The organism is Caproiciproducens galactitolivorans (assembly GCF_029266045.1).
GTDB classification, from domain to species: domain Bacteria; phylum Bacillota; class Clostridia; order Oscillospirales; family Acutalibacteraceae; genus Caproiciproducens; species Caproiciproducens galactitolivorans.
This window is the reverse complement of record NZ_JAJUFJ010000002.1, coordinates 1-57,671: the sequence shown is the minus strand read 5'-3', so window position 1 is coordinate 57,671 and position 57,671 is coordinate 1. Positions and strand designations below refer to the sequence as shown.

Below are 57,671 nucleotides of genomic sequence, written 5' to 3'. Positions count from 1 at the left end.
GGGGTTGGGGTATAAAGATGTTAAAAATACTTTTTGCATGCGCAGCGGGGGTTGTCGGGTTTCTGTTCGGTTTGTATTTTCCCGATATAGTAAATTCCCTGATAGTGAGAAAGTGCGGACAGAAAGGCAGAGAGCTACCGGGCAAACTGGAATTTGGCAATACTGTCAAACTTGCGGTTTCTGTTGGCTTTTTCTTCGTTTTTAGCGGGATATCTTACCAGATATTCTCTGCAAGGTCTCTCTTTCTTTGTGCCTTTGTTGCCATTACGGCCGTTGCCACCGTAATTGACCATAAAATCCGCATTATCCCGAATGAGATTTGTTTGGCGCTGGTTGTTTTCGGGCTTGCCTACCGCTTTCTGGTGAATGGAATATATGGACTTTTAGAGTCTGTGGAAGCGTGTGCACTAGTTATAGGTATTTTCTTGATTTATTATGTAATCTTCTGCAGAAGAAAGGGATTTTATAATGGCATTGGGGCAGGAGATATCAAACTGGCGTTATCGACAGCTGTTGTCGTGGGATTTCCGGCAGTCATGACCTCGTTACTATATATGTCTGCCGCGCTGATTATTTATTGCGTCGGCGGATTGCTGCTGAAAAAGCTAACGCTCACCAGCCTTTTCCCGATGTGTGGATTTATCATGATCGGTTTTCTATTCGGCGTATTTGCCGCTTGAAATAATTTCTGAAAGAAAGTGGGTGGTTCATTTGTTGGGAGCCTTTTTGGAACAGGAAGATGGACAGAGTATGGTGGAATACGGCCTTATACTTAGTCTGGTAATTCTTGCGGCAATGGCAGGTTTTTCAGCCTATTCGAGTGAAGCGAGAAAAATGCTGGAGAGAACTTGTAACACGGTGGGGCAAGCTTTACCCCATTAAGACAATAATTTCTTTCGTCAAAAATCACCGGAGGGTGAATTTTTGAAATAAATTTATTTTAGGGAAGGGGGGGAATAGACATGAAAAACATGCTCAACTGGCTTGCAAACGAGGAAAGCGGCCAGGGAATGGTGGAGTATGGCCTGATCCTTGCCTTGATTGCTGTTGTAGTTATGGGCGCAATGTCAGGCATTGGTACTAAGCTTCAAGGTATGTTCAATGATATGGCAGGTAAAATTGCCGGAAATACTTCTACCAAGTAATTTTCAAACAAAAGATGCGGAGCAAGAGGGGGAACCCCTTTCATACAAAAGGGATTCTCTCTCTTTCTCAATTGATTAAGGTATGAAGCATTTGTTGAAAAATGACGGGGAGTTAAAGAATAGTAAGTCATATTCATGAGTATTGAACAAGCAAGACATAGGAATTGTATTATGAGCAGAAATGGATTTTTAAAAATGTATGGAGAACGCGGGCAGGGTTTGGTGGAATTTGCTCTGGTACTGCCGGTTCTTCTGATCATATTGGGAGCGGCTGTTGATCTTGGTAGAATGATTAATTACAAAATCATCCTGCAGAATGCTGCTTCCGACAGCGTAAGAAGTATGAAACAGGAGTCCGACCTGAATCCGGATGTCATAAAAAGCAAGCTGTATGAAAAGTACGGGGACCAGCTCGATTTCAGTCAGTTTCAAGTCCGTTCTTCCGGCGGGGATGTTCAGCGAAAATATTATACATACCATGCGAACAGCTGGTATGGGTTTGTTGACAGAACGAGCTATTACGATTATTTTGACGCAACCATATCCGTAAATTATCGCATGAAGATGGCAACGCCCGTTATGGCAATGATTGCGGGGGAAGCGGTTACGCTTTCTTCGACGTTTACCGGTCAGGTTTATATAAACGGGTATAACGGATAAATGGGAAGTGAACACATGGGCGGTTTTCTTGGAAGAAAAGATGAAAAAGGGCAGAGCTTGGTGGAATTTGCACTTGTTCTACCATTTTTTCTGCTTATATGTTTTGGAATTATCGATTTTTCATGGATTATGCACCAATCTATCACGTTTAATCATGCGGCTCGGCAGGCGGAATGGGGCGTTACTATCACCGACCGCTCCGAAGATTACCCTGTGTCTGTGTACGGGAGGGAGGCAGCATCGCTGATTGTCGGGAAAATGTTGGAGGATTCCACTTTAAAGAAAAGCAACCTGACAATTTCCAATCCTTCTGTTGATATACGAACCCAGTACCAGCAGTATTATCTTCCGGCTGCGAATGGAGGGACAAGGCGAAGCCTACGAAAATGGCGGCTCATTACAGTAAAGGCTGATGTGAATTATGAAGTTCCGTTACTTACCCCGGTCGCCAAAACATTGTTTAACGGAAATCTGACTTTGCATAAAAGCATCAACAAAGAAAGAGTATTAACGTTCAAAGACCGCAATACATAAAAGTGATTCCGTCAATTCTTGAAATTGTTTTGAGGTTTGATTCATGTTGGAAAAGAAGACAAATGAAAAGGGAAGCATCAGCGTTCTTTTTGCATTTTTATTTGTGGCTCTCATGCTTTTTACAAGTTTTGCTACCGACGCCGGAATGCTGTACTATCAACAGCTGCGCTTGAAGGAAGTCGGAAATGTGATTCGCGAAGCAAGGCTTAACAATGAAACGGTTCTCCAAAATTCGACGCATCCAGCCGAAACTTTGGAGAGGCTTGCAAAGGATTATGCGGTGAAAAACGGGCTGCGCGCGGATCAGGTCACGGTTGACTTTGCCGATTTGGAAAATGAATCGACATATACACACCGATATTATGAGATGAACATCTATCTGACGGATACGTATCAATATAAGGCATTAAGTATTCTTGGTTTTCGTGAACAGAAGATCCGGGTTACAATCCATGGTTACGGAGATGTCGAAAACTCGGCAGGAGTATGGAAACCATAGAAGTCAAAACAAGATGGGAAATGCATAATCAAGAACAGGAAAACCGGCAGGAGGAAGGTATATGAAAAAAGTCCGTATCATTGCGGGTATAGCAGCTTTGCTGACTTGTTTTTTGGTTTATTCCTTTTTCAGCGGGAACAATGAGGCGGCAAAGCAGGAAGCTATGATGACGGTGCTGGTGGCGGCGAAAAATATTCCCGCCCAGACGCAGATTACAGACGACATGGTTGCCGAAAAGCAGATTCCGAGCAGTCTCGTGCTGCCGGATACTGTTCTGACAAAAAGCGATGTGGTGGGGAAGTACTCCAATGCCAGTATAGTTGCACAGGAGCCGCTATTGAAAGGAAGATTTACAAAACCTTCGGAAAGCGGACTTGCCTATACTCTCAAGAATGGAATGCGGGCAATTACGCTTACGGTGGATTCCGAAACGGGAATTGCCGATATGGTAAAAGTAGGGAACCGGGTCGATATTATCGTAGTGTCTTCCGATGAGAAGAATAAAAAGAACAGCAAGGCGGTTACTTTTTTGCAGAATATAGAAGTGATTGCGCTCGGCGGTGGAACGGATTCGAAAGGTTCATCCGGCTACGAGGATGTGACGCTGTCCGTTACACCCCTGGATGCGGAGAAGCTGTCGCTGGCGGTGTCAACGTATGGCCGAGTGAAAGGCAACAACAGCCTCAGGCTTGTTTTGCGCCCTCAGGAGGACAAGAATACGGCGGCTGTTAAGAGTGTAACCATTCAGGATATTATGGGATAAAGGAAGAAGAGCCATGAAGATCAAGGTATTGCTGGTTGGCCGGGTGGAAAATTTGGCGAATATGCAGCGGATGATTCAACATGATAGTGATATTTCCATAGTCGGAACCGTGCAGGCAGAAGCGCGCGTATTGGATGAGATCAGTTCTTCCAACCCGGACGTTGTCGTTTTGCACGTGGATCAGGGAAATGTGGTTTTCCGAATCTGCGAACAGATTTATTTGCTGCGCCCCCGCTGTATTCCCGTTCTGCTGGCGGAAAATCCCGATATGAAAGTCCTGCAGCGGGCAATGCACGTGGGAGTTCATTATGTGTTTCCTGCTTCTATGGAAGGGTCCGAATTGGCAAACCATTTAAAGAACATTTTCGCCAATGAAACCGCACGGTTATCGGTTTTGCAAAAAGGGGCGGAAGCCAATGTCCGATCACGGATCATCATGGTTTTCGGGGCGAAAGGCGGTATTGGGAAAACAACTTTGGCGGTCAACCTTGCCGTTAGTCTCGCCAGCCGGGGAATGCGCGTTGCATTGCTGGATCTGGATATGCAGTTCGGGGATATTGGGATTTTCCTGAACTTGCATTCCTATGAGACATTATCCGATCTTCTGGAAGAACAGAATAACCCCACGGCCGACACAATCCGCAGGCACCTTGCCATCCATTCGTCCGGCGTAAATGTTTTGTGCGCCCCCAAAAGTCCGGAATACGCAGAGAATATATCTGCATGGCAGATTGAGAAAATCATCACGGCGCTTCGCGCTTATTTCGACTACATTGTAATCGATACAGCAACCCTGTTCAGCGACATCAACCTGTCCTGTATTGATTCCTCGACATTGATTATGTTTGTTACTGGGTTGGATATCGCTGTTCTGCGGAATTCTCAAAAAGGGATTGATCTTATCGGTTCCCTCAAGCAGAAAGAGAAAATCAGGCTGATTCTTAACCGTGATTCACAGACGGATATCACAAAGACAGATGTTGAGAGGATTTTAGGCTGTCCAATCTGGCACAGCGTGGAAAATGACGAGAAAGCTGCTGTGTCTGCTATAAATGAAGGAATACCTCTTATTACCGGATTTCCAAAAAATAAAATCAGCCGCGATATTGAAGAAATTGCAGCGCACATTGACGAAGAATTAAATGCGGACGGCAGCAAAACCGTAAAGCAGAAGAAAAAGCAAAGGCGTGTGTTTTGGAGGTAAGAATGCATGGGTTTATTGGAAAGGTTGGAGAAAACGCAACAGATTGAGCCGGATAATGCTTATCGGGGAAATCAAAGTAAAGTTGATTTTGACAAGTATGCGGAGCTGAGGGAAAAAGTTCATCAGGAGGTCATTGAGCTGGTTAATTCCGGCGAATTCGGAAATGACGGGGATGAAACGATTTCTTCGGCTGATCTTTTAGAATCCATACAAAATATTGTTTCAAGGCAAAATGTACCGTTGACGAGGTCGGAACAGAATCAGGTCGTTCAGGAGATTTTCGACGACGTAGCGGGGCTGGGACCGCTTGAGTCCCTTTTACGGGATGATACCGTGTCGGAAATCATGGTTAACGGGGCCCGCAATGTGTATGTTGAGCGGGGCGGCAGAATCGAGCCGCTTGGAAGCGTTTTCCGCGATAACGCCCAGGTCATAAACGTGATCAATCGAATTGTTTCATCCGTTGGCAGACGATGCGATGAATCCAGCCCGATGGTTGACGCCAGGCTTCGCGACGGTTCGCGTGTCAACGCGATTATTCCTCCGCTTGCCTTGAGCGGCCCGACCATCACAATTCGAAAATTCCCGAAAAGATCGCTCAAGATCAGCGACCTTATCAATGTAAATTCCCTTTCTTACCCGATGGCCTCTTTTTTGGAGGCATGTGTAAAAGGTCGGGCAAATATCATTGTCTCCGGCGGAACAGGCAGCGGAAAAACGACCCTGCTGAATGTCCTGTCTGATTTTATCCCGGAAAATGAGCGCATTATTACCATTGAAGATTCCGCCGAACTTCAGCTGATGCAGCGCCATGTTGTTACGCTGGAAAGCAGGCCCGCGAACGTTGAAGGGAAAGGACGCATTACCATTCGCGACCTTGTACGAAATTCCCTGCGTATGCGGCCGGATCGGATTATCGTGGGTGAGGTCCGCTCCGGAGAAACGCTGGATATGCTTCAGGCGATGAATACGGGGCATGATGGGTCGCTTACTACTGCACACGCGAATTCTCCCCGGGATTTGATTGGAAGGCTTGAAACAATGGTGCTGATGTCGGGAATGGAATTACCTGTCCGTGCGATCCGGGAACAGATTTCATCTGCGCTTGATCTTATTGTCCATCAGGCAAGATTCCGGGATGGCAGTAGGAAAATCGTCAATATTTCTGAAATTGTGGGCATGGAAGGCGATGTGATTACCCTTCAGGATGTATTTACTTTCCGCGAAGAGGGCTACGACGGAAACGGAAAGATTAAAGGCAGGTTTTCCCCCACAGGCATACGGCCCCATCTTGCCGCACGGCTTTTGGAGCAGGGAATTCCCGTCCGGGATGAATGGTTCCGTGAAGTGTCGTAATTTTGACAGAAATGGGGGAATTCCATGAAATATATTCTTTCCATAAGTTCTGCGGTTGCGGTGTATTGTTTCGTCAGCCTGCTCCTTATGCACGCTTCAAAGAAGAATTTTCGCGTAAAACGCCGTATTGCTTTCTTTGCCGCAAAAGAAGGTGCTGCAGGGGATTCTTCCCGAAAAAGCATTCATAGGAAAATAAATCTCAGGTTTTTAAATATCCCGCAAAAAATCGCCTCCGGATTGGCGTCGGCCGGCATTCCCCTCACGCCAGATGAATTTATCCTGTTATGGGCCTGTGTTTCTATCGTTCCACCGGTTATCGCTTCTTTCTTCTTGGGATTATGGGTATCGCTGCTTCTTGTCGTCCTTGGGGTGGCAGCACCTCCGCTTTATGTGAGCAGAATGCAGAAAAGACGGTTGTCTTTATTCAACCGCCAACTGGAAGATGCGCTTCTGGTTATCTCGAACAGTCTCCGTGCCGGTTTTACTTTTGAGCAGTCACTGGAAAGTGTTGCAAACGATATGCCGCCGCCGATCGGGGAAGAATTTTTAAAAGCAATCCGGGAAGTGCGCCTGGGAGTTCCCGTCGATATGGCGCTCAATTCTTTGGCGGAAAGAATGCAGAGCCGGGATTTGCGGCTTATGAATTCGGCGGTCCTGATTCAGCGTCAGGTTGGAGGAAATCTCTCGGAAATCTTAAGTAAAATTTCCGAGACAATCCATGATCGTATTCAGATTCAAAAAGAAATTAAAGCGCTGACCGCGCAGGGGCGAATGTCGGGAGCAATTATCAGTATCCTGCCCGTGTTCCTTTTCCTGGTGATGAATATTATTTCACCTGGCTATTCAGCGCAACTTTATCAGAACCCGATGGGAATCATGATGCTTGTAGTGGGAGTATTTATGGAAATCATAGGTTTTCTCGTTATTCGCAAGATCGTAAATATCCGTTTTTGAGGTAGAGAATATGCAGGCAATATGCAGCGGAGTTTTGGCCTATCTTCTGGTTCTGCTGTTTTTTGGCAGAAAAGAAATGAAAGCGGAACGTCTTCAGAAAAGAATGGCCGCAATTAATTCAGGCGGATCGGACTCCCTAAATGAAGAAAGTACAGATGTTTCTTTTTTTGACCGCATTTTAAAACCGTTTGTAAATCGCATTATTGTTGGAATTTCCAAACTGATTCCGAAAACGCCCAAAAACCTTCAAAAAATAAATGCCCGGCTCAGGCTCGCCGGTATCCATATGAAGGACAGCGAGTATCAGGCTATGGTCATCCTTGTCACCCTTTCCTGTGGGGCGTTGGGCGGTTTCTACGGGCTTTGGATGGGTCAGCCGCCGAAGCAGATCATTCTATTTGTTCTATATGGAATTTTAGCAGGTTATATTCTGAATCGATTTAAGCTCGAAAGCGCCATTACGCGCCGGAAAGAAGCCATGGCAAGCCAGCTTCCCGAGCTTTTAGACCTTTTAAGCGTCAGTATGGAGGCCGGCTTGGGGTTTGATCAGGCGGTTCAGTACGTCACAAAGAACAACGAAGGGCCGCTTGCAGAGGAGTTGGCGGTTGCCCTGCGCGAAATGACGCTTGGAAAATCTCGCAAAGACGCCCTGCGGTCCTTAGCCCAACGGTGCGAGGTTGAAGAAGTTAAAACTTTTGTCGGGGTAGTGGTTCAGGCGGACGAATACGGCTTTTCCCTAAAAGACATCTTGCGCGCGCAGGCGGATACAGTCCGCATGGCGCATAAGCAGGAGGTTAAGGAAAAAAGCATGAAAATTCCAATCAAGATTTTATTCCCGTTGGTTCTTTTCATTTTCCCGGCTTTGTTTATTGTCCTTCTCGGACCATCTGTTCTATCAATTATGAAAATGTTTACGGAGATTTGAAAGATGAAAGTAATGCAAAATGGGGCTGTTATTGCAGATCGCGTTTCTATTGCGGACGGTTTTCTAAAAAGGCTGAAGGGCCTTATGGGGAAGAAAACCTTACGAAAGGGAGAAGGTCTCTTACTGGAAAATTGTTCTTGTATCCATACCTGTTTTATGAGATTTGCAATAGATGTTGTTTATTTCAGCAAGGAATACAAAGTATTATATGTCGAAACGCTTCCTCCATGGCGGGTAGGCAGAATTGTGAAAGGGACTAAAAACATTCTGGAGCTTCCCGCGCATAGCGCCGCAGGCCTTGCTGTCGGCGAGGCCTGCACCATAGAAGGCGCATAGACAAGCGTTATTACTCCATAAGCGGTGAAAGGATATGGTTCGGTAATGGAAAAAAAGGTTTATCAGATGACAACAGAACCGGAAGATTTCTATGATGATTCAGATCTCTATGCAATAAGGAATCGTAGCGAACAGGAAGATTTAAAAGACAAACTGAAGCCTTCGCTGTTGGGCGGGTATGCAAAAAAGGACGTGGATCACTTCATTGAGGAAATGAAAGAACGGGAAAGGCGCATGAAGGCCAATCTGGAGCAGCAGGTCAAAGACCTTTTGATCGAACGGTCAAACCTGAACCATGAGTGCCGCTTGTTGAAATCGCAGTTGAGCGAAACAGAGAAAATCGGGGCGGATTTTGAAAAAGTTCAGGAGCGCCTGCAGCAGTATATGAAAGAAAAAACGGATTTGCAGGCGATTCTTGATAAAACGCAGCAGGATTATCAGGTACTGCAAAGATCCATGGAAGAGATCACGGAAAAATACAACCGCAGCTGCGAACAGATGCAAAATGTTGAGTCGGACGAAATCCGCACCCTTAAGAAGCGTCTGGAGGAATTAAAAACCTATTGCGCCGGCTTGGAACAACATGTTGCCGGCACAAAGAAAGAGAAAAAGAGCCTTCAGGATGAAGTGCAGCGGCTAAATGAGGAACTGGCGCAGAGGGGCGGGGATAATTCGGAATTAAGCAGTTTGCAAAGCAGCTTCCAGTCCCTGCAGTCTAAGTATGCTAGCCTTGAAAAAAGTTTTCAGGAAAAATCCTTGGCGTTGGAAAGCGCACAGAAGGAATTCTCCCGGCTGGAGAATGAGGTTACCCAGAAAGAGGAGCAATTGCGCCAGATGGAGGACAGATATGCCAAAGAAGTGGAGCGCACAAAAAGGCACTTCCGGCTTTGGGTTCATAAAATGCAGAAACAGCGGCAGCAAATCCTTTCTTTGCAGAAAGAGGTTGATAACGGCATAACCGCGAGGGCGACACTTGAACAGTTGCAAAAAGAGTACAGCGATTTGCACAATGATTATCTGCGGCTGAAAGATCTTGTCAGCGTCCTAGAAAATCAGAAAGAGGACATGCAGGTTGTGCTGTCGAAATATCAACATCAAGAGCAGGAGAATATTTCTTTAAAAAGAAGAAATGCCTGCTTGTGTCAAGAGATTCGAAATGTCCATCACTCTGTGCAGTATATTCTCGATCAAATGGATCGGCAGGCAAAGGCCGCAAAATCACTTTTGGAACGGTCGAAAGGCGAAAAAGAGCAGTTGAATATCTTAATGCGCGAAAAAACCGATCTTCAGGTAAAAAATGTAAAGCTGTTGGCTCAGCTAAGTGCCGGAAACGACCGAATTCAGAGGCTCGAAGAGGAGAATGCTCAGCTCTCTCAGCAGTTAAAAGCATATCAGGAGGAAATAAATGTCCCTGAAAAGCTTAACAAGGATTTCAGCGGTGCTGTTTCCAGCCACAAGTTCGAGGATTCCGGGGATGACCAAGGGGAAACAGTTTCGTCTGGTCAAAAAAATATTCTTTTTCCATTTGAAGAGGCTCAGCAAAAGGCAAAAAAATTAGCAGAATGGACGTATATGGAAAGCGGGCAAGAAAATTAAAAGTCGTTCTTAAAAGCGGGACCTTTAAATTCGGGCCCTGACGGGATGGTGAAGTCAAAATGACAATGGATGCAGCTCAGTTTTCAAAAATGAAATATTTATTTCAAACGATGGATAAGCAGATGTTTCTTCAGCACTATCAACGCGATTTTTTTAATAATCACTGTGAAAAAGATTTATTTGAACTGTTTAGAAATATCCCTTCCCGGACCTATCGGGAGAAAATGCGTAAGCAGTGGATTGTGTGCCAGAAAGTAGCCTTGCGTTGTTCCGCAAAATTCTGTGTTTACATTGTAAATCCTGAAGACCATTTTACAGGGTATCTTGCGTTGTGTTCCGAAATTGATCCGAAGTGGAATCAGAACATATTGCGGAAAATAAAAATGCCTATGCTGGAGGAATATGCGCAAATCTATGAGGACTGCAAGTCGCAGGAATTGGTAGTCACCTATTTGTTTGCCGTGCTTGCCAGTCAGTTTAAGGAAGTTGTATTTTCCACGAATTCCACAACCTTTGCAGGCCTTTGCTTTGGCTCGGAGGAATGGATGTTACCCATTTATCCGAAAAAGCAAAGCCGGTATTTGGTGGTTCAGTAATAAACTGCTGCTTTGTGTGCAGCAGCGGGATGTTTTTTGTTCAAATGGAATCACAGTGCGAATAAATACATGCTGGAAGAAACGAAAAGGCAATGCAGAAAAAAAGCAGCCCCAAGACAGACGAATTCCCTTGGCACAATGGATTACGGCCTCCTTCGGACCGTAGGGAACACGCCTTTGGTGCTGCGGAAATACCCATCGGCGTATCGATGGGGTTGACATAATATAACCTTTGTTTATTAGGCGGTGAATGAATCATGAAATTTCCTGAACGTTTACACAATTTGCGTAATCAAAGAGGGCTTTCACAGGCGCAGCTTGCGAGAGATATAGGCGCCCATCCAATGTCTATCGGAAATTACGAACGAGGGAATCGGTACCCCTCGGTTCTTACTTTATGCTGTCTTGCTGAATTTTTTGGAGTGAGTACGGATTATCTTTTAGGCAGGACGGACAAGATGTAAAATTGGCGGGTGAGTTTTCAAAACGTTCCGAGGAAAAACGAATACGATTTACCGGGAACCTCCAAATGGCAATTTTCATATGGAGGTTCCCGGTTTTCTTCCTTGTTTCGGGCAAAAAGCGGTATGCGCCGCTATTTGGCTGTAACTGGGCAAAAAAAAAACGCAGCCATTCGGCCGCGCCTTTTTTATTTTCGGTTATCAAACGCAGGATTAAACGCATAGAAGTTCTTCGAATCCAGTTGGTCGGTAATAATGCGCAGCCCTTCGCCAAAGCGCTGGTAGTGCACGATTTCGCGTTCACGAAGAAATTTGATTGGGTCGCGCACATCCGGGTCGTCGGTAAAACGCAGGATGTTGTCGTAGGTGCTGCGCGCTTTTTGTTCGGCCGCCAAATCTTCGTGGATATCCGTTATCGGGTCGCCCTTCACCTGCAGATATGCGGCGGTGAACGGCATACCGGATGAGTCGGCGGGATAAACTCCGTTCGTATGGTTAACAAAGTAAGCGTCAAATCCGCCGGCTTTGATCTCTTCTTCGGTAAGGTTCCGTGTTAACTGATGGACAATTGTGCCAATCATTTCCAAATGTGCCAGTTCTTCTGCTCCATAAGGTTATCCGTTATCCGTATGTCCTTTTTGCAGGCGTGGGAAAAGGATCAGTTCAAAGCCGTCCGGCGCGCCGTTCCGATGCGTCCGGACGGCTTTCGTATAAATCACCTTTTTTAAAACAGACTTGAGAAGCGCGTTTTTTTCCGCCGGAGTCCCGTATTCATACCGTGCGAATACGGGATCTGTTTTTGGCAGGATTTCCTTATTGCGCTCAGGTTTAAGCGCCTGTATTTCCGCCTGGATTTGTGTAATCGTTTTTTCTGTATATTCCAATTGTTCCAGATTCCTTTTCAGGCGTTCTTGGAATATAGGGGTGGTATAAACGCCCTTTTCGAAAAATTCATAAATCCGTTCTTGCTGTTTTATCAGCTCTCTCTGCTTGCGAATCATTTTCGCGAGGGCCTGCTTTTTCCACTCTGATTGCGGCGTCTGGCGGGATGCGGCTTCGTATGGAAGCTGATAACCGGATAGCCAGCCGCGCAGCGCAAGCAGGATTCGATCCTCGGCGCAGTCCAGCCTACAGCTGATGTTCCGGCAGGCGGGTGCAGGGCACATCAGCGTGGCGGCCGCCCCTTTTTGAGGGCGGCGTACCATTTTCCGTCCGCAGATCCCGCAGACCACCAGCCCGGCAAGCGGGTTTTGCGTTTCGTATTCTCGTGGGCATGGGCGGGAAGGGTTTTCTTTCAGTCGGCGCTGTACCGTTTCCCACGTTTTATTATCAATCAGCGCCGGATGCAGCCCGTCCTTTAGAATCCAGTCCTCCGGTTTTGCGCGGGGGCGGGTTTTTACCATTTCGCCGTTCTCTATTTTCCTCCGGACGGGCCGCGCGTTCCATCGGACTTTTCCGATGTAGACCGGATTGCGCAGCATCGTCTGGATGGAAGAGGCAGTCCAGACGCAGCCCTTTGCGGCTGGAATTCCCAGGCTGTTGAGCTTGCTGGCGATTTTGGAAATACCGGTTTCGTCCATGCCGCCGTCTGCCCTTTTTTCGCCGTATGCATACAGGCTGAAAATCAGCTTTACAACGGGGGCCTGTTCCTCGTCGGGTTGAAGGGTATAACCGCGGCCGTTTTCAATTTTCACGCGGCGGTAGCCGTATGGTGGTTTGCTTCCGTTATATTTACCTTCCATTACCGATGCGATGCGGCCCCGCTGTAAACGCCGGTTGATGGTTTTGTACTCACGCCGGCTCATAAATAATCCGAATTCGAAATATTCCTCATCGTATTCGTTATTCGGGTCGTAGGTTTTCATTGGCGTAATGATCTTGGTCCCGCTCAATTTGAAAGTCTGGGCAACAATGCCCTGGTCGATTGTGTCGCCGCGGGCGAGACGCTCCACTTCCATTACGAGTACGCCGTCCCAGACGCCTCGTCCCACCTCGGCCAGAAGCCGCTGCATGACCGGCCTGGCTGCGATGGTTTCGCCGGATACGATTTCGCGGTAGATTTCGGATATTTCCAAATGTAGCCGCCTGGAAAGCTCCAGCAGCGTTTTTTCATGGCGGGCAAGCGTTTCGCCCTCGCCGCGGGCTTCCGCTTCCGCATCCGCGCGGGATTTGCGTAAATAAAGGCAGTAGGGCATTTTTTTCGCCTCCGTAGAGAGTGGTGTCATAGGACAATTCTCAATAGGAATACACATGTAGCGTGGTGATAATCATGCTTGCGAAAATTCCGGCTGAAGGGGAAATCGTAGAAGAATATTCCATTGGGGGGACGCGGATTCTTTTCTGCGACGCCGCCTTCGCGGACAATGCTCCGGACGATGAACGCAGGATTCTGAGTCAGGCGGCGCAGGCTTCGATAAACATCCTTTTGAAAGGACAAAACAGAAAATAGGGGAATCTTTGCAAGCCGTTTTATGTATATGGAAAAAGCGCCTGCCGAATGTATCAATAGGCGTTCAGTCGAACTACATAGCCATGACTCGAGTCTTGCTAATAGATAGGATTGTTTCTTTAAAAAAGCTTCATTTTCTCCCACAGGCTTACAAGCCAGCTTAAGTTCGAATTTTGCTGCATACTTCCCACCGATCACAATTCGGCAAAGAAAAGTATCCAAATATACAGCCGATCGTATTTAAAGAATGTCATCAACATTGAAAACGCCAAGGCAGGTAACGAATTGAACCGACTCGATGGCTGATATTCCAGAACCATCTCCTTATAAATATAAAATCATTTTTTTCAATTTTATAAAGACAACATAGGAGGGATATTGCAACATATTTTTTCAAATATTTTTAAATTAGCAATTTGCAGCAAACGGGTTTCGAAATTATAGAAAAGAAGACATGGATTTTTCCATGTCCTCTTTTCGTTATTGCGCGGGCTTCGCGCCGATTGCGTTTAAATATTCCTGAAGGGGTTCCAGTTTTTCGTAGAGAATAACAATCAGATCGCCGGCATCTGCACTTTCAACGGCTGCTTTCAGAGCTTCCAGCTCGTTTTCGATGACCGTTACTTTTTCTTCATCGTAATTTTTTTCGAGGATTGCGCTTTTAAACAGATTGGCTACTTCCAGCGGTTCCCTGCCGCGCTTGTCCTCATCCTCCTTAATATAAATCCGGTCGAAGGATTCGGCGCATAAAGCGCCTACCGAGCGGATGGCTTTATCGCTGCGGTCGCCGGGCATCCCGATTACACCGACCAGTCTTTTCGGCTGAAAGTGTTTGCAGGCCCGAATGACCTCTTGATATCCCGGAAGGTTATGCCCGTAATCAAGCATAACGTGAAAATTATTCACATCATATAAGCTGAAGCGTCCGCTGTTTTGTTTATACGACCGCAGGCCCTGTGCGATTCTATCGGCGGGAATCCCCAGCGCATAGAGGGCTGCGGTTGCGGCCAGCGAATTTTCAATATTGCATGCAATCTTTCCGCCGCAGGTGATCGGGACATCCGCTGCAGGAAGAAGGGAAATCAGGGTTTCTTTTTCCTGTATGCGAATCCATCCGTCCTGTGCAAACACCCGGATCTGCTCCTCTTTGCCGATTTTTTCGAAACGGTTGTTTTTTGAAAAGAGGACGATATTTGCCCTTGTCCGTTCCGCCAGATAGGGGGTCATACCGTCTTCCGCGTTCAAAACAGCGTAGCCGTTTTCCTTAACCGCTTCCGTTACCAGAGATTTGACGTAAGCGAGGTCCTCCAGCGTTTCGGTTCCGTCCATTCCCAAATGGTCTTCGCCAATATTCATCACAATTCCGACGTCGGCCAGATCATACCCCAGACCTTCCCGGATAATGCCGCCGCGTGCAGTTTCCAGAACCGCACAATCGATATCCTTATTCGATAAAAGGGTTTTGGCGCTGCGCGGCCCGGAATGATCGCCTTTAAAAAGGCATTTTCCGTTCACAAACGTTCCGCTGGTGCTGGTCAAACCAACCTTTCTGTCGCATAAAGACAGCGTGTGGGCTATCAGGCGCGCCGTTGTGGTTTTTCCATTGGTTCCGGTAACGGAAACAATGGGGAAGCGGATGGATTCGTCCGTAGGGAACAGAAGATCCACAATGTCTGCCGCAACATTCCGCGGCGTGCCCTGGCTTGGGTAAATGTGCATGCGAATGCCGGGCGCGGAATTTACTTCCACAATCACGCCTCCGGTATCCAAAATGGATTTTGAGATATCCTCCGTGACGATGTCGATTCCCGCAATGTCAATCCCGATGGATTTCGCCGCCCGGACGGCAAGCTCCGCGTTTTCCGGATGAATCTGGTCGGTGCAGTCGATTGCCGTGCCGCCGGTGCTCAGGTTCCCGTTTGCGCGAAGCTTTACCACCCGGCCTTGCTCCGGAATGGAATCCACCGTCAAATTTTCATTTTCCAGGATACGGATGGAAATTTCATCGATCTTGATTTTTGTCAGGGGCTTTTCGTGCTGTTCCCCGCGGTTTTCATCCAGATTTACCAGATCGACCAGTTCCCTGACCGTATGCTTTCCGTCGCCGACAACCATGGCGGGCAGGCGCTTGGCAACCGCGCTCACTTTATTGCCGACCACAAGCACACGGTAATCGTTTCCCCTTACAAATTTTTCAACGATCACCCCGCTGCCGTATTTGCATCCCTCGCGGAACGCGTTTTTAATATCTTCTTCCCGGTCTAAATTTAAAACGACGCCCTTTCCCTGATTGCCGTCACAGGGCTTCAGCACGACGGGAAGGCCGATCTGCTTTGCCGCGATGACGGCGGAGATTTCGGAATAGACCACCTTTCCGTACGGCACGGGAATGTGGTTTTCGGCAAGAATGGTTTTCGTAAGCTGTTTGTTGCAGGAGATGTCGGCGGCGATGCAGGATGTTGCGTCCGTCAGGGTGGATTCCACAATCCGGCTGTACTTTCCGTAGCCGAGCTGCACAAGGCTTTCGTGGCCGATCCTCGTTACCGGAATGTTCCGGCGCTTCGCTTCCTGCACAATCGCCGTGGTGCTTGGGCCAAGCTCCGCATCGATGGAGATTTTTTTTAGATAATCCATAAAGAACTGCGTGTCGGGTTCTGTGCCGTTGAGAAAACAATTCAAAATAAAAACAGCGGTTTTCCCGCATTCCAGCCCGCAGACCTCGTTCTGAAACTCATAAACAAGGTAGTAAACCGAAGGCTCCTCCAGCACACGGGTTTTCCCGAATTTTACTTTGTAGCCGAGCATGTACTGCATTTCCAGAATAACATGCTCAAGCACATGCGCAAGGTAGGTCCCTTCTTTCAGCCGTTTCAGGAAACCGCCCTCGTACCCAAGACTGCAGCAGTTTTTTCTAAGCCCCGGAAAGGCTTTCAGCAGGCGGTCATGGAACCCCTCGATATCCTTTGTGGGGATATCCCAATATTCACCGATGTCCACGATCAGTTTCATAATGGGCCTGTGGCAGTAAATATTCCGGCCCGGATAGGTAATAAAGTCCAGAATTCGTATTTTATCAGTTCCCATCTTTTAAACGTAAGACCTTTCTTTCAGTCAGATCAAATCCATACCCCTGGGGAAGCGCGTGAACCGTTACGCCCATAATGGCAAGGATCTCATCCGGGTTTAGTTCGGAAACATTCGAACTCTGAATGGTTTTCCCATCAATGATCGTTACCGCGTTCGAGCCGATAATTTCGAAGTGCAGGTCGGGGTAAACTTTGATGGCGGTATCCTCGTCAATACCGATTCCCAAAACATCCGGGTTCTCCGCCACCCCGCAAAGCAGCCGCCCGAACCGCCCGCGCTGATCGAAATGCTGGTCGATAATCACGCCGTTCAAAAGGCCCAGCCCCGGCGCCATTTTCAGGGTGCATTTCCGGGCGGGCTCATTGTCTTTCCCCTGAACCACCATGGTGGAAGTCATTACGGACGCGCCGGCGCTGGTTCCCATAATGATTCCACCCTCGTCGTAAAGATTTTTTATTTCGCTGTATGCCTTTGTTCCGCCCAAAATGCTTGTGATGCGGAGCTGGTCGCCGCCCGTCATAAAAATGCATTTGGATTTTCGGATCATTTCGCAGTAATGCTCATTTTCCGCGTTCTCGCGCGTGTTGATATTTAAGATTTCGATATTGGTTACGCCAAGCCGTTTGAATACCTCGTGATAATTTGCCCCGACCTTTTCCGGGTTTTCCGTCGCCGTAGTTAAGACCGTAAGAATATCATTATCGGAGAGCATTTCGGGCGCTTGCTTCAGGATTACGCTTTCGCCGTTCTTATCTTCTGCGCCGCCGATAATGATAAGGTAACCTCTTTTTTGCATTCTTTTCACCTGTGTTTTCATATTCTTTCAACAGTTTCCCTGCGCTGAAAAGTTTTTTTATTTCGTAATTTCGGCTGATGACCAGAATGTCCGCATCGCTTCCTTCCAGAAGCGCTCCTTTTCGGGGGTATAGCTTCAATACTTTTGCCACATTCTGCGTCACCAGGCTGAATGCGGTTTCCGGGTCGATTTTTTTATAAGTAATACAGCGGAGAATGTCCTCCCACAAAGTATGAATGCGGCTGACAGTACCGTTTGGATTACTTCCGTTTGCATCAGAACTGACTGTAACGTTTTTCAAACTGCATCCGGATCGGATCAGCCGTTCTACTGCGTCCGGGACGGAAATCCCGTCGGTTTCGCCGGTTGTAAGGTCAATGCAACCCCCAGACTTGCAGTATTCCACCGCCTGTCCAAATAATTCCCTGTCGCGGTTCACATGGGTGGGGACAAATTCTTCCATAGGCAGTTCGCTGTGCTCCAGCATCTGCAGAACAGGAGCCAGCCCCTGTTTCCCGCTGCCCATATGCAGGTGCAGAACGCCGGCTTTTTTTCCAAGGAGTCCTCCTAAGTGGGTGTCCGACGCCATTTTCAGCATCTCATGCAGCCCGCAGTGGGAGGAACGGTGGTCTGAAACGGCAATTTCGCCGATTCCGATTACCTTATCAATAAATGCCAAATCGCGCACGATGCTTCCGGTAAAGGTGACGGGCGGCATGGAATATGCACCGGAATAAAGATAGGTTGTGATTCCCGCCTCCTCCAATGCTTTTGCTTTTGCGTAAAGGGCGTCTAGGCTTCGGGTACAGCTGTCCGCGCCCAGCAATCCCACAAGGGTGGTAACGCCGGTTTCCAGAATTTCGTTGGCCTCGATTTCCCCAATGCGGCTTATAAAGCCTCCTTCGCCGCCGCCGCCCAGAATATGGACGTGCTGGTCAATCAGGCCCGGCAAGGCGATTAGGCCGCCGCAATCGTAAATGTGTACATATTCGCTGTTTAGGTGGATTTCGGGCCGTATCTTTTCAATTTTTCCCCCGCTTATCAAAATATCATTTTTTCCGATGTGTTTTGGGGTGTAACATTCAAGGCCCTTTAAAAGAACAATCATTTTGCCAGATTCCTAACATTCCGGTTTTAAGTTTTATTATGGGATACTATTTTGTTTTTTATGCTTTCTTCCCATGATGATTTGTTCGAATTTCGATAAAAAAAGAAGGCCCATGCAGAGCCGTCCTTTTTCATGCCCCGTGTTTACGACAGAGCGCCGTTTTCCGGGTGAAGATATTCGTTGATGATATTGGTAATGTACTGTTCTTGCGCGTCCTTATCCAATCCGGATAAAGCCGGTTTTTCCAGACTGGAAGTATCATCCGCGTAAGTAATAACATAGGACCGCGCGGGCGTTTCGCTGACTTCAATCCTTTTCAGCTCCCAGCCCTCGTTTTTGAGTATCCGGTCAATTTTGTCCCGAAAGACTTCACATATATTTTCCAGAGTGGGATTTATTTCGTCAAAAGGTTCCACTTCGTTGATCAGCTTGTCCTGATACTTGTCGAACATCGCGTCAATAACCGCTTCCATATCGTTGAAACGCACAAAGCGATCGTTCCTCTTAACGGCTATAATGCTGATTTCCCAGGTGTGCGGATGTACTTCGCCGGTTCGGCCGTTAATTTGAATCGCATGGTTTGCGTTCAGATAAAATTTAAACTTGTACTGTTCAAATCCCAATTTTCATTTCCCCTTTACGCATTGTCCGCACGCGTTTTTGTTTATGTATGAAGAAGCAGGAAAAAACAAAAAGATCGGACCGGACAACCTTGCGGAATTTCGAAAATTCCTCCGTAATATTGCTGGTACGCCAACTATTGTGCCCTTTTATGCTGTTGATGATCCCCGCAACACGGATCCAGAAAACAATAAAATTGTAGAGCGGCAGCAGAAATATCAGATAGAACTTAGACCGGTAGAAGCTTTTGTATTCCGGGAAATTCGAAAAGTAGATATTGACGTTCAGATAGAATAAAAATGTTGTTAAAACATACATACAGTATAAAATCAGAACGGATGTGACAATATGCTGTACCTGGGAACCCCAGAACGCAAGGAAGATAAGCGCAAAGTACCAGATCATCCGGGGAAAGACAAACGTATGGTCAAACAGCAGGAGACGCACCATAAAGTTCGAAAAGAAGCCGGGCAGTAGTGAGAATTTTTCCATATGGAACATGTGGGCGACTTCCAGCTCGCCGCGCTGCCAACGCTGGCGCTGCACATACAGCTTGTTGAAGTCTTCGATCGGGTCCACCAGAAAAAACGCGTTTTCACAGATATACACCTTTTGCTTCAGCAGCTTGCGCACCTGAAAGGTTACGTGGGTGTCTTCGCTGACGGTGTCGGTGTTGTAGAGCTGCGTTTTCAAAATAGTGGATTTCCGGAAGGCGGAAAACGCGCCCGACAGGGTAAAAATACTGTTCAGCTCCGCTTCGAAATTCCTGCCGACCAGAAACGCCTGGCAGTATTCCATGAATTCCAGTTTGCGGAACAGGCGCTTTAAGGGACCCTTCGTCTGATTAATTAAATCCGGGTCGGTCAAAATGCTTCCCGTCATACAATGGATGTTCAGGTTGTTTTCAAACCGCACGACGATGTTCTTCAGCGCGTCGGGGTGCAGCTTTCCGTCGCTGTCGATATGGATTATGTATTTTCCTTCGCTGTTATACAGCGCCATATTCAGCGCCTTGGATTTACCCTGCTTTGCGTTCAGCCACTGCATGGACAGCTTCGGGAATTTCGCTTGCGCCATTTGATAGACAAGGAAACTGTCATCGGTGCTTTTGTTATTCACCAGCAGAATATCGATTAAGTCCATGGGGTAATTGGAATGATAAACGGATTCAAGGCACGCTTCCAGCGTATCGCTGGAATTGTAAACCGGGATAATCAGGGAGATTTCGGGCAAAAGGATCGGGTTCTTTTCCTTTTTTTGGCGAACCCCCTTTTTCAGAAGCAGGAAAAAGCTGATTACGGAAGGCACGCCTTCCATTACAAGCGGGATAAAGATCCATGCCAGCCAGAAAATGAACTGGCTGGATAAAAATTTAATGATTTCCAGCATAACGGAAGCCTCCGACTTTCTGCCTTCTGATCTGGGCTTTTGTAAACACAAGGAAATAGAGGGCGATGGAAAGGATGTAGAACACCATGCGCCCCACTATGGAATGCGCCAGATAGAAAGCGCTCAAACCGCGGTAGTAAACCATCATACAGATTAGGAATACGCGCAGGATGTTTGCGGCAAATATCCAGACAACCGCCCCCACTCCGATCATCAGCTTTTCCTTGACGCTGAAAACGGGGAAAAAGCAAAGCATGCAGAGAAACGCCATAATTTCAATAATCCCGGAACATTCCAGGTCAATATACAGGGAAATGACGGAGGATTTCGCGTTGGGAACAAATAAGATTCCCAGTTGCGTGGAGGCTTCGTACATATGCGTTGCCTGTCCCACCAGCCCCGAAACGTAGGATATTAGTTTGGAGAAAGGAACGGACAGGGAAGGGCTGACCCATATCATCATAAAGACAAAAACGCCCACACTACCCCAGACAAAGGTAAAGAAATCCAGTTTGGAACGGTATCCGACCCTAAGAATATAAAGCCATATGATAAAACACAGGATGGAAACTGCCGTCATACCAACTGTTTACCTTTCTTTCTGTAAAGTAAATATCCAGCAACGGCGAAAGCGGCACAGACCGCAATGCCGATATAGGGAGCAGTATCCGTACCGGCGCACGCGATATGCCGGTACATGAGGTTGGGGGTAAAGAATTCCAGAACGCGGATATCGTCCGGGTCAATGCTGGGTCTCTGGCGTTTCAATTCCGAAAACGGGATTTTCATTTCCAGTTCGTCGTTCACGCCGCCCGGATTCCTTTTCAGTATGGCCTTTGAACCTTTTGCAATGCTCCAAGCAATGCCGGAATCCCCGTGCCTTACCTCTACCGGGTGGATTCCGGGACCGAACGAAGAACTTGTAATCGTGCGTCCTCCGGGCATTACGACCTGAAACATAACCCGTTTCCCGTCGCACCAGAATTCATAATCGTCGCCGATGATGCTGTGGTAGTAGTTTTTTGCCATAATAATATGTAAGTAAACGTATTGGTCGTCCCTGTAAAGCGACATCTTATGCCGGATTGTTGTGTTGTAGGGCTTTCCATTTTCATCGGTGTAGGTAACTGTTTCGTTTTTTTGCGTGGCAGGGTTCCATTGGTTATACAGGATATAGGGGTTGTTCCAGTTATATTCGTAGGAATACGGAACGTCTTTCCAGTCGTCGAAATTCCCGTCAATCTGAATAACGGAATTGCCGGAGCTCGATGGGATTCCGCTTGCAAAAGCATATGCCGGGGAGCAAATCGCCATAAGCGCGGAAAGAACCAGCAGTATAAAAAAACGATGTTGCTTCATTTGTACACGCATCCTTTCTTGGTTATTATAGTAGGCAGAATTAAAAAATTTCTTTTTCTGATATACTAAAAATCCGGGTAGGGGTTTCGCTGATTTCCAGCGTTAATAATTCGAATCCGTTTTCCCAGACGATGGATTTCAAATGGCTGTAAAAAACTCTTCCGATATTTTCAATGGTGGGATCCAGCTCATAGAAGGAAGCGGTTTCGTTCAGATATGCCCCTTCATAAATTTTAAAATAATTCTGTATAATTTTTTCGATTACATCATATTTACTGAATTTATTGTTAAAATTTTGTAAATATAGAATGATTTTTATTGTGTGAAAATGAGCCGACTGCTTTGATACAGAAACCGGGTTATGCGAAATATGCAGTTTGAATGTGTATTTGTAGGCTTTGTTCCACATGTGTTTCCTCAAATCGACAAATTTCTCTTTTTTTCTATTTTATCACAGTTTCTTTAATCTGTAATCAAGAAAATAAAAATAAATGCTAGAATACCATAGATTATTGAAAAAAAGGAGTGCGGATCTTTGCGCGGATACCTTGCAAGTTCCAGAAAAAATCGGATTTTTCATTTGTTTTATGAAAAGCCCTCCTCTTTTCCGGAGTGGCTATTTTTCCTGCTGCGGTGTGTTTTTTTGGTTACTTTTACCTGTATTTTCTTGAATGTTTGCTTTTTGAATGCCAGCAGTATGTTTCAGTTTGATATGCCGTTTTCCATTACTATGGCGGGTGTCCTTCTGGTTGTTCTTTTTTTATTGCTCTATAAAGCGAGGGGGATTTCCAAAAGTTGTTCTGCGTTCTTTTCCTTTATCCGCAGGCATCCTGTTCCGTGGGCCGCCGCCGGCCTGTTGGTGCTGTTTGCCCTTCAGATGGTAATGGTACAGGCGATTTACCGCCCGATCGGTTGGGATTGCAGCACCATTGTGGAATCCGCTGCAAAGGGGGATTTGTCCTCACAGCGTTTTTATTTCTCGACCTACCCGAACAACCTACTAATGTTCTGCCTGCTGAAATATCTGCTGAAAGCCTTTTTTGCCTTCGGCGGCACAGATTACTGGCTGTTTTTGGCGGTCGTGAATGTCCTTGTTGTGGACATAGCAATTTTTCTGGTGTTTCTGATTTGCAGGAAGCAGTTTGGAACCACCTGCGGGTTTGTGTCCCTTCTTCTGTTTGTCATGCTTTTCGGTTTTTCGCCGTGGCTGGTAGTGCCGTACTCCGATACGTTTTCCATGCTGTTCTTCCCGCTTATTTTTCTGCTGTTTCTGAAATGGCGGGAGGAGAAACGGATTGTATGGAAAGGCGCGCTTCTGTTCCTAATCGGTTTTTTGTCGATGGTCGGGTATTATATCAAACCCTATACATTGATCGCCTTGTTTTCAATCGTTATTTATTTGTTTATCCAAAACCTGAACCGCTTGAAACAGCTTGGGTTATGCCTTCTTTCTTTCGTTCTAATTTTCGCCGGCGCGGCAAGTTGCGGTGCGGCTTATAACGTAACTGTGAAGGAACCGTATGCAGAGGTTCTGGACTATTCCCAAGCCCTGCCGATGTCCTATTTTTTTATGATGGGGTTAAATACAAAGGTGTCGGGGAGTACGGGAAAGCCGCTGTATGGCGCGTACAGCGGCGAGGACAATTTGTTTGCATACACGCTGAAAACGCCGGAAGAAAAGAAAGCCGGAACACTCGCAGAGGCAAAAAGGCGCATAGCGGCGTACACCCCCAAGGGATACGCCCGGTTTTTATATAATAAGGCGAACTGGGTGTTTAGCGACGGAACCTTCTGGGTGGAGGGGGAAGGCTACGATGTGGACCAGCCGAGCGTATCGACCGCGCCCTTCAGCAAATGGATGCAAAGTTATTTGCGTTTTTACGGGGCGAATTACCCTCGGTTTGCAAATCTGGTGCAGGCTGTCTGGATTGTGCTTCTCTTTTTGCTGATCTGCCCTTTGCTGAACAACAGCGACGATTATAAAATGCCCCTGATGAATATCCTGCGAATCGCGGGCCTTGGATTTCTACTGTACCAGCTTTTGTTTGAGGCCCGGCCGCGTTATATTATTTCGGCCCTTCCGGTTTTTGTCCTTCTCGCAGTCTGCGGATTTTCCTACTTTCATAAAAATTTGTCCAGCTACGAGGAGTCGGATTTTAAGATTCCCGAATAAAAGAAGCCCGCTGCGGTTCGCGGGCTTCTTTTCTTAATCCGGCCCCTTGTTTTTTACAGAGGTGCAATATCGGCATATTTAATAAAATTTATTAAACTGGAAAACGATTAACTGTTAAAAAATTGGAGATTATAATAAATAATAATAGTTTGTTAATCTTTTGATTAACAGTTAACAAATAAGAGGAAGGAGTAAGAAAATGAAAGGATTTGCAATGTTAGGAATCGGAAAAACAGGTTGGATTGAAAAAGACCGTCCCGCCTGCGGCCCCATGGACGCAATTTGCCGCCCAATTGCCTTGGCACCCTGCACATCGGATATTCATACGGTTTGGGAAGGTGCGCTTGGAGAGCGCAAAGACATGATCCTCGGCCATGAAGCGATCGGTGAGGTTGTTGAAGTAGGCAGCCTTGTAAAAGACTTTAAGCCGGGCGATAAAGTTATTGTCCCCGCGATTACTCCTGATTGGAATTCCCTTGAAGCACAGGCCGGTTACCAGATGCATTCCGGCGGGATGCTTTCAGGATGGAAATTTTCGAACTTTAAAGACGGCGTGTTTGCGGAATTTTTCCATGTAAACGATGCCGACGGCAATTTGGCGCATCTTCCGGAAGGAATGGACCCTGCGGCCGCCTGTATGCTGGCCGATATGGTGCCTACCGGCTTTCACGGCGTGGAGCTTGCCGATATCCAGTTTGGCGATAGTGTGGTCGTTGTCGGTATCGGACCGGTAGGCTTGATGTCTGTAGCCGGTGCGGTTCTCCGCGGCGCTTCCCGCCTGTTTGCTGTTGGTTCCCGCACCAATTGCATCAATGCGGCGAAAGCCTACGGTGCTACGGATATTATTAATTACCGCGAAGGCGATATTGTAGAGCAGGTTATGGAAAAGACGAACGGTAAGGGCGTTGACCGCGTTATCATTGCGGGCGGCGATGTTGACACGTTTGCACAGGCGATTAAAATGCTGAAGCCGGGCGGAAAAATTGGCAACGTCAACTATCTTGGCGAAGGCGATTATATTAAGATCCCGCGTGTTGAATGGGGCTGCGGCATGGGTCACAAGGCGATTGCCGGCGGCTTAATGCCGGGCGGCAGGCTCCGCATGGAAAAACTGGCTTCCCTTATGGTATCCGGCAGGCTCGATACCAGCAAACTGGTTACCCATCGCTTTGAAGGCCTTGATAAGGTTGAAGAGGCACTCATGTTGATGAAAGATAAACCGAAGGATTTGATCAAGCCGGTTGTAACCATCAAGTGGTAAGAAAATATACTTTTAAAGCCGTCCGTCTTTTCAACGGGCGGCTTTTCTTATATCCTATCCAATTGCGCCGGGGCGGCTGATTTTCCGGCTGTATTATCGCTGCAATTTCAGAAAGGTTTCTGTTAAGATTTTACAAGTACTGTTTTCTGATTTATAATAGCAATATCCTTTGTCGGCCCTTTTGCTTCGTGTGAACCGGAAGATAGCGTATAACTTGAAGGCGAAACCCCATTGTACGGTCAAAAGGGCGGCTGATTCCATCGGCAAAAGCAGCATACATAAATACGTCAAAAAGTACTGGAGGTCTACAGATGATAAACAAATTTTGCGCTTCCCCGCTCTGGGAATGCAGCCAAACCCTTGCCGCAGTTGCACAGGGAAGAAAACCCGCCGAAACAGTCATTCGCAACGCAAAGCTAATAAATGTTTGTACGGGCGAAATCCTTCCGGATACGGATGTTGCGATTGCCAGCGGAAGAATTGCGCTGGTGGGCAATGCGGAGCATTGTATCGGCGAAAGCACAGCGGTAATCGACGCGCAGGGGCAGTACATCGCCCCTGGCTTCCTGGACGGGCATATTCATGTGGAATCCTCCATGATGAGCGTGGGGGAATACGCGCGCGCGGTTGTGCCGCACGGAACAACCGGCATTTATATGGATCCCCATGAAATCTGCAATGTGCTGGGGCTTGACGGGGTTCAATGCATGATTGAAGACGCCAAGCGGACGCCGCTGAAAACCATGGTGACTACGCCGTCCTGTGTCCCGGCGGTTCCGGGCTTTGAGGACACCGGCTGTTTTATCGGTCCGAAGGAAGTGGCGGAGACGATGAAATGGGACAGCGTGGTCGGTCTTGGCGAAATGATGAATTTCCCAGGCGTCCTGTCTTCCAGCGAACATGCGCACGGCGAACTAGCGGAAACCCTGAAAGCGAATAAAATCATAACCGGCCATTATTCCATGGCGGAAACCGGACAGGGCCTGAACGCCTATATTGCTTCCGGCGTGCGCTGTTGCCACGAGTCCACCCGCGAGGAAGACGCGCTTCAAAAAATGCGCCTCGGTATGTATGCTATGTTCCGTGAAGGATCCGCATGGCACGACTTGCATGAAGTGGCGAAAAGTATTACCCAGCATAAGATTGACACCCGCTTCGCGGTGCTCATATCCGATGACACGCACCCGTACACGCTCTTAAGCCAGGGGCACCTTGACCACATTGTGCGCCGCGCGGTGCAGGAGGGCATCGACGTTGTTACGGCGATACAGATGGTAACAATCAACTGCGCCCAGTGCTACCAGATGGATCACGATCTCGGCTCCATCGCGCCCGGAAAATGCGCGGATATCGTATTTATTAACGATCTGGAGAAGCTGGAAATTACAAGGGTTCTGATCGACGGCAAAACCGCGGCGAAAAACGGAAAGCTGACGGAGGAGCTTGGGGAATACCGCTATCCGGAATGGGCGACAAAATCCATGCGTGTTCGCGGCACGATCACGCCGGAGTCCTTCCGGATTTCTGCCGAAGGGCAGGAGGTAACCGCGCGCGTGATTGAAATTATACCGGAGCGGGTCGGCACCTTTGAGCGCCATATAAAATTGAGGGTACAGGACGGTCAGGTTTCGTCCGACACAACGCAGGATGTTCTGAAAACCGCGGTTTTCGAACGCCACCATGAAACCGGGAAAGTCGGGTTCGGCTTTGTAAAGGGCTTTGGTATCCGGTGCGGCGCGATGGCCTCCACCGTTGCGCATGACGCGCATAATCTGCTGGTGATCGGAACCAACGACGAAGATATGGCGCTGGCGGCAAACACGCTGATTGCTTGCGGAGGCGGCATGACCGCCGTGCAGAACGGTAAGGTGCTGGGGACAGTTCCGCTCCCAATCGCGGGCCTGATGAACGACAAGCCTCTGGAAGAAATGAGCAGGATTGTGGAGAATTTGAGCGCCGCATGGAAACAGATCGGGTGCAGTATCGTTTCGCCGTTTATGACGATGGCATTGATTCCGCTTGCCTGCCTTCCGGAGCTTCGCTTAACGAACCGAGGGTTGGTGGACTGCACAACCTTCCAGTTCGTCCCGCTTTTTCTTCCCGATTGATCGGTTTTTAGGCAGGGGGGAGCCGTATCAGTATTCCCTGCTGGCAATATGCCCAAAAATCACCCGGAATATCCGCAGCATGCGGGTTTCACCGGGTGATTATATTCTCTATAAATACGTTAATCCGAAGCCTTGTTTTTATCCGGTATGCAGACAGATAAAATCATGCACAGGATGGATATAATGAGAAACAGGATAAGCAGGATATGGAGGGAACTGTTTAAGGCTTCCTTTGTCAGCTCGCCGGTGACGGCGGGATGGGTTGTAGAGGACTTGTATAAATTCCCGGGATCCACCCCATGAATGCCCCGTTCCACAAAGAATTTTGTAAGAAATAAATTGAAAACGCTTCCGAAAATGCTGATCCCGATGGTTTCCCCCAATGTCTTTACCAGGGAATTCGCGGCGGTTGCGGCGCCTCTTTTATTGTATTCTACGGATTGCTGTATCATGATTGTCAAAATCGTAAAAGCGCCCCCAAGGCCAAACCCCATTATAAATACGTAGAGCAAAACGAGGATCAAGGGGGATTTTGTTCCTAAAGTCGGAAGGCACAGGGTGCTGACCAGAAGAATGCCGTTGGAAATCAGGTTCGCTGCCTTTCCGCCACGCCGCACCATGCACCTTCCTAGGACGACCGATGCGATGAGCCACGAAATCGACATCGGTGCCATGCTTAATCCGGAAATTTTCGCGCTGAGGCCGAGTACGTTTTGCAGGTAGATCGGCATATAGCAATCCATGCCAATCATAATCGTGGAGGCCAGAAAGCAAATGATATTCGCAAGCGTGCTTTCTTTTGTAAATATATCAAAGGGGAAAATCGGCTCCTTAGCTTTTTTCTCAATTTTGTAAAACAGGAGCAGCAGAAAAAGCGTCAATGTTATCGACGCGATGAAATATGGTTTCTGGTTTGTATTTCCCGTATTCATTGATAAAAACATATTTAAAAAGATCAGCATTGCCGCGGACAAAGTAATAATTCCGGCAAAATCAAAGGGCTGCTTTTTCTTTTCGAAGCTTTCTTTGATATTCCTTTGGAGAAGAATTACCGAAAGAATGCCAAAAGGAATATTGATGAAGAAAATCCAGTGCCAGGTCAGCGTTTCAATGATGATACCGCCGAGAAACGGTCCCGCCAGGCTGGCAATTCCCCAGACCGTTCCGAGCATTCCCTGTACCTTTGGCCTCTCTTCCAGCGTAAAAACGTCCCCCACGATGGTGTATGTAACCGTAAAAATCGAACCGGCACCCAGCCCTTGAAGGACGCGGAACCCGATCAGCATATACATGTTCTGGGATAATCCGCACAGGAAGCTTCCGGTTATAAAGATGAATATTCCAATGGAGAGAGTGTTTTTTCTGCCGTAAAGGTCGGAGAGCTTCCCGTAAATCGGCGTGGTAATTGCGGATGCCAGTAAGTAAACCGAAAAGACGAAGCTGATCATCTGGAATCCCTGCAAATCCTTCACAATTGTCGGAATCGCGGTCGTTACGACTGTTCCTTCCACAGCGCCTAGAAACATCGCCGTCATAAGCGCGATCATTAAACTTCTCTTTTTCGTATTCATACCTTATCATCCTTATCCGTTATCTGTTTGCGAGTAAAGCAAATGGGCAAATGCGGTCGGTTTGACCTACCAATTCTTAATTATTCACGAAAAGCAAAGTACTTTTTATCTTACATGATTTATGGGTTATTAGCAAGGAAAACTGCTATGTTTCAGAGAATTTGCGGTTATAAGAATAAAACAGTAGAAGTTTCTTTGAAAAAGCTTAAATTTTACGTAGGTTTGTAGTATAATAATCAAAAAGAAAGCGGCGCAGCGAGTTCCAAAATTTTTAAGCATTTGGGAGCCGAACCCACCGGGTTTGCGCCCCCTTTTTGTATGGGTCGTGAAATACGAATTTGTGCAACAGAAGGGATGCTTCGGTTTGAAGATACAATATATATCCGTTCCAAACGGAGCGGCGGTTCTTTCATGCGAGGGCGCCGGCTCCGTAGTTTCCATTCCGGAATGCGTTGACGGCCTGCCGGTTCGGGAAATCTGCGCGTACGCTTTTTCCGCTCCGGCCGCCGCCAGACGCTTGCCTCCCAAGGCGGAAATCCGCTCTGCACGGGTAAGCGCCCCCGTGCCGGGAATCGGAGAAACGTTCCTAGGCGGCGCTTCTCTGCGGGAAGTGCAACTGCCTCCCGGGGTACAGGTTATCGGGGAGTACGCGTTTTATAACTGCACCGCGCTGGAACGCCTCTGCCTTAGCGCGGGCGCGGCACGCATCGGCAACGGCGCCTTTATGAACTGTGGCGCGCTGAAGGAAATCCGCTTTTTCGCTTCCCCGGACGAGCAGACCTGCCTGCCCGGCCTTTTAACGGAAACACAGCAGGAGGTGCGTGTTGAGTTCCACGGCGGCGGAGAAACCGCTGTTTGGATTTTTCCCGAATATTTTGAGGAGTCCGTGGAAAACGCTCCCGCGCATATCTTTGAGCATTTCATCCATGGCGCGGGTTACCGTTACCGGCAGTGCTTTCAAGGAAACCGGGTGGACGCGGTTAATTACGATCAGCAGTTTCCCATGGCAAAGATTGAGGCCGAGCCCGCGGCGGCGCTACGCATCGCGCTGGAACGCCTGCGGCATCCTTTTCATCTATCCGAGGCTGCCGAAAAACAGTACCGGGCCCATTTAACAGAAAACGCCGTTGCCGCGGCGGGTCTTTTGATTACGGACGACGACCCGGAGGGGCTTGTGTTTTTGGCCGAAAACGGGATATTGACGCGGGAGAGCATCGGCGCGGCGGCGGAAGAAGCGGCGCGCAAGGAGCGCGCGGAATGCCTGAGCGTTTTACTCAACGAACAGCACGCCCGTTTTGCCCCGAAGGAAAAAGTGTTTGACCTGTAGCAAACAGGAAAAGAAGGGAGGCAAAGCCATGCAGGCAGAAATGGAAGAGCGGGTCCGGAAAATCGGCAATGAGATTCTGACGTCGTCGCGCGCAGAACTCTACCTTCATATGCGGTTTCTGGACCTTGCGCTTAGCGTCTTTACTTACGAGATGCGGCCATCCACCGCGTTTATGGGAACGGACGGAACCGCTCTTTATTACGACCCGGACAAGCTGATTGACCGTTACCGCAGAAACCGCGCTCTTGTAAACCGCGGGTATCTTCACTTGGTGCTTCATTGCGTGTTCCGCCACCTTTGGAAACCCCGGCGGGAAGATCGGGCGCTCTGGGATCTTGCCTGTGATATTGCGATGGAATTTGTGCTGGACGGCCTTCCATACCGTAGCGTCCGGCTTGCCTCCACGAGCTTCCGGCAGAATTTTTACGATACCCTTCGCGCAAGGCTCAAAGTGCCCACAGCGGAAGGAATTTACATCATGTTGGAGGAAATGCGCCTGCCGGCGCGGCAGCGCGAACAATTGGAACGCGAATTCCGCATCGACGACCATTCCTTCTGGCCGGACCCGGACGAAAAACCGCCCGCCGGCGCGCCCTCTCCCCGGCAGAATTGGGACGATATCAGCCGGAAAATGCAGACGGATATGGAAACCCTTTCGCGCGACCCGGCGCAGCAGTCCGAGGCTTTGCTGCAGCAGGTGCGGGTGGAAAACCGGGAGCGGTACGACTACCGCCGTTTCTTGCAGAAGTTCGCCGTCCTTCGTGAAGAGCCCCGTCTGGATTTGGATTCGTTCGACCCGGGTTTTTATTCCTACGGGATGCGCCTGTACGGGAATATGCCGCTGATTGAACCGCAGGAGACGCGGGAATCCCGGAAAATCGAAGACTTTGTTATCGCGGTTGACACCTCCATGTCCTGTTCGGGCCGGCTGGTCAAAGCCTTTTTGGAGCAGACCTATTCGGTGTTAAGGGATACGGAGAGCTTTTTCCGGAAGGTCAATATTCATATTATCCAGTGCGACGAAGCCGTGCGTTCCGACCGGAAAATCACCAATGAAGCGGAACTGCGGGATTACATGGAGCATTTTAAACTGATCGGGAACGGCGGCACCGATTTCCGCCCGGTATTCCGCTATGTAGACGAATTGCTTGCGAAAAAAGCATTCCGCCGCCTGAAAGGCTTGATTTATTTTACGGACGGCCGGGGCGTTTTTCCGCAGCGCCGCCCGCCCTACGACGTTGCGTTTGTATTCATGCGGGAGGACTACACCGACGCCGACGTTCCGCCGTGGGCCATGAAGCTGATTCTGGAGCCGGGGGATTTCGGGGAGCTTCCGGGACCCACGGCGGACAGCCAAATTGATGATTGGGAGGAACTGCCTCATTATGAATATTAAATATGCAAAAGAGGAAATTAAAAATACGGTGCGAGCCTATCTGCAAAGGGATGAAAACGGGAATTACCGCATCCCGCCCATCCGCCAGCGCCCGCTGCTTTTGATGGGTCCTCCCGGTGTGGGCAAAACGCAGATTATCGAGCAGGTTGCCAGGGAATGTGGGGTTGCGCTGGTGGCCTATACCATTACCCACCACACAAGGCAAAGCGCCGTGGGCCTGCCGTTCATTGTCCAGAAAACATACGGCGCGCAGGAGCGTTCGGTAACGGAGTATACCATGAGCGAAATCATCGCTTCGGTTTACGATAAAATGGAGAGCACAGGCTTAAAGGAAGGCATCTTGTTTATCGATGAGATCAACTGCGTTTCCGAAACGCTGGCCCCGACCATGCTCCAGTTCCTTCAGGGCAAAACCTTCGGGAACCAGAAAGTGCCGGAGGGCTGGGTGATCGTGGCGGCGGGAAACCCGCCTGAATACAACCGCTCGGTGCGGGAATTTGACATTGTCACGCTGGACAGGGTGCGGAAGATAGAGATTGAGCCGGATTTCGCCGTCTGGAAGGAATACGCCTACCGGCAGTCCATCCATGGTGCGATCCTCACGTACCTGGAAATCCGGAAAGAAAACTTTTACCGGATGGAAACCACGCCCGACGGGATCCTGTTTGCAACGGCGCGCGGCTGGGAGGATCTCTCTGAAATCATCGGCGTATACGAAACGCTTTCGCTTCCGATCGGGCAGGAATTGGTGCTCCAGTATATCCAAAACCCCACCATTGCGAAGGACTTCGCCAATTATTATGAGCTTTACAATAAATACCGCGACGATTACCGTGTGGCCGAAATCCTCAACGGCCATTTTTCGGATGAAGCGGTTACAAAACTGCGTTTAGCGCCGTTCGATGAAAAGCTGAGCGTCATCGGGCTGTTGTTAAGCAAGCTGAACGAATTCTGCCGGCAGGCTTACCTGACCGACCGGTATACGGAAGATTTGTTTGCGCAGCTGAAGGAATGGAAAGCCCTTCTGGCCGGCGGCACGCCGGACGCTTCGCTGCGGCAGCTGGCGCAGGGCGCCGAGGATGCGCTTGCCCGGCGCAAGGAAAATGGGCAGGCGGGTGGTGAGGAAGAAACAGTTACCCGCCGCTGCGTCCGGACGCTGGAAGGCTATGCTGAAGCGCTGAAAATGGCAGGCCTGCGCGATGCGGACGCCGCGTTTGCGTTCGTAAAGGAGCGCTTCGGGGAAGAAATCGCGAAGCGCAAGGAAGAAATCGCTTCGGTTTCCGACGCGCTGGAACATGCGTTCCGTTTTATGGAGGCGGCGTTCGGCGAAAGCCAAGAAATAGTGATCTTTGTTACGGAGCTTACGGTAAACTTTTACAGCTCGCGGTTCATTCTGGAAAACGGTTGCGACTCCTATTATGTTTATAATAAAGGGCTTCTGTTTAGTGAGCGGCAGCAGGGCATTTTAAAAGAAATCGACAACCTGCGTGCCGCCCAGAACAGCGACGAACTCTAAATTTTTGTTTTCCTGCGATTCATACTGCCGTCCCATTTTACGATGGTTTTCTGGATTTTCCTTTTGTTTTTAATACACAATGCATAATTGCTTTTGGGACCGACTATAATGTGGGTAAACAGTATTAAACATAGAGGAGTTGTTTTTATGCCGCGTGGAGTTCAAAAATCCATAGAGGAAAGAATCGCTGGTATTGATAAAGAAATGGAAGAACTGAGTAGACGCCAAAAAAATATTCAATTGAAAATAAAAGATTTAGAGGCGAAAAAACAATCGTTATTGAATGAGAAAAAACAATCCCAACTTGCTGAGCTTGCCGGCTTGCTGGAAAAATCGAAGCTGTCGCCGGAAGAAGTGATCAGGAAGTTGACAGAATCCAAGCAGGGCAGGGAATCCGCGTAAGAGCCTTTTGAATCGTACAGAAAAAAGGAGCGCAGCGAAACGGCTGCGCTCCTTTTTATACGTTTATTAAGAACCGATTGTTATGCTTTATATCCGTTTTTACGGGCGATGGCTTCCTCGCGGATTTCCTTGCGCATTCCCTTAAGCGCTTCCTCACGGTTCTCATTTTTCGCTATGAGGTTTCTCCGCATGGTTTCGTCGGAAGTTTCTTCAATCATTTCCTCCGCCTTGCGCATATTTTCAATGGTATGGTTAATATTTTCCTGAATGCGTTCCACATTGTCGCTGCGGTCATCCGGTTTTGGTTTCATTTTCTTCTCTCCTTTCACAGTCACTACTGATTTTATTATTTTGAGCCACGCTTTAATTATAAGTAGAAATTGATTCCAGTTATTCGTACGATTCCATTGCGGGTACAGGATTGTTACAGTTTTCAATACGTGCTTTTGCAATATAAATCATATAAACAATAAAATAAGCAAAAGGATCGGCTGGCGCCTTTGAAGCTTTCGTCCAAAACGGAAGAATAGAAAAATTTATTATCAAGTTCAGAATACTTTATAAAAAAGAGCCCGTTAAATTTGGGCTCTTTGATAGATTTCCTCCATCCTTGTATTCAGCTTATGGAACGGCTTCTTCAAGACGGCAAGGATTAAAAATGTTCCCAAAAAGATCAGCAGGGCGCGGATATTGTATTGCACGCTGCTCCAGACCGGCCCGGCGATCGCTTCGCGGTAACAGTTGATCGCATAGGTGAACGGCCACAGCGGTTGCAGTTTTCCGAAAATTTCCGGATTTGTCTGGATTGGATAAATTCCGCCGGCGCCCGCAATTTGGAATACCATCATAACCATGGCAATTGCCTTGCCAACGTTCCCGAAAAGGGAAACCAGCGTAAAGATCATTACGGTGAACGTAATGGAAGTTAAAACGCTTATGCCCATAAGCAGGCCAAAATCCGCGGGATTTACGCCCAGAAGAAAGACATCGCCCAAAGTGACGATGGTTGACTGAATCAGCGATAAAGACAGGAACAGCAGCATTTTTCCGAAATGCTTTTGCTTTAGATTTAATTTTATTCCCCCAACGGTATTCTCACATTCCACCGTAAGCAGCGCGCAGCTTAAAAGCGCGCCGACCCAAATTGCCAAAACGGTATAAAACGGAGTAAGGCCCACCCCGAACGTATCCGTATTGTAAACCGTTTCTTCTTTCACCTCAATGGGGGAGGACAGAAAGTCGGAAATTTCCGAAGGGTTATTTTCGGTGAGATCAATTAATTGGTCAATGTCTTCGATTGTCACATCGTCAATTTTGGAGTTTAACCGATCTAGATCATTCTGCAGGGTGGTAAGGTTGTCGTTCAGCCTATTTGCTTGGCTTACGGAAAGCCTGCTGCTGGCTCCGCCGAAAACAGCTAGTGCGTTTAACTGGGGCTGTATGGCTTTCCCCAGTTCGGCAAGGTTGTTGGCGTCGTCCAGCTTCGCGTTCAGGCTATCCACAAGACTGTTCAGAAGCGGCCTGCCGTTTACTTGGATATTATTCGAAACATCCTGCGTCTGCTTCGTAATCTCATTGCTGATTTCGGACAGGCTGTTCAGAGCCGCGTTGATGGAAGCCTTCGACGTGTCGGCGCGCAGGAGGGGAATTTGTTTGTCGAGCGCGTCCCTTTCGCTCACGACCAGGCGGTCCGCATACTTCAGGCTGCTTTCCAAAAGGCTGAGCGTGGTTAATTTATAGTTTGTGTTCAGGGTGCGAATTTGCTCGGCGTCGGCTTTTAACATGATGTGCACAGAATTGCAAAGGCTGCTGCATTGTTCCATAACGCCGATTACATCCTTGTTGATGCTGTTGCTGTTGATCTGCTGCAGCGTGGAAATCATTTGCTGGTTTCGGTTATTCAGCTCGGTCAGATTCTGGATGTCCGCATTTAAATCGGAGGAAATCGTCTGGATCGTCTGCTTTGTCTGCTGGGTCAGCGATTTGTTCGCATCCGTTATATTTTGCAGGCTGTTTAGCTGTTCCGTAACTTTTGGAAGCGTGGTTATGCACTGGTTTAAATACTGCTGGAGTTTTTCGGAGTCCTCATTTGCGGCCGATATGTGTTTCTTTAATCTGGCAATGTCGCTGTTTGTCTGTGTGAGTGTATTTTTCAGTTCCCGAATCCGTGAAGTTTTTAGATTGGAGCTGTTTATTTCGGATTTCAGCTCGTTGAGGGCTTCTTCCGTTACGGTTTTTACAAAACTGGTTTTGATGGTGCTGATCAGTTTGTTTTTGGCTGCATCCGTTATTTTCGTGGCAATGGAGTTTAATTTCATATTGACGCGATAAGAAATCGCGGGCTTCTGCGGGGTGGAGGTGGTCAAAGTAACCAGCTTGGATGAAAAATCATCCGGGATTTCAATAAGAGCATAGTATTTGCCCTCGTTCAGCCCGTAATTTCCCTGCCATTCGCTGACAAAAACCCAGCCGATGGATTCGTTTTTTTCCAACTCTTCAATCACGCTTTTGCCCACATTGATTACCTTGCCGTTGTATACGGTGCCCTGGTCTTTGTTCACAACCGCTACGGGCAGGTTGCCGGTATTTGAGTATGGGTCCCAGCATGCGTAAATGTTGATCCAGGCGTAAAGGGATGGCAGCAAGCACAAACCGACCATGATAATGATTACGGAAATGCTTCTGGCAATGGTTTTCAAATCACGGATAAAAACCAGAAATACCGGCCTTATGCCAAACATAAGAAATCGGCAGACGGTATTTTGTATTTTTTCGAATATATGCAATCGTTTCTTCATATCTACTCTCCAAGACCGGATTTTTTAAAATCGCATTCAAACTGATGGAACGTATTGTTCAGCGGCTCGACGGTAAGGTATCCGCCAATCAAGAAAACGGCAGCAAATATGGTCAGCAGCGCAAAGTTCGTAATCACGCTGCTGGGCAGAGGGCCGGCGATCGCTTCCCGAATCCCCCCTAATGTATAAGTGAAGGGGAAAAGGGGCTGCAGTATGCGGAAGATAAGCGGGTCAACCTGAATGGGATACGAGCCGCCGCTGCCGGCTACCTGTAAAATCAAATAGATGATGGACAGCGCCTTCCCAACGTTGCCAAGGGTGGAAGCCAGCGTGAAAGTAATAATCGCAAAAACGATGGAAGAGAAGACACAGAAGGTTACAAAAAGCGTGGGATTCACAACTTGGATTTTCAGAAGGAAAATATCCCCCAGAGAAATAATCAAGCCCTGCACCGCGGCTAAATTTACAAAAAGCAGCATTTTTCCAAAGTGCTTTTCACGAAGAGAAAGCCGTTCGATTCCGTCAAAGGGGGCCACCTCTGTTCTTAGGATTGAGTTCAGCACCAGGCATCCCACCCAAAGCGCCAGGGTGGTGTAGATGGGCGCCATGCCGGTGCCATAGTTCGGAATCGAATAGATCTGTTCTTCCTTAATCTCAAAAGGCTCGGAAATATAATTGCCCATAAGCTGCGGATCGTTTTGAAGAATGCTGATGATTTCTATAATATCGTCATTGTTTACCTGCTCGAATTTGCTACCGAGCGTGCTGATGATATCCTTGAATTCGTCAAGCTTGTCGTTGATTTTGGAAGAAAATTCGGAGGAGAGGCTGCTGCCTTCCTCGGCCGTTTTTACCATACTGGTGATCAGCCGGCTTAAATCCTGTGCGTTTTCAATTAGTGCGGAAGAGTCCTTTAACGCGACAATTGCATTGTCGCCGATGCTCTTTAAGTCGTTTTTTATGCCGGAATTATACAGGCTGAGCGCGCTGTTTAGCTGCGAAGAAATCCGGTTGCAATCGTCGTTCAGAAGGTCCGCCGTTTTTTTCGCAATACTGTTTGCCGAATTTAATTGGCTTTGAACATTGGAAATTTGATTTTGCTGATCTGTTATGTACGACTTGACCGCCCGTAAATGTTTTACCATTCTCTCCATCTGATCTTTTTTCTTTTCGTTTGAGGATATCACAGAGTTTAAGTATGTAACGGCGGTGCCGATTTTAGTGTTTGCGTAGTCAATTTGCTGCTGCGCGCGTGTAAGGACTTCATTTAATTCCTTCAGCGCGACCTGGACGGTTTTCTCCGAGGTTCTTAGATCTTCCAAAATGGCTTTAAGCGCTTCCTTTAAACCGGATTGCTGAATCGCTTTCATCGCGTTGATTGCTTGAGCAAGGTACGGGTTCTGGAGCGTCTGGTTCAGATTTTCCAATTGGATAATTACAACGCGCAGCGCCGCATCAACGGCGTCCAGGTCCTTTTCAAGCTGCAAGATTTTCGCGTCCAAAATCTTAAGGATCATATCCACAGAGCCGGAAGCCTTTTTTAATTGGTCTTGCAGATCCGCCAGCGATTTCCGCAGGTTTTTCAAAGAGGCTTGCAGCTTCGTTAAGGAAGTGATGGCACTATCTATGCCGGTGTCGTAATCGTAGGAGCTGCATTGGTTTAAATAGCGGATGGTTGCGTCGATGGAGTCGTCCATGGAGTCAAGCTGCGCGCTGATCATCGGCAAAGTCGTATTGATTTTCGACGCGTTTGCGCTGGAAACCGACTCGTTCAGGCTGGCAAACAGCTCCTTTACTTTTGTATTTGAGGCCTGCGTATGCTTTAGGTTCAAATCCACGTTTTCAATCGCGGTGTTTACTGCTGTCTGCATGGACTGAATGATTTTCTGCTTGTCGGAATTGTTGGTGCCGATGGCATCCAGGCTGCTCTGTATGGCCGGCATTGTATCGCCGATGCTTTTGAGGAACACGTTCAAGTTATCCGAGTTGGTCCCGATGTTGTCTAGCGAGTTTGTTATCACGTCCATATAACGGTTTAATTGGATTATATAATCTTTCACCTTAAGAACCGTTTCTTTGTTGTCATCTGCGCTTTCGCCGATCCTGTTCAATGTAGTGAAGGCGGATTCGTTTACGCTGGATATGAATTCCGCCGATACTTTCTCAACCAGCGTGTTGCTTGCAGTTGCCGTAATTTTCCCCGCGACAGGGTTGGCTTTTGTATCTACTTTATAGATGATTTGGGGCTTCTGTGGGGTATCCGTCAGTACGGTAAGAAACTTGGATGAAAAATCGGGCGGAATCTCGATCATGGCGTAATAGGTGCTGTCGATCAGACCCAAATTCGCGTCATTGGAATTAGTAAAAATCCATTTGATTTTATTGTTTTGCTTTAACTCCTCTACAATTTCATCGCCCACGTTTATTTCCTCATCTTTATAGATGTCGCCTTTGTCGTTGTTCACGACGGCGACGGAAATTTCCTCTGTGTTTTCATACACGTTCCAGCAAGCCTTTATGTTTACCCACGCATATAAAGACGGCAAAACACAAAGCCCGGCCAAAATAACGATTGCAACAGGATTTTTTGAGATTCGTTTCCAATCCTGCCGATATACTTTTTTAATATTTCGAAAGTTCATTTTGATTCCCCATTAATTAAAAATAATCTTACATTTAGAATTATATAGGATTTTTAGGCGTGTATAATATTAAAATAGATTAATATACCTTGCATATCACAGAACAACACAAGAATAAAAAGTAGCGGCAGAGAGGTTTCTATTTACAGAAACTTTTCTGCCGTATTTTATGTTTTGTGTAAATTGGGTTATACCCAGAACAGGCAATAATGGATAAAACGAAGAAACACAGTAGTGCGGGTGAAAGCATGGAGGCTTTCGGGAAACGCTTATTTCTTTTTTATGTACAATTCCAGGAGCTTTAACGTATTTTTTACGCCGTCGATATGGGACCGTTCGTACCCGTGCGAAGCATATACGCCGGCGCCGATCAGGCCGTGCTTCAAATCATAACCGGCGGCAAGCGCGGCGTCTGCGTCCGACCCATAGTAGGGGTACACGTCCACGGCAAAATCAAGTTTGCCCTCCTGCGCACAGCGGATCAAGTTCGTGGTCACTTCATAATCATAGGGGCCGTGGGAATCCTTGGCACAAATGCTGACCATCCGCTCGGTGCAGGCCAGCCCCTCGCCGATGCAGCCCATGTCTACGCTGATGATTTCCTCCGCGTCCGCCGGAAGGGCACCGCAGGCCCCGTGGCCGACCTCCTCATACACCGTAATAAAGACATAGACCTTTCGTTTGAGCTTCAGCTTTTTCTTCTGAAGATCCCTTGCAAGTCCCAGAAGGATCGCAACGGAAAGCTTATCATCCAGAAAGCGGCTCTTGATATACCCGCTTTTCGTGATGGTTGTGCGCGGGTCGAAGCAGACGAAGTCCCCGTTACAGATGCCCAGCGTCTCGGTATCCTTCTTTTCTTTTACATCTTCATCGATGACAATTTCCATGTCCGCAAAGGTTCTGTTCTGCTTGGAGTATTCGTCGTTGACGTGGACAGAGGGGTCGTTCATCTGGAGCGTACCTTCAAATACTTTGCCGGAGCGGGTGCGGATTCTGCAATTTTCGGTTTCACAGTTGTTGGCGTTTAAGCCGCCGATGTTCGTAATGCGCAACCTGCCGTTTTTCTTGATTTCAGCTACCATGCCGCCCAATGTGTCAATATGGGCGGAGAGGATCAGCGGGCTGCCTTCCCCGCCAAGATCACACACCACGCAACCCTTCTTTGTCCGATACGGATGATAACCAAGGCTTTCAAACTGCTCCATTGTATAGCGCGTAACATCTTCGGTAAACCCGCTTGGGCTGTCGATCGCAGTCAGCGCTTTTAACTGGTCGATTATATAATTCATTTTATACACTCCCACAAATTTATCGTGTTTACTCTAACGGTATTTAAAAGGATTTCACGGCAAAATAGAGTAAAATGATGGAACCCAGGGCAATCCGGTACCATCCGAATACTTTAAAGTCGTGCTTTTTAATATAGTTCATCAGGAATTTTATGATGAGGACGGAGACAACAAAGGCAACGACCATACCGGTGAGCAAAATGGAAACCTCCACACCCGTATAGTGGAAACCGAATTTCGCCAGTTTCAGTACGCTTGCCCCAAACATTACCGGGACAGCGAGATAAAATGTAAATTCAGCCGCCGTTGTTCTTGCAACCCCGATCAGAAGAGCGCCGACGATGGTTGCGCCGGAACGGGAGGTACCGGGGAATATTGCGGCGATCAGCTGGAAAAGCCCGATGATCAAAGCTGTTTTATAGCTTATTTTGGAAATTGCGGAGATCTTCGGCTGTTTATTCCGATTGTAGTTTTCAATTATAATAAACAAAATACCGAATAAAATCAACATGATTGAAACCGTTCGATAATTATAAAAGAAAGCCTCGATTTCCTCATCCCACAGTAAACCGACAATAGCGGCCGGAATACAGGCCACAATAATTTTTCCCCACATACTCAGAATGTCGGTCTTTACCGTCAATCTTTTTTGAAAACCAAAGGGCATCAGATTCTTCCAATAAATCACGATAACCGCTAAAATAGCGCCGAATTGAATCACAACGAGGAACATCGCCTTAAAAGTGGCGCTGGTATTCAGCTTTACAAAGTCGTCAAGCAGGATCATATGCCCCGTACTGCTGATCGGCAGCCATTCCGTAATTCCTTCAACGATTCCAAACAGGATTGCTTTTAAAATTTCTACGATTCCCATATTTCTCTCCATTTCGTGTTTGCATAGCTTGGATTTAGCTTGTTTTCAGCCATAGGAAGTCTGGAAGATTTCCGTGCGTTTATTCAGACAATATTGATTATATTCCAAAACAGAGATAACTGCAACGGAATATTGAAAATCGAAGATACTGTTGTCCGCCGCCTTCCATCTGAAACATTTCCTTATCGGGTCACATTATTCAGCCATTTGAAGCTTTTGTATCGCAGCACCGAAAATGGGATTTTGATAATTTCATCGCTCATCAGGATCATATAGATGACCGGAACGCTCCATTTAAATACGAAAGCCGCCAGGGCGCCCATTAGAATGGAGCCGCCCCACATGGTGGTTGTGTCAAGGACCAACCCGAACCGGGTATCGCCGCCGCCCCGGAAAACGCCGACGATGAGCGTTGTGTTGATTGCCTGTGCAAAGGAAAAATACGACATCACAAACAGCATGAATGATAAATGATTTTGCGTAGTCGGCGCCAGATTTAACGCGGATATGATCATCGGCCTTGCAGCCAGAATCAGGATCGCGCCGGCTCCGCCCGCGATAATGCTCAGCTTAATGAAACGCCTGGCGTAGATTTTGGCGTTTTGCAGATGGTTTTCCCCGATGGCCTTGCCGATGGTGATTGCGGTTGCGTTTGCAAGCCCAAAGGCGATTACCAGGGCAAGCTGCCGGGTGATCTGCGCAACGGAATTCGCCGACACAACAGAGCTTCCAAGGTGGCCGATCACAACGGCGTTCATCGCCACGCCGCAGCCCCACATCAGTTCGTTTATTGTAACCGGGACGGAATAGTACAGAAAGTCCCGGAACAGGTATTTGTCCCGCAAAAGCAGGGACGAAGGCTTAAATCGCAGGACATGGTTGAACTTTGCCGCATAGATTATGACAACCAGCAGCTCGATGCCTCTGGAAGTAAGTGTTGCGATGGCGGAACCCCGGATGCCAAGCTTTGGGCAGCCAAACAAGCCGAAGATTAGCAGGGAAGCAATTGTAACGTTCGACAGCAGGGAAATCAGGTACACCACGCTGGAGATTACGACGCGCTCCACGCTCCGCATGATATTCAGATAAATTACCGTGATCGACATGAGTATATATGAGAAGGAAATGATTCGAAGATATTTTACCCCTTCCGCTATAACCGGCCGCTCATTCGTAAATATATTCATGATTTGCTCTGGGAAGACCAGCACGGTTAGGGTAAATAAGGCGGCAACGCTCAACGAGAACCGCATACTGATTGCCGTGATTTTGAGGATGCTGTCGGTGTCTTTCTTTCCCCAGTACTGGGCTGTTAAAACGGCGGCGCCGGAGGTTAATCCGAAGAAAATTAACGTCAGGATGAATTGCACTTGGTTGGCAAGCGAGGCGGCGGAAAGCACCGTTTCGCTCACCCTTCCGAGCAGAAGGACGTCGATGGAAGAAATCCCGACGTTGATTAAATTTTGAAGCGCCATGGGCAGTATCAAAGAGAAGGCCGTTTTGTAAAAGGCTTTTGCTTCGTTTCTGTCAATGATCGTATTGTGTTTCACAAGCATTCCTTTCCGGTTTTCCAAAACCAGTTTTGATTTTTATGATCAGTATATTGGTAAATCTAATTTTGCGGACCGGAACATCCGGTGTTTCCAAAGCCGGCAATAGAAAATGATCAGCCGAAAAGGCGTTTGCCGGGATGACAAAAATTTTTTTTCATAATATAATAGGGAATACGGGATTCAAAATGAAATTACATACAGAATGAAGGATATTATGAACGAAAAAGAAATTTCAGAAATTCGCCGCCGCTTTCGTCCGGATAAGAGCAATATTACCCGGATTCGCGGCTGCTACGTGAACGAGCAGAGAGAAATTGTTACGCAATTCAGCCAGTCGCTGGGGCTGATGCAGCAGGAAGAAGCCGAAGAGCTTCTGGCAATCCTAAAAAAGACGCTGTCTGGCACAATTGGGAAAAACCTGATCGACATTGAGTTTGCCACTCGACAGGTCCTCGAAGGGGAGGAACATAAGTTGCTGATGGCACTTCGAGATTCCTCGCTGGAGGACGATGATGCCGTTCGGGAATTCTATGGGCGCGTGATTCAGGCGCTTAACTTGGAGGGGAAATACCTTATTCTTTTGGCCTGCGACAAATATGATGTTCCTTACTACGCAGAGGACGGAGAAAAGCAGGAAGATTCCTCGGAAGTGTTTTCGTACTTTTTGTGCAGTATCTGTCCTGTGAAACTGACAAAGCCGGCGCTCGGTTATTATGCCAGTGAAAACACGTTCCGGAATATTGCGTCCGACTGGATTGTGTCGGCGCCGGAGCTTGGCTTCCTTTTCCCGGCTTTTGACGACCGGAGCGCCAACATTTATAACGCCCTGTACTATTCCCACAATCTTGCGGAGAACCACGCGGAATTCGTGGACGCCATATTCAAAACCGAAATCCCAATGCCGGCCGCCGAACAAAAAGAAACATTCCAATCTATTTTGAGCGAAACCATTGCAGATGACTGCAATCTGGATGTTGTGCAAACGGTTCACAGCGAATTGTCCGGGCTGATTGAAGAACACAAAACCAATAAAGAGAAAGAGCCGTTGGTGATTTCAAAGGAAACGGTGAAAGGTGTTTTGAAATCCTGTGGTGTTCCGGAAACCCGAGTCACAGCGTTTGAAGAAAAATATGACGACGCTTTTGGCGCCGATATGGAAATCAGTCCGCGTAATATCATTGATACCAAGCAATTTGAGCTGCGTACCCCCGATGTGACAATCCGTGTGAACCCGGAATGCAGCGACCTGGTCGACACGCGGGTCATCAATGGGGTGAAGTATATTTTAATCCGTGCTGATGAAGGCGTGGAGGTAAACGGTGTGAACATTCATATTTCGTAACAGTTCTTAGGAACCTAAAAAAAGATTTCCCCGCAGAACGGTTATGTGAATAATTTTACCATATATCAGCAGACTGGCAAAGATGTTGCGCGATAAAATTCGCGGCTATAAAAAGATGTCTTGAAAAAAGCGCTCCGAAAAAATCGGAGCGCTTTTTTATGCTAGGGTGAAGGCGGTTTCCTACAATAGCTGCGCAACGAATTTGCCCGTCCAGCATGCGGAAAGGGCAAGAAACAGATTCAGACAGGCGTTTAGCCCGCCCATTAAATATGCGCCTTCGGAGATAAAGGAAACCGTTTCAAAGCTGAAAGTAGAAAATGTTGTAAGCCCTCCCAAAAATCCGGTTGTCAGGAATATCCGAAGGTTTGGGGACATAGGGAATAGGCTTGTACTGGATTCCATGATAAAGCCCATGATAAACCCGCCAAGTACATTCACAAGGAAAGTCCCCAGGGGGAAGTTGCCGAAAAACTTTGAGGTAGAGCACGAAATTATGTATCTTAACATGGTACCCAAAAATCCGCCGAAACCAACAATTAATACTTTAATCATTCCCTATACCACCTTACAAAAAATAAAAGCTTCTACTTTAAGTGTAAAGTAGAAGCCATCAGCATAAAGATGCATTTTGGTGAGCCTCATCACCATATTGAACTATATAACAGGATAAAGGATATCCGTTGGTTTGTAAATACATAGAAAACATAAAGAATCGGATTCTCCTTGCTCGATTTCGTGTTTTTTGTACAATCCCTTATTGCAGCGATGCCGCCCGCATAGCCAGAATAAAATACACTCTTATTCCCGAAAAGAAAATTTTTCAGTTTCAAGAATAAGAGTGTTCGGATCAGCCAGTATGTAATAAACAAATTGTACAATTTCCAGATTATAAACTAAAAGTCATAGCTGATTTCCGTTATGGGAATGACTTTTTTTGGTACTTCCGGATGCTCTCCGATCATCTTTTCCATCCAGATCATATCGTACCATGTGCCGAACTTATAGCCGCATTTTGTAAAGTGAGCCGCTTTTGCATACCCTAAATGCTCGTGGAAAGCCATACTGGCATTGTTAAGGTGCGCATCCTCAACCGGTGTATAGGCAATGCAGGCGTTCAGGTTAATAATGTTCTGGCGTTTCAGAAGCTCCTCCAGAGCAAGATACAGTTTTTTTCCCAAGCCTTTCCTTCGGCAATCCTGTTTTATGTATATGCTGGTTTCAACCGCCCAATTGTAAGCCGCGCGCTTTTTAAATGCCGATGCATATGCATAGCCGACAATGCGCCCCTCATCCACAGCGACAATGTAGGGATACATTTGTAAAGTGTCTTTGGTTCGCCTTGAAAACTCAGCTACGGACGGTACGTCATACTCAAAAGTAATGGACGTATTCCGAACATAGGGGGAATAAATATCCAAAAGTTCTTCTGCGTCCTTTTCTGTTGCCATCCGGATCAGGGTTCCCTGCTCCATTTTACGACCTTCTTTCTTTCATAAATGTAATTCCCATTGTGGAGGTGATGGGAATCATATTCTTTCATATGACCGGCTTATCCCCTATGCGGATAACCGAAACCATAAAAAACAATAGCAGCCTTATGTCACAAAATCATGACAAACGTACCAAGGGTAATTAGTATGCCGCCGAGGATGCTTTTCACTGTTACCGTTTCCTTCAGCGCCACAAAAGCAAGAACCATGGCAATGACCACGCTGAATTTATCGATTGGGATTACTTTTGAGGCTTCGCCGATTTGAAGTGCCTTATAATAGAATAGCCATGAAAGGCCGGTTGCAATGCCGGACAGAATAAGGAATATCCAGCTTTTTTGAGTAATATTCGCAATTTGGAACTGTGTTCCGGTGATAAAAACGATTCCCCACGCCATGATTAAAACGACTGCGGTGCGTATTGCAGTAGCTAAGTTAGAGTTTATGTCCTCAATTCCGATCTTGGCCAGTATGGACGTAGACGCTGCAAATACTGCGGACAATAACGCATAAATGAACCACATGGAATTTCCGTTTTTTAACTTTTCGATCGTGCCATTCACTCCCGTTCTTTTTTTAATAAGTGCTTGTGACATTTATCTGTTGCCACTTTTTCATTATAGAAAGCCATTTTGCAATAGTATCTGTAATTATACTCATGTTATACCGCACAGGGGACCGAAAATCAATCCTGCCGAATCGGCGGCGCATCAGAAATTTCAGCGCTTCGGCCGAGCTGAACCGTAGGAGATTGTCATAAACATACGGGTATCCTGCGCGATCCCGGGACGGTACATAAAAAGAGAGGCATCGGTTCGTGGGGAAGATAAACCGATGCCTCGCAAATAGAATTATTATGAAGAATATAGCATGGAAACTTTTATCCTACTGTGGCAACAAAAATTCTTGTGCCGTTTACATAAATTCCGGCTGCAGAGTCCGCCGCGCCGGCGGAAGTAATTTTGTAGTAATAATCATTGCCGGATTTGGAAACAAAAGCGAGCTTGAAGCACGGAGTTCCAACGGTAACGGATGGGGCTGTGGCGGAGGTAATCTTGAAGGTATAGGCGCCATGCACCGTCAAATCCATTGTCGTATCACTTGTGAAAGTGTTGCCTTTTACGGTGGCAACAAAAATTCTTGTGCCGTTCACATAGATTCCGGCTGCGGAGCCCGACGCACCGGCGGAAGTGATTCTGTAGAAATAATCATTGCCGGATTTGGAAACAAAAGCGAGCTTGAAGCACGGAGTACCGACGGTAACGGTTGGAGCCGCCGCCGAGGTAATCTTGAACATATAGGATCCGTTTACTTCTAAATCCATGGTGGTGTCGCTTGTGAAGGAATAGCCTTTTACCGTAGCGACAAAGAGCTTGTTGCCATTCAGGTATATGCCCGTTGCGGCGCCAATGGGGCCGACTGCGGTAAGCTTGTAGAAGTATTCGTTGCCGTTTTTGGCATACAGCGCTACGGTGAATACGCCGCCTGTGCCGGCTACAACGGAAGGTACGGACGATGAGGTCACTTTCATAATGTAGCTGGAGCCCTTTTCGACCGAGAGGTCGGCGTTTGTGTCGGAAACAGCGGTCGGTTCAGCAAGAGCGGTAATCGTGCATTGCGCCGTACCGTAGTCATCCATTTCGTAGCCGTCCGCGTCATAGAGCGTTGCGGTCAGAGTCGCCTTGTTTTCCGACGCGAAAACCGGGTCAAAACCGGTTACCTTTACGGTTGCGGAAGCGCCGGAGGAGGTGAGCTCAAATATGTCGTTGCTGCCGTCGATGTCCCAGACAATCCTGCCCCCGTCGGGGAGAGAGGTCCCGGCCGGGTAAGCGGCAGCGGTGAATGTCTCTGAACAGCCCTTCGCAATGCTTGAAGTGTCTTTATTAATCGCAAGGCCTGCAAAAGAAAGGGAGGCAATTTTAAACGTATCGGTTGCCGCGCCGGCTGTTTTTGCAAGCGTATAACCGAAGGTGTTGAAATCGTCCGCGTCAACCGCATTTGCAGCAGCCTTGAAGACGGTGGTGCCGGCCGCAAAGGTTTTGTCGGTCAGCTTCAGCGTGACACCGGAGGCGCTGCCGGTTACATAAAGGTTTCCGGCTGCAATCTTCATTGTGCCGTCGCCGCTGATTGTATCTGCCGTAACCATGCCGTCAAATGCAAGCGTGGTATCGGTATCTAAGGAAATAGTGTCAACCGTAACGGAACCGCCGACGGTTGCGCTTGTGTCTTCATGCTGGGTGTAAATCGTCCCGTTTTTCGCGTTGGCGGGAGCGGGGATTTTTCCGATGAAGGCATCGCTGTCATCGCCGAGATACACACTTGTTTCGCGGAAATCGAGGTCGATGGCGTTTATGCCGATGCTGTCGCCGGATAAGGTGATGGAACCGTCCGCGTCCGATTTCAGGCCGGCGCAGGTGATTTTGGATTCCTTAGAGGACAGAAAGATCTCCTGCGCGGTAATTTTACCCATTACAACAGGGGTGTCCGATTCATTCGCGCGGACGGTAACCGTACCGCCCGCGTCGATTGCTCCGGTTGTGCCCGCGTTTACGGTTACGTTGCTGTCCGAATCTAAGGTTACATCCGTAACATCGATATTTCCGGTCTTGCCGCCGCTTACAAGAACTGATTCTCCGCCGGACGTGGCCGTGGCTCCGCTCGTTTTAATGTCGCCGACGGTGCCGTCCGTAACTTCAACGGTGCCGCTTTCTATATCGATGGAACCGACCTTCCCGCCGTTGATCTGGAGGTTCCCGACATGGCCGGAAATTTTCTTCACATTGGTTTTCTCTTCGACATACACGCTTGTGGTGCCCTTGGGGAATATCACTTCACTATCCGTAACATTGCTTGTTCCGGAATTTGCGTTGCCGGTCAGCATGGTTTTTCCGTCCGTCTTCTTAATCGTAAAAACTTTGCTGTCCGGGAATAAGGTCGCTGCGTCCGTCTTTTTTTCAATTTTTGTTTTCAAGGTGTAAGCGTCGCTTGAGCTGGTCGACGCCTTATAGGTGGAACCGTCTGCAACCAGCTTTTTTACTGTGATGGACACGTTCATGGTGGACGCGTCCTGTGTGTACCGGTTGGTTTCGGAAGAGAAAGCCCTGCCGACGGTGGCGGTCGGGAAGCGGGTGAACGCCGAAGCCGTGTCCGCGACCGGAATATGTACGTCATTGCCCGTCACGCTGAAGCTGTAGGCGTTTTTATCCGTAATACCGGAGGTCGCCGCGGTTAGGTCGGCGGGTTCATAAACCGCCAGCGCGGAATCGGCGCTCGGTTTTGCCTTGTAAATACCCAAAGTCTTTGTATAGTTGGCGGTTTGGGCAAAGGTTTCAAAATCAGAAAAGCCGGTACCGGGCTTTTTGGAAGCAAAGTCTGCCTCGTATTCGCCGAAGACGATCTGATCCTTGTCGTAAACATATACGGTAAGGTTCTCTCTTGCCGTTACGGTGTAATCCTGTCCGTCGTCGGTGTAGCTGCCTTCGTAAAGAACCGAAATCACTTCTTTACCGGAAGCCGAGTTGCTCTTCAGCTTCAGCGACGCCGTATCGTTGGATTTGTTCACCTTTAACGAAACAAGCCTGTCGCCGGAAACATGGGCGATTTCCTTTATTTTTTCGTCGCTGACCATCTGGTGGTCCTTGGTTTCAAACAGGAAGTCGCTGCCGCTGTTAAGCAGGAAATCCGTAAGGTCGGCGGTGTTTGAAGCACCGCCGTTGACAAGATAAATGCTGTCCTGATTGGTGCTGCTGATTACGCCGGTTAATGATTTTACAGCCGCCGAAGCACCAACGACGGGAAAGCTGCTCAGAATCAAGGCAGACGAAAGTACGAAAGAAAGAACTTTTGCTGCAAATTTTTTCATTCTGCAATCCTCCTGACCGAATGGTGTTTTGCAAATTTGTGATGAAAGTGCGGTGATGTTTTTTCTAACAGCAGGCTTGCTGCCGCAGCCGTATTCCATGCGTCAGCTTATGGATTCGTCCATATGGGATCCCTTATCGGTTTTGCTGACTTAAAAGGGAGGAAGGGGAACGGCTTCCGGTCTTTGTGCTGCTTGTGCTGCCGGAGAGGCTTTGCGCCTGAGAGGATGTTGTTCCTTTTTTGCTGGAAGCTGTGCTCGAAATTTCCTTTCCAGGGGTGCTGGATGAAACGGAAGTGTTGCCTTTGCCGGATTCATCGGAGGAAACCGGGGAATCCTCGTTGTCCGTTTCCTGCGGCATTGTGCCGCTGGTTGCGCTGGATGAATCCGGAGTGTCTTTGCCCGCCGTTTCGTCCGGGGCATTGTTGTCCGCCGGAACGGAAATATCCTTGGTATCGTCGCCGTCCGGGTTCGCGGATTCTTTCAACTCATCAATCCTTTTTATAATATCCTTTATTTGAGCGTCCTTGTATTCGCTGATAGTAGCGGAAGGATCGAGCTCCTGCAGCTCTTGGATCAGGCGCAGCTTCCCCGGGGTGATGGCCAGCCTTTTGGCTTCGTCCCGCTTATCCATGGAAATGTGATCCTTGCTGATTCTTGCGGTTTTACCTTCTGATTTTATTGCCGCTTCCGCGCCCTGCGCCGCGGAGTTTTCCAGTTCGATCGCGGCCTTGGTATTGTCGGTTTCAGATGTTACGGAAATGACCGTTGAACCGTCCTGTGCAACAAAGCCCTTCTTTGCGGCTGCCCGAACCAAGGTATGGACGGCGCTTTTGACATCCGCGTCCATGATGTTTTGCCCGTTCAGGAGCGTTGCGCCGCCGCTGTCATAAGCCGTTGCGGACACAACCTTTCCAAACCCGTTCACGCCCAGCTCAACGCTGGGGTTGATGTCAAGGCTTATATAGGAAGATGGAGTTTGATAGTATATGGCTGCGGCAGCGGATATTGCACACACAAGGACAACGGTGCAGACCGCTATAGCGGCCCTGTGCCTTACGAAACGTCCGGACCGGGTCTGCGTCGCAGCGGGCGCCGTGTTTAAATTAGCAATTAGGAAATCCTTTGTTTTCCTCTTTAGGTCATCTTCGGCACGGATATGGTTCATAGCAGCCTTAAAAATAGTTCCCATCATCAAAACCTCTCAATTTCTTCTTTAAAATTGCTTTTGCCCTTCTCAGATGTGTGTGAATGGTATTTTGATTCCTTCCGAGAATCGTTGCAATTTCAGGGACCGTATAGTCCTCAAAATAGAAGAGATATATAACATTTCTGTATTTCTGTGGAAGGGATAACACCTCGCGCAATACACCCTCTTCGGCTTTATCCTCTATGGGAATTTCTAAGTTATCGATGGAACAGGTATTTTTTCGAAAGAAGCTTTTGTGGAAATCCTTGCATTCATTTATGGTAACTCTGCAGAGCCATGCCTTTTCGTGCGCGTCGCTTTCAAACGGCTCTTTATGCTGTAATAGCTTTAAGAAGACGTTTTGAAAGATATCTTCCACATCCGCTTCACTTTTAAGATACATAAAGCATATTCTTCGAACCATATCGGAATATTTGTCGAGAGCTTCGGTTACAACATCGTTGGTACCGGACGATGTTTTTTCCATTTTCTTTCCTCCCTTCAATATAGATACGATTGAAAACGGTAAATACTTTCAAAATTCGGCAAAATTTTATAAAATTTTTTTCCAGGTATAGAGAGCGCATAATAAAACCGCTTTGAGGCTCGCTTGTTTGAAGCTGGGACGAAGGCCCCGGCAGCCGGATGAACTGAAAAAAGAGGAAGAGGTGTTTGCAACACATCTTCCTCAATCGGTATTATATTTTTCGGAAATGCGCCTGCTGCTCATCACCCGTGGCGGCTCAATACTATTCTAACGTAAATTCCAGTATAGGTCAAATTTCAATATTTTTATAAAATAATACTGGAATACAGGCCTTTTTCAAACAGGCCCGCCGTCCGGCGAGCGGTCGCGTCTTGTCTGGAGCAAACCGCTATTTTAACGCCTGCTTATTTTGGAAGAAATCCTTCCACGGGTCACTCCTGCCGATCCGCTGGAGTGCGTCCGCCATTGTAATGCCGTCCGGGGCGACGGTTTCAAGTTCATCCCAGGCGATTGGCATGGATATTTTGGCTCCCTTCCGCGCCCTTATGGAATAGGGAGCAATACTGGTAGCGCCCCTTCCGTTTCGGATCCAGTCAATAAAAATCTTGTTTTTTCGCTTGTCTTTTCGGATATTGCTGGTATAACGGCCGGGCCATTTCTGTTCCATTACTTCGGCAACGCGTTTTGCAAAATCATGGAACACGTCCCACGAAACGGTGGGTTTAAAAGGGACGACAACGTGGTACCCTTTGCCGCCGCTGGTCTTAAGATACGCGTTGATCGAAAGCTCGGCAAGAATGCTTTTCAGATCCATTACGCCTTGGCGCACCTTATCAAGCTCCATCCCCTCGTCCGGGTCAAGGTCAAAGACCATTATGTCAGGGGTTTCAAGCTTTTCCACACGGCTGCCCCATGTGTGAAATTCCAGCGTGCCCATCTGCGCTTCCGCTATCAACCCGGCCGCGTCCTCAATATAAAAGTAATTTTCCATTTCCCCGTCGTTCGCGGGGATCGAAACGGAGACGATTCCTTGATTGTCCGTACCCGGGTGTTTTTTAAAGAAGCAGGTCTGGGATATTCCTTTCGGACAGCGCACGATGCTTAAAATCCGGTGGGATACATAGGGCAACATATGCGCCGCAACCTTTTCGTAATATCGGATTACGTCCGCCTTGGTTATTTCAGGGTCGTCGAACATGACTTTATCCGGATGGGTAATTTTAATCCCCTGTATGATTAGTTCATTGCCGCTTTCTTGCATTGTTTTTTTATTGTCCACAGCGGATGCCTGACGCTGTACTTCCTCATCCGCTTTTTCCTTTCTTACCTTCTTCGGGTCCTTATCCGTTCGCAGCCCTTTAAAGCTTGCCTGCCGCAGCAGATTCTCTTGCGTCCATTGCGCAAACTTGATTTCCGCCACCAATTGGGGATCGAGCCATGTGATTCTTTCGTTGTTTTTCGCCTGCGGCGCGTGTTTGAAAGGGGAAGCATCCCTTTTCAGATCTTTAAAATGCTTTTCAAGCTCGGTTACGCTGCGGGCGCTCAGGCCGGTTCCGGCACGCCCGGCATAGACAAGTTCTTCCCCCTCGTACACGCCAAGCAGGAGCGAACTGATCCCGCTTGTTTTTTTATCGGATAGCGTATATCCCCCAATGACAAATTCCTGCCTTTTATCACACTTCAGTTTGATCCAATCCCCGTTTCTTGTCCCGCTGTACACGGAGTCGGCTTTTTTGCCGACAATCCCTTCCAGATCCGCCCGGCAGGCCGCAAGGAAATTCTCCTTTCCGTTTCCCCGGATATGCTGGCTGTAATGGAGTTCTTTTGGGCTATTTTCCATAAGGGCTTCCAGCGTTTCTTTCCGGTCGATCAGGCGGCATCCTCGAAGGTCTTCTCCGTCCAGAGCCAGAAGGTCGAAGATGATATAGGTGAGGTTTTTGCCCATCGGCTGCCGCATATAATTTTGAAGAGCCTGGAAATCCGTCTTTCCTTGGGTGTCTGTGATGGCCATCTCTCCATCAAGGACCATCGCCCTTCCCGCAGCCCAATCAAGGAGGGAAGAAGCAATGCCCGGAAACCGATCCGTATAATTTTGGCCGTTTCTGGTCATAAGCCGGACGCGGTTGCCCTCCAGAAACGCCAAAATCCGGTAACCGTCATATTTCACCTCATAGAGCCATTCGTCGCCTTCGGGGGCTGTGTCCACCAGTTGGGCAAGCTGTACATCGGTTTGGGTGAACGGGTTCCGCGTAAATTTCTGCTCCGTTCCCGCTTTAATTTCTTTCATGGTACGTCCGGTTCTGACGCTGGTGGTGAATTCGGAAATCCCGTCGGAGACCCGGGCATACTCGTCCTTTTCCTTTAGTAGGAGCCAGTTCTTTTCCGCTTCCCCCGCTTTTGCTTTCATTCGGATCAATGCCCATTTTCCCTTAAGCCTTCTTCCTTTCAGAACGAATTTAAGCGAACCTGTACGCAGCCCTTCGGCCACGTCCGACAGGGGTTCCCAGATTCCTTCATCCCAAAGCATGACAGCGCCGCCGCCGTATTCGCCCTTGGGAATCAGCCCTTCAAAGTTCCGGTATTCCAAGGGGTGGTCCTCCACTTGTACGGCAAGCCTCTTGTCGCGGATATTATAGGAAGGCCCCTTCGGTACCGCCCAGCTTAAAAGTACGCCGTCCCATTCCAGGCGGAAATCGAAATGGTCCCGGCGGGCTATATGATGTTGAACAACAAACTTCAACTGTTCTTCCGGCGTTTCCGATATGCCCTCCGGTTCACGGGTCTTTTCAAAATTCCTCTTTCGGTTGTATTCTTCCAGCTTGGCCATTCATACTCACCTTTTTGATAACATACCACTTCTATTAGACTTAAACCTGAAAATTGAGGTTTTTTTGCGGGAAATTGTAAGCTTTATTATCCGCTGCTTCCTTGCGGTTTATTCTTATTTGATGAAATGCGGAACGTCTCCAAATTTATTTGTATTTGACGGTGCGTTGGTTAAACTAAACCATGGAGGTGGCGTTTATGCCGGCAGCACATCATACGGTAATTTCATTCGGGCTTGTATCCATCCCTGTGTCGATGTACACAGCTACCCAGGATAACGATATCCATTTTAATCAACTGCACAAGGAGGATCAGAGCCGTGTGCGGTATAAAAAAACGTGTGCCCATTGCGGGAAGGAGCTGAAAAGCGAGGACATTATTAAAGGCTATGAATATGATAAGGATCGCTATGTGGTCGTTTCAGACGAGGAAATCGAAAAAATTAAGACGGAAAAGGAAAAATCGATTCAGATCCTGCACTTCGCGCAATTGAATCAGATATCCCCGGTTTATTACGATAAAACATATCAGGCGGTCCCGCAAAAGGGAGGGGAAAAGGCTTTCGAGCTTCTGCGGTCCGCGCTGATGCGGGAGCAGAAGATAGCTATCGGGAAGACCGTCCTGGGGACAAAAGATACGCTGATGGCGATTATCCCGCGTGAAAACGGGGTGCTGATATCAACCATGTTTTATCAGGATGACATTAAGGAGTTGCAAAAATCTTATGATATTCCGAAGCCGACCGAGCAGGAGCTGAAAATGGCCCAGCTGTTGATTAACTCGATGGATACGCCGTTCGATCCGTCCCAGTATAAGGATGAGTATCAGGAAAGGCTCAGGGAGCTTATTGAAACAAAAATTGCCGGGAAGGAAGTTGTCGCCGCCAGTCCGGAAAAAACGGACGGGAAAGTGATAGACCTTATGGATGCGCTGAAGGCCAGCATAGAAAAGCAGAACGAGGGAAAAACGCCTCCGGCGAAAAAGAAGAATAAAAAGCAGGGAGCGTAGGATGAAATTGCCGTTTTATTGTGCTCATTAGATCCATACCTTTTCTTTGCTGAAGGACCAAAATAAGGGCAAAAGCTTTCGCTTCTGCCCTTTTATTATAGGATAGCGCTACGAATCATTGGTGGCAAAATTTTTTATTTGGTGGCAAAACAGGAATCAAAATATTGAAATTGTGTTTATAAAGGCGCTAAAGCACTTACTGTTTTATTACCACCAGTTTTGCCACCAACATTTGGGAGGAAAATCATGCCTGACTTTATAAATACAGAGATTGTAAAAGACAGTTCAATTGATTCAGATAAGAAGTTTAAATGCACAGTCTATCTAAAAAGAGGATGCTACGCAAAAGTGGATAGCCTTATTAATCTTGCTGGCTGCACTTCGAGAAATGATGCAATCGAAAAAGCTGTTGATTTTTATTTTGGATACATTACTTCTCAACTAAAGATTATTTATGCGGCGCTTTTGGTTCAAAGATGGAAGGACTGGTTAATAACCTAGCTACGCGAATTTCAAAAGGGAATTTTCGAACAGCAGTTGAAATGGATATGTTAACACGTATGTTGGCTACCGTGGTACAACTTGGTAAAGATGATTATGAAAAACTGCGTACCAAGTCCATTCATGATGTAAAAACGACAAACGGATCCATTGATATTCTGGAAGCGGTTAATGAATCAGAAAGTGAAATATAGGGTCTTTAGATAATTAGCATATTGACATTGGAAAAAAATGGAATTATAATTAAGGTGAAATTAATTCTATATTATAATTAAAGGGTGAGTCCATTGAACTAATTGCAAAATCAGGTTTGTTCCGTTTCGGTCGTCTACATATAATTATTAAAAAACTAAAGGAGTGTGTAAAATGAAGAATACTATTAAAAAGGCTATCAGTTTAGTTCTTGTGCTTGCAATGTCCACTACCATTTCTATGCCCGGGCTTGCCGCGACTACACATAATCCTGAAAGCATTATCATTAAACAGAGTGACGGTAATTATAAGGTAAATAACCTTGGGACTTCGGCAGGAGTCAAGGTAACAATGAGCAAGGATGGCATTTATCAAGATGAGAATGGAAATCTGTTCTCTAAAGTGAAAGATGATTTATTTATTCCTGTGAAAAAGGTAGCTATTCCGCTGGAAAATATCCAAGCCACTAATGCTGTGATTAAGGAACAAAACATTCAAAAGGAAACTGCTAATTATATTCTTGATGTTATAGCTAATGCTAAGAAAAATCATAATCATATAGACAGTATTCAAGTATATTTGCCACAAGCAACAAATTCCAGGAGGACTTATAAGGGATATGGAAATAAAACGTATTTTGAAGAAACAGTTGCAACCAATTATCATAGCGAACCAGCAGATGTTAATCAATCCCCTTGGGGTACTTATAAGAATAGTGTCATTAAAGGAATCGTAGAATATCTTATAGGTGAAGCAGTTGATAAAGTGACGTATAATTCATATTCTATAGCGAGTATTTTTGCTTCAGCTGTACCTAGTTCAGTACCAGGCACTACTGAAGTAACTCATTATGCTCAACTGTTTGAATCAAAGACTACAAAACACACTTATGTTGTGGAGGATGGTCAATACCTTTTTGGTTCATTGACAGAAAAAGCTTCGGGAAAGTTCGAAAACTTTATTTCAATCCCGGGTGTGTCCGGTGGAAACAAACGAGGATCGGACTCTAAAATTTCAAATATTCAAACCCAAAACTATTCATCTGCCGATAAAAGAGCCTATTATGGCTATGTAAGCGGTGGTTGGGTTGAAAGAATTGAATCTTACCAGTATGGTCAAGCGACTTTTAACTCTGCATATTCCTCCTGATATCACCAAGCGACAATTTTAATTAACTCAGTGGCTTCCTAAGTTATACATGAGCGCCGTTATAGTAATATGGCGCTCTCTTAGCTTTTCAATGCTGATGGCCAACTTAAGAGGGGATGATCACCAATTGAGAATAAAACGAAAAAAAATAATTATATTATGTATTTCATTGATTTTGGCTATAGTCACAGCAGCATGGGCGTGGTTTACAGAACCAGTAACAGTGGACAGAGCAATGCAGGACAGGAAAGTAACAAATGCCGTAATTTCATACAAAACTATTACAAAAGATGGAATTGCTGCAACGACTATTCAAACACAGAATGTAACCGAAATAAAAAAAGTGATTAATTTAATGAATCAATATCCATACAGCAGAAGACTTTTCGCTACTTCGCCATCAAATTCTTCCCATTATTCAGACACACATATGATATGGATTTCATTGGGGTATAAAAACGGGAACGGCAAGCCCGGAATATATAACTATCTTATATATGAGTATGGATACATGCAAACATCAGATTCTGGAGAACATCTTCACCCTAGTGGAATCGGACGATTTGGAACCGAAAAGACGAAAGCGTTTTATAGTAAAATCACCGATTTGTTTCATCAGCTTGAGGGTAATTCAACCTGGGAAAAAACAATTGATGCATCATAAATAGTAGAAGTTGTCTCTTGTACGAACTTTTTCAATTGGTTCACTTGAAGTTAAGACAGAATGAGCAAGAAACTTGTTGAAAATAAGCAAAAGAGTAAATATGATTCCGAGCACAAATGGATTCCATTTGTGCTCTATTTTATAGTTAGGAGGAATCAAATTGCCTGGCGCAAGAATTGTACTAAATTCCCGGTATTTCCATATTGCCAAAGTGGG

52 protein-coding genes and 1 riboswitch are annotated in these 57,671 nt (G+C 47.3%); of the genes, 27 read left to right on the top strand and 25 right to left on the bottom strand.

Going from position 1 to position 57,671, the window contains the following annotated elements; genetic code table 11:
- Positions 1–17: 17 nt before the first annotated feature.
- From P9B68_RS02645 to P9B68_RS02580, 14 genes are all read left to right on the top strand, one after another.
- Complete coding sequence (locus P9B68_RS02645; RefSeq protein ID WP_167875146.1) at positions 18–680, top strand: prepilin peptidase; 663 nt, start codon at positions 18–20, stop codon at positions 678–680.
- A gap of 282 nt (positions 681–962) precedes the next feature.
- A complete protein-coding gene (locus P9B68_RS02640; protein ID WP_207669542.1) occupies positions 963–1,145 on the top strand; it encodes a Flp family type IVb pilin in 183 nt (60 codons plus the stop codon).
- Positions 1,146–1,316: 171 nt separating this feature from the next.
- A complete protein-coding gene (locus P9B68_RS02635) occupies positions 1,317–1,805 on the top strand; it encodes a TadE/TadG family type IV pilus assembly protein (protein ID WP_167875147.1) in 489 nt (162 codons plus the stop codon).
- 15 nt (positions 1,806–1,820) lie between these two features.
- Positions 1,821–2,339 (top strand): TadE family protein, encoded by a 519-nt coding sequence (locus P9B68_RS02630; protein WP_135657897.1) that lies wholly within the window; start codon positions 1,821–1,823, stop codon positions 2,337–2,339.
- A gap of 43 nt (positions 2,340–2,382) precedes the next feature.
- Entirely contained in the window at positions 2,383–2,838 is a 456-nt protein-coding gene (locus tag P9B68_RS02625; RefSeq protein ID WP_135657900.1) for a TadE/TadG family type IV pilus assembly protein, read from the top strand.
- 61 nt (positions 2,839–2,899) lie between these two features.
- Entirely contained in the window at positions 2,900–3,601 is a 702-nt protein-coding gene (gene cpaB, locus P9B68_RS02620) for a Flp pilus assembly protein CpaB (RefSeq protein WP_135657903.1), read from the top strand.
- A 13-nt stretch (positions 3,602–3,614) separates the two neighbouring features.
- Entirely contained in the window at positions 3,615–4,805 is a 1,191-nt protein-coding gene (locus P9B68_RS02615) for an AAA family ATPase (RefSeq protein WP_277668415.1), read from the top strand.
- Between the two features lie 6 nt (positions 4,806–4,811).
- Positions 4,812–6,161: a CpaF family protein gene (locus P9B68_RS02610; RefSeq protein WP_277668414.1), complete on the top strand. Its 1,350-nt coding sequence runs from the start codon at positions 4,812–4,814 to the stop codon at positions 6,159–6,161.
- A gap of 24 nt (positions 6,162–6,185) precedes the next feature.
- Positions 6,186–7,115 (top strand): type II secretion system F family protein, encoded by a 930-nt coding sequence (locus P9B68_RS02605; protein ID WP_135657911.1) that lies wholly within the window; start codon positions 6,186–6,188, stop codon positions 7,113–7,115.
- Positions 7,116–7,125: 10 nt separating this feature from the next.
- Entirely contained in the window at positions 7,126–8,040 is a 915-nt protein-coding gene (locus P9B68_RS02600; protein ID WP_135657914.1) for a type II secretion system F family protein, read from the top strand.
- Between the two features lie 3 nt (positions 8,041–8,043).
- A complete protein-coding gene (locus P9B68_RS02595; RefSeq protein WP_135657916.1) occupies positions 8,044–8,376 on the top strand; it encodes a DUF192 domain-containing protein in 333 nt (110 codons plus the stop codon).
- Positions 8,377–8,421: 45 nt separating this feature from the next.
- On the top strand, positions 8,422–9,972 hold the full coding sequence (locus P9B68_RS02590; RefSeq protein ID WP_135657919.1) for a coiled-coil domain-containing protein: 1,551 nt from the start codon (positions 8,422–8,424) through the stop codon (positions 9,970–9,972).
- Positions 9,973–10,031: 59 nt separating this feature from the next.
- Positions 10,032–10,568 (top strand): hypothetical protein, encoded by a 537-nt coding sequence (locus P9B68_RS02585; RefSeq protein WP_277668413.1) that lies wholly within the window; start codon positions 10,032–10,034, stop codon positions 10,566–10,568.
- 257 nt (positions 10,569–10,825) lie between these two features.
- Positions 10,826–11,032 (top strand): helix-turn-helix domain-containing protein, encoded by a 207-nt coding sequence (locus P9B68_RS02580; protein WP_135657928.1) that lies wholly within the window; start codon positions 10,826–10,828, stop codon positions 11,030–11,032.
- 185 nt (positions 11,033–11,217) lie between these two features.
- On the opposite strand, the gene P9B68_RS02575 is transcribed toward P9B68_RS02580, so the two are convergent.
- Together P9B68_RS02575 and P9B68_RS02570 are read right to left on the bottom strand one after the other, a co-directional pair.
- Positions 11,218–11,625 carry a manganese catalase family protein gene (locus tag P9B68_RS02575; protein ID WP_407932260.1) on the bottom strand — a complete coding sequence of 136 codons (408 nt, stop codon included), beginning with the start codon at positions 11,623–11,625 and terminating at the stop codon, positions 11,218–11,220.
- An 18-nt stretch (positions 11,626–11,643) separates the two neighbouring features.
- Positions 11,644–13,224 (bottom strand): recombinase family protein, encoded by a 1,581-nt coding sequence (locus P9B68_RS02570; protein ID WP_277668412.1) that lies wholly within the window; start codon positions 13,222–13,224, stop codon positions 11,644–11,646.
- Positions 13,225–13,298: 74 nt separating this feature from the next.
- On the opposite strand from P9B68_RS02570, the gene P9B68_RS02565 reads away from it, so the two are divergent.
- Complete coding sequence (locus P9B68_RS02565; protein WP_135657933.1) at positions 13,299–13,478, top strand: hypothetical protein; 180 nt, start codon at positions 13,299–13,301, stop codon at positions 13,476–13,478.
- Between the two features lie 480 nt (positions 13,479–13,958).
- Here P9B68_RS02565 and cphA read toward each other — a convergent pair whose 3' ends face one another.
- The 8 genes from cphA to P9B68_RS02525 form a co-directional block, all read right to left on the bottom strand.
- A complete protein-coding gene (cphA, locus tag P9B68_RS02560; RefSeq protein WP_277668411.1) occupies positions 13,959–16,562 on the bottom strand; it encodes a cyanophycin synthetase in 2,604 nt (867 codons plus the stop codon).
- Positions 16,552–17,361 (bottom strand): cyanophycinase, encoded by an 810-nt coding sequence (locus P9B68_RS02555; protein ID WP_277668410.1) that lies wholly within the window; start codon positions 17,359–17,361, stop codon positions 16,552–16,554. The genes cphA and P9B68_RS02555 overlap by 11 nt, the downstream gene beginning before the upstream one ends.
- On the bottom strand, positions 17,315–18,469 hold the full coding sequence (gene iadA, locus P9B68_RS02550) for a beta-aspartyl-peptidase (protein ID WP_135657940.1): 1,155 nt from the start codon (positions 18,467–18,469) through the stop codon (positions 17,315–17,317). The genes P9B68_RS02555 and iadA overlap by 47 nt, the downstream gene beginning before the upstream one ends.
- A 143-nt stretch (positions 18,470–18,612) precedes the next feature.
- The gene (locus P9B68_RS02545; RefSeq protein WP_277668409.1) at positions 18,613–19,092 is read right to left on the bottom strand and encodes a 6-carboxytetrahydropterin synthase; all 480 of its coding nucleotides are present in this window, start codon (positions 19,090–19,092) and stop codon (positions 18,613–18,615) included.
- Positions 19,082–20,479 (bottom strand): TIGR03111 family XrtG-associated glycosyltransferase, encoded by a 1,398-nt coding sequence (locus P9B68_RS02540; RefSeq protein WP_277668408.1) that lies wholly within the window; start codon positions 20,477–20,479, stop codon positions 19,082–19,084. Before P9B68_RS02540 ends, P9B68_RS02545 begins: the two co-directional genes overlap by 11 nt.
- A complete protein-coding gene (xrtG, locus tag P9B68_RS02535; protein ID WP_135657946.1) occupies positions 20,463–21,059 on the bottom strand; it encodes an exosortase family protein XrtG in 597 nt (198 codons plus the stop codon). Before xrtG ends, P9B68_RS02540 begins: the two co-directional genes overlap by 17 nt.
- Positions 21,056–21,838, bottom strand: coding sequence for a Firmicu-CTERM sorting domain-containing protein (locus P9B68_RS02530; RefSeq protein WP_135657948.1), 783 nt, complete (start codon positions 21,836–21,838; stop codon positions 21,056–21,058). Before P9B68_RS02530 ends, xrtG begins: the two co-directional genes overlap by 4 nt.
- A 40-nt stretch (positions 21,839–21,878) precedes the next feature.
- Complete coding sequence (locus tag P9B68_RS02525) at positions 21,879–22,247, bottom strand: 6-carboxytetrahydropterin synthase (protein WP_277668407.1); 369 nt, start codon at positions 22,245–22,247, stop codon at positions 21,879–21,881.
- A 288-nt stretch (positions 22,248–22,535) separates the two neighbouring features.
- Here P9B68_RS02525 and P9B68_RS02520 point away from each other — a divergent pair, with 288 nt between their 5' ends.
- The 3 genes from P9B68_RS02520 to ade all read left to right on the top strand — a co-directional run bounded on the left by P9B68_RS02520 (position 22,536) and on the right by ade (position 27,380).
- Positions 22,536–24,011 carry a glycosyltransferase family protein gene (locus P9B68_RS02520; protein ID WP_135657952.1) on the top strand — a complete coding sequence of 492 codons (1,476 nt, stop codon included), beginning with the start codon at positions 22,536–22,538 and terminating at the stop codon, positions 24,009–24,011.
- 199 nt (positions 24,012–24,210) lie between these two features.
- The gene (locus P9B68_RS02515; protein ID WP_277668406.1) at positions 24,211–25,272 is read left to right on the top strand and encodes an NAD(P)-dependent alcohol dehydrogenase; all 1,062 of its coding nucleotides are present in this window, start codon (positions 24,211–24,213) and stop codon (positions 25,270–25,272) included.
- Positions 25,273–25,583: 311 nt separating this feature from the next.
- Entirely contained in the window at positions 25,584–27,380 is a 1,797-nt protein-coding gene (gene ade, locus P9B68_RS02510) for an adenine deaminase (RefSeq protein WP_277668405.1), read from the top strand.
- Between the two features lie 119 nt (positions 27,381–27,499).
- On the opposite strand, the gene P9B68_RS02505 is transcribed toward ade, so the two are convergent.
- The gene (locus tag P9B68_RS02505) at positions 27,500–28,951 is read right to left on the bottom strand and encodes an MDR family MFS transporter (RefSeq protein ID WP_277668404.1); all 1,452 of its coding nucleotides are present in this window, start codon (positions 28,949–28,951) and stop codon (positions 27,500–27,502) included.
- A 364-nt stretch (positions 28,952–29,315) separates the two neighbouring features.
- Between P9B68_RS02505 and P9B68_RS02500 the strand changes: the two genes are divergently transcribed.
- The 4 genes from P9B68_RS02500 (at position 29,316) to P9B68_RS02485 (ending at position 33,592) form a co-directional block, all read left to right on the top strand.
- Positions 29,316–30,278 (top strand): leucine-rich repeat domain-containing protein, encoded by a 963-nt coding sequence (locus P9B68_RS02500; protein ID WP_277668403.1) that lies wholly within the window; start codon positions 29,316–29,318, stop codon positions 30,276–30,278.
- A 28-nt stretch (positions 30,279–30,306) separates the two neighbouring features.
- Positions 30,307–31,674 carry a vWA domain-containing protein gene (locus tag P9B68_RS02495; RefSeq protein ID WP_277668402.1) on the top strand — a complete coding sequence of 456 codons (1,368 nt, stop codon included), beginning with the start codon at positions 30,307–30,309 and terminating at the stop codon, positions 31,672–31,674.
- Positions 31,664–33,190: an AAA family ATPase gene (locus P9B68_RS02490; RefSeq protein ID WP_135657966.1), complete on the top strand. Its 1,527-nt coding sequence runs from the start codon at positions 31,664–31,666 to the stop codon at positions 33,188–33,190. Before P9B68_RS02495 ends, P9B68_RS02490 begins: the two co-directional genes overlap by 11 nt.
- Positions 33,191–33,298: 108 nt before the next feature.
- On the top strand, positions 33,299–33,592 hold the full coding sequence (locus P9B68_RS02485; protein ID WP_277668401.1) for a hypothetical protein: 294 nt from the start codon (positions 33,299–33,301) through the stop codon (positions 33,590–33,592).
- 80 nt (positions 33,593–33,672) lie between these two features.
- Here the strand turns inward: P9B68_RS02485 and tlp are convergent, their stop codons facing one another.
- The 6 genes from tlp to P9B68_RS02455 all read right to left on the bottom strand — a co-directional run bounded on the left by tlp (position 33,673) and on the right by P9B68_RS02455 (position 42,751).
- Positions 33,673–33,903 (bottom strand): small acid-soluble spore protein Tlp, encoded by a 231-nt coding sequence (tlp, locus tag P9B68_RS02480; protein WP_135657970.1) that lies wholly within the window; start codon positions 33,901–33,903, stop codon positions 33,673–33,675.
- A 264-nt stretch (positions 33,904–34,167) separates the two neighbouring features.
- The gene (locus P9B68_RS02475; protein ID WP_277668400.1) at positions 34,168–36,390 is read right to left on the bottom strand and encodes a YhgE/Pip domain-containing protein; all 2,223 of its coding nucleotides are present in this window, start codon (positions 36,388–36,390) and stop codon (positions 34,168–34,170) included.
- Between the two features lie 2 nt (positions 36,391–36,392).
- Positions 36,393–39,032 (bottom strand): YhgE/Pip domain-containing protein, encoded by a 2,640-nt coding sequence (locus tag P9B68_RS02470; protein ID WP_277668399.1) that lies wholly within the window; start codon positions 39,030–39,032, stop codon positions 36,393–36,395.
- Between the two features lie 269 nt (positions 39,033–39,301).
- Entirely contained in the window at positions 39,302–40,321 is a 1,020-nt protein-coding gene (locus P9B68_RS02465) for a M42 family metallopeptidase (protein ID WP_135657977.1), read from the bottom strand.
- Between the two features lie 43 nt (positions 40,322–40,364).
- On the bottom strand, positions 40,365–41,195 hold the full coding sequence (locus P9B68_RS02460) for an undecaprenyl-diphosphate phosphatase (RefSeq protein WP_277668398.1): 831 nt from the start codon (positions 41,193–41,195) through the stop codon (positions 40,365–40,367).
- 182 nt (positions 41,196–41,377) lie between these two features.
- Positions 41,378–42,751, bottom strand: a complete 1,374-nt coding sequence (locus P9B68_RS02455; RefSeq protein WP_277668397.1) for an MATE family efflux transporter — start codon at positions 42,749–42,751, stop codon at positions 41,378–41,380.
- A 211-nt stretch (positions 42,752–42,962) separates the two neighbouring features.
- On the opposite strand from P9B68_RS02455, the gene P9B68_RS02450 reads away from it, so the two are divergent.
- A complete protein-coding gene (locus tag P9B68_RS02450; RefSeq protein ID WP_277668396.1) occupies positions 42,963–44,090 on the top strand; it encodes a DUF4317 domain-containing protein in 1,128 nt (375 codons plus the stop codon).
- 180 nt (positions 44,091–44,270) lie between these two features.
- Here the strand turns inward: P9B68_RS02450 and crcB are convergent, their stop codons facing one another.
- The 7 genes from crcB to ligD form a co-directional block, all read right to left on the bottom strand.
- Positions 44,271–44,642 (bottom strand): fluoride efflux transporter CrcB, encoded by a 372-nt coding sequence (gene crcB / locus P9B68_RS02445; RefSeq protein ID WP_135657985.1) that lies wholly within the window; start codon positions 44,640–44,642, stop codon positions 44,271–44,273.
- 42 nt (positions 44,643–44,684) lie between these two features.
- Positions 44,685–44,745: riboswitch (Fluoride riboswitch) on the bottom strand.
- Positions 44,746–44,983: 238 nt separating this feature from the next.
- Positions 44,984–45,562, bottom strand: coding sequence for a GNAT family N-acetyltransferase (locus tag P9B68_RS02440; protein ID WP_277668395.1), 579 nt, complete (start codon positions 45,560–45,562; stop codon positions 44,984–44,986).
- 128 nt (positions 45,563–45,690) lie between these two features.
- A complete protein-coding gene (locus tag P9B68_RS02435; RefSeq protein ID WP_277668454.1) occupies positions 45,691–46,104 on the bottom strand; it encodes an EamA family transporter in 414 nt (137 codons plus the stop codon).
- A gap of 356 nt (positions 46,105–46,460) precedes the next feature.
- On the bottom strand, positions 46,461–49,442 hold the full coding sequence (locus P9B68_RS02430; RefSeq protein ID WP_277668394.1) for a hypothetical protein: 2,982 nt from the start codon (positions 49,440–49,442) through the stop codon (positions 46,461–46,463).
- A 133-nt stretch (positions 49,443–49,575) separates the two neighbouring features.
- Positions 49,576–50,634: an anti-sigma-I factor RsgI family protein gene (locus tag P9B68_RS02425; RefSeq protein WP_277668393.1), complete on the bottom strand. Its 1,059-nt coding sequence runs from the start codon at positions 50,632–50,634 to the stop codon at positions 49,576–49,578.
- Positions 50,615–51,115: an RNA polymerase sigma factor gene (locus tag P9B68_RS02420; RefSeq protein ID WP_135657992.1), complete on the bottom strand. Its 501-nt coding sequence runs from the start codon at positions 51,113–51,115 to the stop codon at positions 50,615–50,617. The genes P9B68_RS02425 and P9B68_RS02420 overlap by 20 nt, the downstream gene beginning before the upstream one ends.
- A 388-nt stretch (positions 51,116–51,503) precedes the next feature.
- The gene (gene ligD, locus P9B68_RS02415) at positions 51,504–53,942 is read right to left on the bottom strand and encodes a DNA ligase D (RefSeq protein WP_277668392.1); all 2,439 of its coding nucleotides are present in this window, start codon (positions 53,940–53,942) and stop codon (positions 51,504–51,506) included.
- Positions 53,943–54,139: 197 nt separating this feature from the next.
- On the opposite strand from ligD, the gene ku reads away from it, so the two are divergent.
- The 4 genes from ku (at position 54,140) to P9B68_RS02395 (ending at position 57,455) form a co-directional block, all read left to right on the top strand.
- Positions 54,140–54,949 (top strand): non-homologous end joining protein Ku, encoded by an 810-nt coding sequence (gene ku / locus P9B68_RS02410; protein ID WP_277668391.1) that lies wholly within the window; start codon positions 54,140–54,142, stop codon positions 54,947–54,949.
- Positions 54,950–55,195: 246 nt separating this feature from the next.
- The gene (locus P9B68_RS02405) at positions 55,196–55,450 is read left to right on the top strand and encodes a hypothetical protein (RefSeq protein ID WP_277668390.1); all 255 of its coding nucleotides are present in this window, start codon (positions 55,196–55,198) and stop codon (positions 55,448–55,450) included.
- Positions 55,451–55,816: 366 nt separating this feature from the next.
- Positions 55,817–56,791 carry a hypothetical protein gene (locus tag P9B68_RS02400; RefSeq protein ID WP_277668389.1) on the top strand — a complete coding sequence of 325 codons (975 nt, stop codon included), beginning with the start codon at positions 55,817–55,819 and terminating at the stop codon, positions 56,789–56,791.
- A gap of 127 nt (positions 56,792–56,918) precedes the next feature.
- Positions 56,919–57,455, top strand: coding sequence for a hypothetical protein (locus P9B68_RS02395; RefSeq protein WP_277668388.1), 537 nt, complete (start codon positions 56,919–56,921; stop codon positions 57,453–57,455).
- On the opposite strand, the gene P9B68_RS02390 is transcribed toward P9B68_RS02395, so the two are convergent.
- Positions 57,450–57,671 (bottom strand): hypothetical protein (locus tag P9B68_RS02390; RefSeq protein WP_277668387.1); only part of this gene is annotated, 222 nt, incomplete at its 5' end. The genes P9B68_RS02395 and P9B68_RS02390 overlap by 6 nt on opposite strands.

Bases quoted from the DNA above. Each gene is read 5' to 3' on its own strand.
- P9B68_RS02450 (WP_277668396.1), top strand. From the start codon at position 42,963: ATGAACGAAAAAGAAATTTCAGAAATTCGCCGCCGCTTTCGTCCGGAT.
- P9B68_RS02475 (WP_277668400.1), bottom strand. From the start codon at position 36,390: ATGAAGAAACGATTGCATATATTCGAAAAAATACAAAATACCGTCTGC.
- P9B68_RS02485 (WP_277668401.1), top strand. From the start codon at position 33,299: ATGTGGGTAAACAGTATTAAACATAGAGGAGTTGTTTTTATGCCGCGT.
- P9B68_RS02630 (WP_135657897.1), top strand. From the start codon at position 1,821: ATGGGCGGTTTTCTTGGAAGAAAAGATGAAAAAGGGCAGAGCTTGGTG.
- P9B68_RS02645 (WP_167875146.1), top strand. From the start codon at position 18: ATGTTAAAAATACTTTTTGCATGCGCAGCGGGGGTTGTCGGGTTTCTG.
- P9B68_RS02605 (WP_135657911.1), top strand. From the start codon at position 6,186: ATGAAATATATTCTTTCCATAAGTTCTGCGGTTGCGGTGTATTGTTTC.
- P9B68_RS02580 (WP_135657928.1), top strand. From the start codon at position 10,826: ATGAAATTTCCTGAACGTTTACACAATTTGCGTAATCAAAGAGGGCTT.
- P9B68_RS02490 (WP_135657966.1), top strand. From the start codon at position 31,664: ATGAATATTAAATATGCAAAAGAGGAAATTAAAAATACGGTGCGAGCC.
- P9B68_RS02400 (WP_277668389.1), top strand. From the start codon at position 55,817: ATGAAGAATACTATTAAAAAGGCTATCAGTTTAGTTCTTGTGCTTGCA.
- P9B68_RS02635 (WP_167875147.1), top strand. From the start codon at position 1,317: ATGAGCAGAAATGGATTTTTAAAAATGTATGGAGAACGCGGGCAGGGT.
- P9B68_RS02640 (WP_207669542.1), top strand. From the start codon at position 963: ATGAAAAACATGCTCAACTGGCTTGCAAACGAGGAAAGCGGCCAGGGA.
- P9B68_RS02540 (WP_277668408.1), bottom strand. From the start codon at position 20,479: ATGCTGGAAATCATTAAATTTTTATCCAGCCAGTTCATTTTCTGGCTG.
- P9B68_RS02585 (WP_277668413.1), top strand. From the start codon at position 10,032: ATGACAATGGATGCAGCTCAGTTTTCAAAAATGAAATATTTATTTCAA.
- P9B68_RS02495 (WP_277668402.1), top strand. From the start codon at position 30,307: ATGCAGGCAGAAATGGAAGAGCGGGTCCGGAAAATCGGCAATGAGATT.
- P9B68_RS02505 (WP_277668404.1), bottom strand. From the start codon at position 28,951: ATGAATACGAAAAAGAGAAGTTTAATGATCGCGCTTATGACGGCGATG.
- tlp (WP_135657970.1), bottom strand. From the start codon at position 33,903: ATGAAACCAAAACCGGATGACCGCAGCGACAATGTGGAACGCATTCAG.
- xrtG (WP_135657946.1), bottom strand. From the start codon at position 21,059: ATGACGGCAGTTTCCATCCTGTGTTTTATCATATGGCTTTATATTCTT.
- cpaB (WP_135657903.1), top strand. From the start codon at position 2,900: ATGAAAAAAGTCCGTATCATTGCGGGTATAGCAGCTTTGCTGACTTGT.
- P9B68_RS02565 (WP_135657933.1), top strand. From the start codon at position 13,299: ATGCTTGCGAAAATTCCGGCTGAAGGGGAAATCGTAGAAGAATATTCC.
- P9B68_RS02625 (WP_135657900.1), top strand. From the start codon at position 2,383: ATGTTGGAAAAGAAGACAAATGAAAAGGGAAGCATCAGCGTTCTTTTT.
- P9B68_RS02590 (WP_135657919.1), top strand. From the start codon at position 8,422: ATGGAAAAAAAGGTTTATCAGATGACAACAGAACCGGAAGATTTCTAT.
- P9B68_RS02520 (WP_135657952.1), top strand. From the start codon at position 22,536: ATGTTTCAGTTTGATATGCCGTTTTCCATTACTATGGCGGGTGTCCTT.
- P9B68_RS02515 (WP_277668406.1), top strand. From the start codon at position 24,211: ATGAAAGGATTTGCAATGTTAGGAATCGGAAAAACAGGTTGGATTGAA.
- P9B68_RS02420 (WP_135657992.1), bottom strand. From the start codon at position 51,115: ATGGAAAAAACATCGTCCGGTACCAACGATGTTGTAACCGAAGCTCTC.
- P9B68_RS02435 (WP_277668454.1), bottom strand. From the start codon at position 46,104: ATGTGGTTCATTTATGCGTTATTGTCCGCAGTATTTGCAGCGTCTACG.
- P9B68_RS02570 (WP_277668412.1), bottom strand. From the start codon at position 13,224: ATGCCCTACTGCCTTTATTTACGCAAATCCCGCGCGGATGCGGAAGCG.
- P9B68_RS02440 (WP_277668395.1), bottom strand. From the start codon at position 45,562: ATGGAGCAGGGAACCCTGATCCGGATGGCAACAGAAAAGGACGCAGAA.
- P9B68_RS02465 (WP_135657977.1), bottom strand. From the start codon at position 40,321: ATGAATTATATAATCGACCAGTTAAAAGCGCTGACTGCGATCGACAGC.
- ligD (WP_277668392.1), bottom strand. From the start codon at position 53,942: ATGGCCAAGCTGGAAGAATACAACCGAAAGAGGAATTTTGAAAAGACC.
- ade (WP_277668405.1), top strand. From the start codon at position 25,584: ATGATAAACAAATTTTGCGCTTCCCCGCTCTGGGAATGCAGCCAAACC.
- P9B68_RS02610 (WP_277668414.1), top strand. From the start codon at position 4,812: ATGGGTTTATTGGAAAGGTTGGAGAAAACGCAACAGATTGAGCCGGAT.
- P9B68_RS02470 (WP_277668399.1), bottom strand. From the start codon at position 39,032: ATGAACTTTCGAAATATTAAAAAAGTATATCGGCAGGATTGGAAACGA.
- P9B68_RS02600 (WP_135657914.1), top strand. From the start codon at position 7,126: ATGCAGGCAATATGCAGCGGAGTTTTGGCCTATCTTCTGGTTCTGCTG.
- P9B68_RS02615 (WP_277668415.1), top strand. From the start codon at position 3,615: ATGAAGATCAAGGTATTGCTGGTTGGCCGGGTGGAAAATTTGGCGAAT.
- P9B68_RS02405 (WP_277668390.1), top strand. From the start codon at position 55,196: ATGCCTGACTTTATAAATACAGAGATTGTAAAAGACAGTTCAATTGAT.
- P9B68_RS02460 (WP_277668398.1), bottom strand. From the start codon at position 41,195: ATGGGAATCGTAGAAATTTTAAAAGCAATCCTGTTTGGAATCGTTGAA.
- P9B68_RS02525 (WP_277668407.1), bottom strand. From the start codon at position 22,247: ATGTGGAACAAAGCCTACAAATACACATTCAAACTGCATATTTCGCAT.
- iadA (WP_135657940.1), bottom strand. From the start codon at position 18,469: ATGATTGTTCTTTTAAAGGGCCTTGAATGTTACACCCCAAAACACATC.
- P9B68_RS02555 (WP_277668410.1), bottom strand. From the start codon at position 17,361: ATGCAAAAAAGAGGTTACCTTATCATTATCGGCGGCGCAGAAGATAAG.
- crcB (WP_135657985.1), bottom strand. From the start codon at position 44,642: ATGATTAAAGTATTAATTGTTGGTTTCGGCGGATTTTTGGGTACCATG.
- P9B68_RS02455 (WP_277668397.1), bottom strand. From the start codon at position 42,751: ATGCTTGTGAAACACAATACGATCATTGACAGAAACGAAGCAAAAGCC.
- P9B68_RS02595 (WP_135657916.1), top strand. From the start codon at position 8,044: ATGAAAGTAATGCAAAATGGGGCTGTTATTGCAGATCGCGTTTCTATT.
- P9B68_RS02530 (WP_135657948.1), bottom strand. From the start codon at position 21,838: ATGAAGCAACATCGTTTTTTTATACTGCTGGTTCTTTCCGCGCTTATG.
- P9B68_RS02425 (WP_277668393.1), bottom strand. From the start codon at position 50,634: ATGATGGGAACTATTTTTAAGGCTGCTATGAACCATATCCGTGCCGAA.
- ku (WP_277668391.1), top strand. From the start codon at position 54,140: ATGCCGGCAGCACATCATACGGTAATTTCATTCGGGCTTGTATCCATC.
- cphA (WP_277668411.1), bottom strand. From the start codon at position 16,562: ATGGGAACTGATAAAATACGAATTCTGGACTTTATTACCTATCCGGGC.
- P9B68_RS02430 (WP_277668394.1), bottom strand. From the start codon at position 49,442: ATGAAAAAATTTGCAGCAAAAGTTCTTTCTTTCGTACTTTCGTCTGCC.